This window comes from Bacillus chungangensis, from assembly GCF_030812995.1.
Lineage (GTDB): Bacteria > Bacillota > Bacilli > Bacillales > Bacillaceae_C > Bacillus_CF > Bacillus_CF chungangensis.
Map to the genome: position 1 here is coordinate 57672 of NZ_JAUSTT010000001.1, position 57671 is coordinate 115342.

Consider the following 57671-nt stretch of genomic DNA (forward strand, 5'->3'; position numbering starts at 1 on the left):
TCGATTCTTACAACCTCTGTTTCTTCAAAACTATTCTCAGAATTTGATTCAATACCCACAGCCAAAATCTCATCGGAATTATGAAGCCAATCGCGAACTTTTTTCCAAACTTTTTCGTCCAATTTATTAGCATTTAATTTAAGTCCACACCCCTGATGCTTTGCTCCAGCATAATTCTTTCTATCCGTATATTCAAAAACAGCTTTTCCCCAATTTTTACTTCTTCTCCCAGTTAAAGTATTACCGCATTTTCCGCAGCGTAATAATCCACTTAACAAATATGAATGTTTACTGTTTTTTGTCCATCTTCTTCTTGATTCTTTTAGCAGTTTCTGGGCTTGGCTAAAGATTTCCTCATTGATAATCACTGGACACTCAATTTCAATCCATTCATCTCTTGGCCGTTCTGTCATGGGGACGCGTTCTTCTTTTGGCTTATGTTTATTACCTAACATCCCCTCTGTATTCCAACGGTTATGATAAAAATGTCCAGTATATACTTCATTCATTAACATTTGCCTGACTACTTGTCGATGCCATACGCCAACACCACGTTTTGTAGGAATTTTACGGTCAGTAAGATAATGCGCAATGCCATTTATCCCCTTTACTAAGTGATTTGGCTTTGTAAATAAATCAAAAACAATTTTAACGACCTCTGCCTCTTTTTCATTAATAATGAGTCGAGCATTTTCTTTGTCATAAGAATATCCATAAATGTTAGGATCTTTCACTACTTTGCCTTCACGTGCTTTTCGTCTTCTTCCTCCACTCATTCGTTCGTTTATCTTTGCTTTTTCAAATTCTGCAATGGCTCCACGCATTTGATAAAAGAGCATTCCTTCTGGTGTCTTTTGATATTCGCCATTTACAAAGATAAGTACTGCTCTCTTTTCAATTTCATCCGATAAAATAAGCTGATTCATTAATTTTCGAGAAAGTCGATCAGGATCAAGACAGATAACTTTTTTAATTAATCCTTCTTGAACATCTTGTCGAAGCATCGATAAAGCAGGACGATCAAGAAACTCTCCTGAAATCCCTTCATCCACATACTCGATCACATCATTCGTTTTCGCTTTTTCGCGACACTTCGCAATCTGATCCTTTAAACTGAATCCCTTCTTGGCCTGTTCTTCCGTACTCACCCTTGCATAAAGTCCGATCATGCACCTTATCCCTCCTATACTTGTCTCTAAGGAAGAAATAGCAAGACTTCCTTGCCTTTTGATGCGAATTACCTTCAATCATGTTTATTTTCATAGATGCATCACCCCTTGTGAGAGCATATGCATCTAATGCTTGTCTACTTGAATAAAACATGATGACTAACACTAGTACATTTTATTTCCCTTGTTCTTTATATAGGTGATTAGGTGTAAAGAGAAAGTAGAGTCCTATTCCAATACGAAAATCAATAAAAAAAATCTCAACCGTTCATCTTCCTTGCTTCTTTTTTCTGAATGATAATTGAAATGATTAGTAAACAAAGGGGAATGATAAAAACAAATATATATCCTAAAATTGCGCTAATTTCGTTAAATATTTCAATCTTCTGTTTATCTTGAGGGATTAGTGCGACGATAAAAAAGAAAACAACTGTATACTTAACTGCCTTACGATATTTGTCTCGGCGTTTGTATAGATGCGAAATTCCTTTAGCAGTCATAAACATGTAACTTATAGTCGAAGTAGCCGACATTACGCTCCAAATCGAAATAAAATAGATGTCTGGTCGTTCAATAAGGGGAAACGATAAAGACTTTACCATATAAAGCACTGGTTGAGGCAACAGCTGAAGTTCATTTGCACTAAACACAACCAAGCTCGTAAACACTAAAAACACATAAAAAAGCGAAGAAAAAGCTGTAGCAATGGAAACTGCTTTTAATTTTTCAATGCTTTTCCCTTGTGTAAATGGATAACAAATCACCAGCAATTCATAACCGAGCAATGATAGCATCGCTTCGTTTGATCCCTTAAAAATGTTCCACCAGCCCTCTTTACCGATCGGTAATATGTGAAGAAAATTTACATGAACACTATATGCAAAAGAAGCAATCACGATCATCAAGACGATAAGGACAGACACGAGCACAAAAAAACGTGCTATCGTACGTAAATTTTCTTGAACTAAATACCAACAGACAATACACATCAACCCGATAATAGCCCATTTAGGTGTTCTTACTAATATCCAATCCTGTATCACTTCACCGTACCGAGTTAAAGAATTGCTGCCTTGAATGATAAAAAAACAAATATAAGCAACATGAATGAATACACCCAATTGTTTTCCTAATATTTTTGGCAAAAACCCATAAAGGCTATCATAAGGAAATCTTCTACTTAAAAGCCATAAAATGATAACAAATAATTGCACAAACAAGCCGGCGATCAGAACCGAAATCCATGCATCTCCGTTTGCAACGGCATGTACTTCAGATGGAAGAAAAAAAACTCCTATCCCTATTTGTGCTTGTATAACAATAAACATCAACTGTCCTGGTGTAATACTATTTTTTTCTTCTGTCATCTTCACCCCACTCCCTCGAATAAAACTCTTGCTGAACGTTTGGAACTACATTTAAATAATTTTTAAGAGGATAGGCGGACAATCACTTCTTTCCAATCTTAAATCTTAATGGCACCATTGGTGTAAGATGTGCATCTTCATATGTAAAATATCCCCTAAAATGAAGTGAATTATTCCCATTTATTATTTAAAAATAAAGGTAGCATCAATCAAAAATGATATAAACTGTTTAAATTAATGTTTTCATAGACAATCACAATATGCCAAAGAGTGTGAGGGGGCTTTATACATAGGTACAAATTGTAAATATTTTTGTTAATGAATCATTTTTTAAAATATTTTCATTGTGTAGACTTACAATTGCAGAGTGTAATAGAAGAAGCTTTATTATTTATAAGCAATTTCTAACTATCTTCAATATCTTATGCACTTCCTCTATGCTTGTTTTGCAAGGGCTGCATCGATAAAACATTGCTTATTATAAAAATACGATATTGCTTACGCAAAAAACAATACGCTTTAAAAGATTGTTTATTTACTTCTATCACCCTAATTTGCCGCTGACTTATTTCGTTGCTGTTGGATAGGTAAATCATTTCCAGTTTTTCTTTCGATTCAAGCGCTCGCATCAACAGACCATTCATTTTAGTACCTCCATATAAGAATATTTGTTCTTATTATATGCGAACATTCGTTCTTTAGGAAGGGTAAAAATAATGGAAACAAAAATGATGAAGGAAAAAGAAATATATTTGTTCATTTACAATGAATTTTAACGCCCTCTTTAACCACAATTCGACTAAAAGAGTCTTTTTACATAAATGTCTATTCAAAAAAAATAGCACCAGACTGGGTGCTTTCAATCGTTCATCTTCACCAAAAATAAATATGCTAAAAAAAGGAATGTCATAAATCCCATTGCATATACATAATAGCAGGAGGTGAAAAATATGAACAAAATTTATTTCGGATTTTTTACATTTTTGTTTTTCATCGTCACTTTTCTTGCTTTAACGATTGCCTTAGTAAAATAATGGTATTAACGTGACACTTGGTGTTGCAGCCACCAAGTGTTTTTTCTTACATTGTTATCATATACAATAAGGTTGATAAAGATGATTATTTTTTGCTCTTTCATAAAATTAAAAAGGTGATAAAACCAAAACAAAGTGTATAAGTGCTCTATTATCCTCTTCGCAAATTGATGATGAAGGCATTTAACTATACGATAACAATAAAGTTAGGCTTATTTAATTCCTCTTGCATTAACGCCCAATATTTTTTATGAAAATGTTGCGCATCTACAAAAAGAATCCATTTGAAAAAAGATCAAAATGGATTCTTTTCTAAGAAATATGAAAAGTTGGTTTTTTAATCGTTAACGTAAAGACGGACAGCTATAAGCGCTTGAATGAAAAAATATATACCGTCCAGCCAAAGAATATGGCAACGATAAAAAGCAACAACATGTTGCTATATAAAAAGGACGATTTGATAAACGGCAAAAACGGAAAATCAAAAACACGAGTTGTTAAAAGACCGCCAACAATGGCAATGCCTATACCTTCTGATAAAAAACTTGTGAAATTCAATAAGCCCATACCTGATCCGGCTTCATCCTGATTTAAGCTGTTTGCTACACTATTAGATATGACCGTTTTAATAAAGGATAATCCGCCAAACACAAGAATCAATACAATCGTCATTAACCAAGGTGTGTATTCTAACAGAGATGCTGCTACTATTAGACCAGAGACAATGAATGCAACACCGAACGACATGACAAATGAATTGCCCCGTTTATCAACTAAAAGCCCACCGACAAAACCAAAAACAATCACGCTCATTGTTCCGGGAAAAAGAATGGCGCTGCCAATCATACCAGTAGTTAATTGATGTACTTCTCTCATCATATAGGGAACCATTGAAATAAACCCTGCGATAGTTCCTAACAATAGTCCACCGGTAAAGATGCCAATCATAAATGGACGGTTCTTCCCTAATGATGGATCGACAAAAGGTTCCGATACTTGATGAATATGTCTTAAAAACAAAATAAAAAACACGAAGCTAAGGATGAGATAGCTCCAGTTATACTTTGTCGTATAACACATAAAAGAAACAATGCCAACAGATAATAATAGCAGGCCAAATACATCAAAACTTCCTTTTTTTGTTTCCTCAGTTGGCAAAACCTTCAAAAAGAATGGAACTGCTAAGATTGTCGCCATTGGAATTAAAAAGAGGTAAGACCAATGAACATAGTGTGATATAATGCCGCCCACAGCTGGACCAATTCCCTCTCCCATTGCTACCAAAGAGCCAATGAAACCAAATGCTTTGCCACGAGCACCATCTGGAACATAGCGAGCTGCGATTACCATAACAAGAGCAGGAACAGCTGCAGCACCGGCTCCTTGAACAAAACGTGCGAATATAAGTGCTGGAAAATAGACGTGAGCCAAAAAACCAATAAATGAACCAGCACTATACGAGAGAATCCCAAAAATGAGTAATTTCTTCAGACCATATATATCAGATAGTTTTCCGTAAATAGCTGCACCAATTGCAAACGATAACATAAAACTCATATTGACCCAGTTCGTCGCTGCTGGTGAAATATGAAAATATTTTGCAATATCGGGTAAAGCCACATTAAAAACCATCTCATTCAGAACGCTGAAAAAAGCTAAGAAACCAAGCCAAATAAAAATATGGTGTTGATAATGGAACAATCGCTGTGAATGGTGTTTATTCAATTGATTAAATCCCCCAATAATTAAGGGATAACGCAGTTTATAGGGTCAGTGATACGCTCCCTTCTCTTGAATGTACCCAAAATGTAAGATTGCACTTCATCATAAAACGCCTCCTAAAAATAATGTGATCATCATACCATAAAATTAGTTTCTTATAAAGAAAAAAGCGTACTATTGTGAAATATATTAAAATTCATTTATAAGATAACATTTTGAAATAAAGTTTGATCAAAAACATCTCTCAAACCCACATTTTACGTTAAATTAAAAGAATCCGTTTTAAAAAAATTGATCAAAACGGATTCATTCTTTGTGAGATATTATACAATTTTTATAAAAAAGTTTGATCATTTTATATCTAAATAATCGCTAAAATAAAAGCGTATTGGTGGTCAAAATGGATGATCTTTCATATGTCGAAGAAGAGTTTGATGTATTCAATGTTAATTCCCCAGTAAACCAAGCCAAACTTGTTTGCATATTTACTAAATTTCGTTCAAGAATTCGGAAAGTCTACCCGTCTTATGGCGAAGTATTCTCGCTGTTTTGGGTTGACTCATCGATAAGGGAGCAGACTGGAGGTCCGCTTTCCGCACGCCGTTTGCGTCTGATGCTGTAAAATCGCATTGCGGCAGGTACACCCTTAATTTCAAGAATACCGTCATATATCAGCTCTCTCAGTCGGTATTCAAAATAAGAATCCCCGATATATTGCTCACAATAACCAATCGCCTCTCCAATTAGACGGGCTGATTTCAGGAAGCCGTTATCGTCAGTGGGTGGCTTCAGCTTGTCCAACATTTCCAGTAGGTATTGATCATAATAATCTACAGGTACCTCAAGCACTTTGCTATCTCGCCAAATACGCAGCATTCCGGCTTGCTCCATGATTTCCTGCCATTCCCATTCCAGCCGCGTGATATCAGGAGCGCATAGCTTGCCTTTGCCGTCCAGATGGATGAGTGCTTCCCGTATCTTGTCCGCCGGGATCTCTCCTGAGTGCCTATAATTGATAAAGGCATCCGGGCGGTTGTAAAGCTCCTCACAGACTGCACAAGCATCGCATACCGAAATAGAATTACGTTTGTTGCGCATCAGGTGAATCGCGTGTCGCATCCCTGTCTGCTCGCATGCGTTGCAACTCGTCCAGATAATCACTTCTGCCTGTTCCGGAATTTGCTCCAGCTTATCCAGAAGCTCATTGTATTCTTCTTCGAATTCAGTGTAAGCTTCGAATGCTTCCGTGATATTGTCGCGGAACCAGTTGCTCCGCGCCTTCCTTCCTTCCGGTGAGTCCAGACCGTCGAGCGGACCAATGGCGTAATTCTCCCGCAACGTTATCAGCTTGTGCGTTTCCGCCCAGCCGAGTCCTTTTAGTGCCTGTTTCATACTGCCCGCAAAGGAATCGCCCACAACGATATGGACATGGGTGCAGGCCGGCACAGGGTACCAGACCGCCCTTTTTTCCTGGAGTCCCATCAATTCGTCATACAGCTCAATCAGTTCGGTAACCGTCGTTTCAAGCGTTCCTTCCTGCTCCTTCATCAACTTGATTTTCACCAAAATAAACCTCAGATAGGGCTTCAATTCTCCCTCTCCCAAGCTATCGATTGCCTTTTTAATTGCTAGAATATCTCTCAGTTCCATTCCCCTCCTAAAAGTAGTTTTCCATTGTGATGTAACGATCCTCGATTAATTTGAGTATCATTGCTTCAAACAACTCATCCATTATTGCTTTCATTCGTACTCCACGGAATTCATTGATTGTACGGAAATCCGGCCGTTGTATCGCAGCTAACCACATCATAGGAAGATTTTCTTGTGTGCGTTTTTCAATACCACGGAACGAATAAACCTTTTGTGAGTAACCATACAAAATCAATTTGAGCATCATCTTCGGGTGGTACGAGCTTCTACCTCCACCTGAATAATAGGAAAACAATTGCTCATCCGGTATAGATTCCACCATTTTATCGATGATACGTGCGACATGGTGTTTAGGAATCATTTCTTGTATATCAAAGATCATTTGACTTTGGTGGTTATTATACGGTTTAAACGTGGGAGCGAAAGTTCGATTGGAAACGCAAGTTTCTTCTTTCACCTCTAGAGAAAATGTCAATTACGTGCTATAATTCTTCTTAGTGATCTTTGAATTACTCATAAAAAATCGTCCTCCTTAAAGTGTTGTGTGGTTACTTCATTTTACAATAGGGGACGGTTTTTTTGTTGTTTTTTTAGAAAAAATTGAAGGGGGTGTAACAGAAAGTCAGTTTTCACTGACTTTCTGGACAGCCCCAATTATTTAAAATAATATAAAACTGCTAAGTTGATTTTTTTAGCTCATCTATTTATTGAATTCATTAACTGAAAGAAGTATTCAGGGTTATGAGTCTTATTTAGGTTATACCATGCATGTAATGTATCGGTTGCAAATACATCTAATTTTTTCAGTACTTCCATCGTAAATTCCAGAGGTGCTACCCCTGATGCAGTAACCAAATTCTCACCAGATACCGCAGGTCTCATCTCATAAAATTTTTCTCCTTTATAATTAGGACAAACCATTTTCGTATACTCTAAATTATTGCTTGTATGCTTTCTAGAATCTAGGTATCCAATATTCGCGAGGCCCTCAGTTGCACCACAAATTTTTACTAGAAAACATCCTTTCATACGATATTTCATTGATGAATACAACCATTTAAAGCATTATCCACTCATCCCCAATCGTTTCAGACAAAATGCGCATAAACTGATCATGAAAGGTGGTGGTACTATGGGATTCTTCGGTTGTTGCGGTTATGGAGGATACGGATCTGGCGGTTATGGCTATGGTAATTCCTTTGCATTAATCGTAGTCCTCTTCATCCTATTAATTATTGTTGGCGCAGCCTTTGTTTGCTAATCATATCTAGACATTCAAAACTATACGTAAACCTCACCTAAATTGTAGCCATAAGGAGAGAACTCACCTCTTGAGAGCGCTTAACGGCGCTCTTATTTATTAAAAAAGATTTATTGAAAATCTTATCTCTTAGATTAAGAACTCATGAATGAAGCTTATGTCAAACATATGCTTATCAAGCATTCACACAACAACGTGCCTTTCAAAAAATTATATAAGTGTTTTGGTCATTATAAAGTCCATTTGTTCTTCATCACCCATATAAAAAGAGTGGGCTCCAGTTTGAACAAACCCCATTTTCTTATAAAAAGCAATAGCATTTTCATTTTTTTCCCATACGCCTAGCCAGATTTTCTTTTTATTACGTTCGATCGCAATTTCCATAGCTTTATTTAGCAGATATTTACCAAGCCCATGTTTTTGAAATTTGTTCTTTATATAAATCCTCTCGATTTCAAGTAATTCATCACCCATTTCTTCAGACTGAGCATCATTGGTATTAACCTTTAAATATCCAGCGACTTCATTATTAAAATAAACAAAAAAGAATTGCGAAGAAATATTGGATAATTCTTTTTCTAATTGTTTTAAGTTAAATGCCCTTTCCAAATAGGCATTCATATTTTCGGGTGAATTCTGATTCTTAAATGTCTCATTAAATGTTTTATAACTAATTTCTTGAAGTTTGCGTGAATCTTCAAGGGTACACTTTTTTATATTTATAGTCATTTAAATATGTCGCTCCTTTATATAATCAATCATTTCTCTTGCTATTATTACTACACTAATGACATTAGAATCTCATTCTCTATACAGCGTGCTGCATACGTTGCTAATTTAGTTCCCTTTCTGTCTGAATAGCTCTCAATTGCTTTGATTAGACCAATGGTTCCAATTGAAATTAAGTCTTCAACATCTTCTCCTGTGTTCTCAAATTTCTTTACAATATGTGCTACTAACCGCAAATTATGTTCAATAAGTTTATTGCGTGCATGTGGGTCTCCTTCTGACATAAGACGTAAGTATTTTTGTTCTTCTGCTGCCGATAATGGTTGAGGAAATGCGTTGTTTTTAACATAAGAAACTAGAAAAAGCAGCTCTTTAAAAAAATAAGCAATCGTTGTGATAATACCCGACACTATTTCACCTCCATTTGGGCTTCTGTCTATTATGCTTATGTAAGTGCTGGATTGTCTGTGCAGGTCCAGCCGTTTTTTAAAAATTTAAATATTCGACTTTTGACTTATTTTAAAAACAATTTAGCAGCAAATCTAATAGAAATTTCGACTTCCGAAGTATATAATAGATAAAGATTCATTATAAGCAATTACAATCATGTGGTTATTTAGCACATGCTTTGTCTTTGTATATAAAAGAAAAAGGGAGGAATAGTTATGTCGACGCATACATATTCACTGAACTGGGATTTAGATGTATTTTTTAAAGGTGGCAGTGATTCAGAAGATTTTCATAAACATTTAAGCAATCTTGCTCAAAAGCTTGAACATTTTGAAAAGCATGTAAGTGATTGGGATATTCCTAAAAACGAAAACGATGTAGCTGCCTTTAGTCAATTGTTGAAAGATTTCCAAGAAGCGGCTCAAATGCAGCGCCAAGCTGGTGCTTTCGTATCTTGTTTACAAGCACAGAATACAAACGATCTAGAAGCAAATGCTTTACGTGGCAAAGTAACCAACTATGGAGCAAAACTACAAACGATTTTAACCACTTTTGATAAAAAATTGGTAGATATCCTTGATGAACAATGGGCTGCACTTTTACAGCATCCGGAAATGAAAGAACTTCAATTCATTCTAAACGAACGAAGAACACAAGCAAAGGAAAAGCTGTCAAAAGAGCAAGAAGCCCTTATTCAAGTACTCAGTGTTGATGGTTATCACGGATGGGGAGAAATGTACGATACTCTCGTTAGTCAGATAAAGGTTCCTTTTGAAGAAGATGGGCATTTAAAAGAACTTTCTGTTGGTCAAGCACACAATAAGTTTTCTGATGCTGATCCTCTCGTTCGTAAAACAATCTTTTCGAACTGGCAATCTGCTTGGAACGCACATGCTGATTCTTTTGCCAGTACGTTAAATCATTTAGCGGGCTTTCGATTGGCAGTGTATAAAGAAAGAGGCTGGGATTCTGTATTAAAAGAAGCTTTAAGCTACAATCGCATGCAGCAGAAAACACTTGATGTTATGTGGGAAGTTATCACAGACTATAAGCAGCACTTCGTTGCTTACTTAGAACGAAAAGCAAAAATGCTAGGAAAAGAGAAACTTAGCTTCTACGATGTTTCAGCTCCAATTGGCAGTACTGAAAAAAAATATACCTATCAAGAGGGTGCTGCATTCATCATGGAACATTTCAGCGCTTTCGGAAATAAGCTAGCTGCCTTTACAAAACAAGCTTTTGAAGATCGTTGGATTGAGGCAGAAGACCGTTCAGGGAAACGTCCTGGAGGTTTTTGCACATCATTTCCAATGAGTGGACAATCAAGAATTTTTATGACGTATTCAGGATCGCCATCCAATGTCTCTACTCTTGCACACGAATTAGGCCATGCTTTTCATTCCTATGCTTTAAGAGACGTACATCCACTTAATCGCAATTACGCAATGAATGTTGCCGAAACAGCGTCCACTTTTGCAGAAATGATTGTTGCAGATGCATCTGTTAAAAATGCCAGCAGCGAAGAAGAAAAACTCACCTTGTTGGAAGATAAAATCAATCGCTCTGCCACATTTTTTATGAACATCTACGCTCGCTTTCTGTTTGAGACGAGGTTCTATGAGGAACGGAAAGATGGGATTGTTAGTAAGGATAGACTGAATGCTTTGATGATGGAAGCACAAAAAGAAGCTTACGGAGATGCACTCGAAGAATATGATCCGTTATTCTGGGCTTCTAAGCTCCATTTCTTTATTACGAGTGTACCATTTTACAATTTCCCATATACTTTTGGCTATTTATTTTCTCTAGGTATTTATGCAAAGGCATTGCAAACAGGAAAAGACTACGAGGAAAAATATATTGCTCTCTTACAAGATACCGGTTCGATGACGGTAGAAGAGCTTGCTAAAAAGCATTTGGATGTCGACTTAACAAAACGCGACTTCTGGGAGCAAGGTGTCAAGCTTTGTGTCGATGACGTTAAAGCATTTTTAAGTATGACAGAATAACAACGGATAAAATAGAGATAGGGTTAGCGGTTAAATCTTCCCTATCTCCATTTATTCACATCTAATTAGTAGCAACACCGCTGCTTAAGAGTTAGTGGATTGAAGAAGTTAGCTGGGAGACGAGTGAAAACGCAAAACTGATAAAATTTATTATATGTTCTCTCCCTCATAATCTGCATTCACTTCTACAATAATGACTAATGAAACGGCTGTACAAATAATCAATCCAGTGACAATAGCAAACATGTCCTTCACCTCTTCTGACTTTCTTTGCCCCCTCATCTATGTAAAATGTAACATACTCTTTCCTGCCTACCTGTGACTTTTTGCACATTTTCCCATTCAATCATGGCGAATTTTTGTCTCTTCTATCGCCAGTATGGAGTTGCCCCAAATAATCTTGGGACAACTGCTGTTTTTCATATTTCTTTTAGGACTGTTATGTTTAGAACAAGTGTGTGTTATTTTTGATATTGTGTTTCACCGTTGAAGAATTGAATTTCTCCTTCTTTCTATTGCCTTTCAGAAAAAAAATTGTAATTAATAATATGTGCAATGACATCCTCTTCCTCCCCCGCAATTGCTAGGTAGAGTCTAACTCCACCAAAAATACATGCAATCCTTTTATTTGTATCATCATCATGCTACTCTCCCCTTTCGATTTCCATTTTTAAGATTTTGATTATAGCCACGGAATCATTCGTTCATACTTCAGTCGGTTTTGCTCACACATTTCGGCTATTTTACGTTCCTGCAAGTGCTCTTCTATTGATATTCTTCGTTTTTTAATCGTGATCGTTACGAAAAATAGATGCAAAGTCATTTTCTCACCTCCTTTAAAATGTTTACTCCTATAGGCGCGAATGAAAGCCTCTAGAAAAAAGGAGAAATGGATTCCCCTCTTATTTCTATTCTGCAAACACCCGCTCATTCTTCATAAACTGAATTTTTTCTTTATAAAAACCATTGATTTCCAATTAGAATAGACATAAAAAAGCCGCAGAAAGAATAAATTCTCCTGCGGTTTTTAAGCAATATATGATACAAACGTATAAAACCACAGAAAGAAGCACACACTCTCCCTGCGGAATAATCTAAATACAACGATGACGATTTAAAAAGAAATCGTTCCTCCAAGGGTCGAATGTGAAAAATATAAAGTTGTACGTACTAAAGATATGCTTTGTAATTTCATTTTGTTCGACCTCCTTAAAGAAATAGATTTTGATACTGGTAAGTATAACCATGTTTTGATCAAATGTAAACCCCATTTTTTAAATTTATGCAAAAAATGCTTGCAACGTTTCAAAAATAGTAAAAAAATAGAGTTTTCCTTTTGTGAATATTAAAAGTCTTTTTAACATGAACAAGTCATAAAAAATTTTATTTACCTGCTGTTTTTTGTTAAATATTCTTGACCTTCCTCACTTTCTAATAATACTTTCCTATAATAATAGGAGAGATATAAAAGAAGGCAAGATATGAAGATAAAACCGACACTTCCACCCATTAACACGTACGTTTTTGTGATTGTTTTACCTTCAAAAGGAAGTAAAGTGCCAATATAAAGAAATGCTGTAATCGCAACTAAAATAAAAGCAAATCTTTTATAATCTACCATTTTTTCGTAATATTCCTTCACTTTTTCCACAATATCACCTACCCTGACTTTAAAAATATCTATGTATACCTTAACATAGTGGATGAAGTGAATTGAGAGGTAAATGAAGGAAAGAAAGGAATAATACAGGCTCCTGCAAAAGGAGCCATTGTTGTTAATATCAATTATTCAATGCTTTAACCATATTCATAACAAGGGAAGCAGAGTGAACTGCAGCAGTTTCTAAAAATTGCTCGAAAGAAATATTCGATTCTTTTCCTGCAATATCTGACAAAGAGCGAATGACTACAAATGGTACTTGGAATTGATGAGCCACTTGAGCGATCGCAGCTGCTTCCATTTCAACTGCCTGTAAATCCGAAAATTGAGATTGTACAAATTCCATCCGAATTGGATCATTCATAAAAGAATCTCCAGTAGCAATAAGTCCATTAACAACATGAATATGTGCGATTTTTTTCGCACAATTCACAGCTATCTCCCTAAGTTTATCATCTGCCTTAAAAGCTGCTGGCAATTTCGGGACTTGTCCATATTGATAGCCAAAAGCAGTAACATCAACATCATGATGACGAACTTCTGTTGAAATAACAACATCTCCAACTTGCAGGTCTGGATTAACACCGCCAGCTGAGCCTGTATTAATGACAACATCTGGCTTAAAGGAATGGAGCAGAATCGTAGTGGACATTGCAGCATTGACTTTTCCGATGCCTGATCGGAGTAAGACAACATCCATTCCTTTCATCGTTCCTGTTGTAAATTCACAGCCGGCAATCGTTTCTATTTGTCTATTTTCTATTTGCTGACGTAGTAATGTTACTTCTTCTTCCATTGCACCGATAATTGCAACTTTCATTTTTTGACCTCTTTCTTCGCTAAATAGCATTGTTTATAAAGGTTAGAAAGACATATGCGCCTTCCCAATAGCCTCTCTTTAGTATTATAGAAGAAAATACTGCAACATTGCTAGTATACTATTGATTGTTGCAGAATAAACAACTAAAATATGGCTGGAGGGATAAAAATGAATATCAGCTTAGAAGTGATGGAAGATAAAGTTGAATTTTTTGAGGCTACAGATTTACAACGGTTAGAAAAAAAAATAAATGAACAAATTGAACATAACAAGGCCATTCTTTTAGCAGTTCATTCTGTTTCTCATCAGATGCATGTTAGCCATGATGGAAAGCGCTATTTTTCTGCAGTAGTGCATTTTAAATTAAAAAAAAGATGAGATGAGCGAAACTTAATTGCTCAAAATTTCGTTCGTCTCTCCGATCGATAAAAAACTTCATAGTAGGGCTTTCTCTCATCCCCATACAAAGGATTTCATGAAATAAAGCCCGGGTCTTCGAAAAGAAATTTACTTTTTCTTTATAAGACGCTAAATCAAAAGATGTTCCTTATCCTAGGTTTGAACAAATCAAAAAATAGCGAAATAGTACATATTAATCTAGGCTTCTAATCTCAAAAAAAATAAGCGCAAATGTCATTGCGCTTATTTTTTATCATTTTCTTGTAATTCCTCTACTTTAACAGGCTTCCATCCCTCACTGTCAACCCATTCTATATAAACACGATAAGTTTGTGATTGATCTTTTGTAGTAATTGTGCCAATTGCTTCATTGCTCGGATCGCTGCCGCCTTGCAAATACCAAATAATCATATCGTCCTGAGAAATCCCTGTAGCATAAGATAATGCTGCTGTTTTTTCCTGCCAATCTACAGAAGCAGAATCATAAGATGAGACATGTCCATTTGCTTGACTCGTGCCAACTGGCTTCCAACTTTCATTGACGATCTCTTTCTCAACATTTGACTCCGTGCCTGCTTTTTCGATTATTTCATCGCCATTTGTTTCTAGTTCCTTCTCATTCTCTTTTTCTAGCTCTTTCTCCGTCTTATATTCTTTATTATTTTCTTTTTTCTTATCTTTTTCTTTTTGTTTATTTATTTCTCTTTCGTTTCTCTCGTCATTCTTCTTCTCTTTAACTCTTTCTTCCTCTTTTAAGCGTTCTTCTTTATTTTCCTTTTGCTCTTTTTGTTTGCTCTCTTTTTCTCGCTGTATATCCTTGTTTTTATCTTTATCCTCATCTTGCGTTTTCTTACTCTTTTCTTGCTCCATGCTTGCGGCTAATTTTCCCTTATCATTGTTTGGATCTTCCTTGCTAAAAAAAATCGAACTAGCTACTACAATAATAAGTAATATAACAATCGCAATTAATGTATTGAGAATAATGTTTGTTTTACGGCGCTTTACTCTTCGATCAAAGCGGCCGCCTTGTTGATCACCAAATTTTGGCATGATTATTCCCTCCGTTTCATTCCATATCATATCATGGATTTTTTAACTTATAAAAGTATTTTCCTATATAAAGTGAAACTTCCATGAGTGGGGGTGTTCTCTCATTCCCCACTCATGGTTAGTTGAACCAATCGGACATTTACTGGCAGTTATCTCCCACCTAGACTTCTTTGATTCCCTCTTACTCCCCGAGGTGGGGGTCTTACTGCCAGTTAGATGTGGGATAAAGTAGTTTCGCATCATTCCTCTTTGTTTTTCTCATACTCATGAACCATGTTAACAATATCAGCAAATAAAGGATTGATGCCGCCTTCGCTTTCAAAAACATCTAAATTTAGAACCGTGAGTGCATATTTCGGCCTCTGAAAAGGGAAATACCCTGCAAACCATTTATGATAGAGCTGCTGCTCTTCGATAAAACGACCCGTTTCTGCTGTACCGGACTTTCCCGCAATTTCAAAAGGAAGTGATTGAAATACATGTCCTGTTCCTTTTTCATCTTGTACCACTTCCCTTAACAGGTGCTGTAATTTCATTGCCGTATAAGCTGATAATTTTTTCCCTGGCAATGATTTATTTTTAAAATGCAGCATTGTTTGTCCATTTTGATATTCAATAGCAGAAACTGCTTTTACCATCTTTTTCTCGCCGCCCCGTGCAATCGTCGCCATCATATTTGTAATAGCAAGCGGCGTCGTACGTACATCATGTTGTCCAATAGCAGTTTGAGCAACAAATTGATCATCATTTTGACTTTCGTTTTCTAAAAAAACACGTCCTTGTTCCTCAAATAATTGTTTGAAATTTGAATAGTGGTAAATATCCCCTTGCCATCCGACGCTGTCAATGACAGACAATTGTTTTGCTATCTCTTGAAGGAATGTTGGATCACTTTGCTTTAATTGTTTCGCTATATCAGCAAACGTCCGGTTGCAGCTTTGGGCAAAGCTTTCTTTAAAAGTAAGCATTCCAAGCGGGCGCTTATCTCGTTCCCCATAAAGATTTTGATCACAATCATATAATACATTTTCATCATCTAAGCCTTCCTCAATTGCTGCTGCAGCAACAATTGTTTTAAAAATAGAACCAGGAATCTGAAGCTTTGTTCCCATGTTTTCAACGCCCTCATCTTGAAAAGGATTCTCTTGGTTCATTTTGGGGCGAGATGCCATTACAATAATATCACTGTTTTGAATATCTAATAAAATAACAGCGCCCTTCTGAACACCGTGCTTATCCATCAACTTTTCAACATTTTCTTGCAGCTTTTTATCCATCGTCGTTCTCATGTTTAATGGATAATATGGATTCTCAACACCGACATATTGTACATTCCCAAGTAGATCATTGCCCATTCCATCTACTTGATAAACTAATTTGGCAGGCCTTTCACTTAATAAAAATTCATCAAATGCTGCTTGCATTCCTGTTATTCCAATTTTTTGCTGTGCTCCATCTTTTTTATCAGGATAGCGCTGTTTAAAGCTTTTACTATTTTCACCTGTAATGCCTATCCATTGTTCTCCTGGAAGCAAGATCGGCTTGCTTCTTAATGTTAGTCCATAGATTCCTGGTATATTCAAATCATTTAATTGCTTTATTTGACGGTCTGATAGAGAAGGGACTAGCTCTTCATTTAACATAGCTGGTGTTTCAACAGCTGCAAGTGATTTTAGCAATGATTGCTCAGATATATGTAAAAGTTTTGCTACTGTCTTCACATTATCTATATGATGTAAAAATGGAAAAATAATGACAGCACCACGTTCAGTAAAGGTCAATGGTTCACCATCACGATCAAGAAAATGGCCTCTGCCATCATCGATCTCAAATTCTTGTCTGCGTTGGGCAACACTATTTTGAAGCAGATCAATCTTCTGTTTAGAAAAATGTGCTGTTTGAAACAATTGAATTTGTGCTAATCTCCCCATTAGAAAGAGAATCATAAATAATATCGCAATACCTAATGCTTTGAAACGATTTACACGCATTTATTCAACACCTCAACCACAGTGTAGACGTGTTGTCAATAAAATATCCCTTAGTGCATTTGTTTCAAAGATCATGATTGAAGCAGTTAAAAAAAGAATCCACATTAAGCGGATTCTTTTTTTAATTAGATAATAAAACATACAAATACGAGCGGATAGCGGTTGAAAAGAATAAAACCCTCAACTGATTTTCGTAATCTTAACCCGCATTTCACCACCAGGAGTTTGAACTGTGACTTCTTGCCCAATTTTATGGCCAAGTAAGCTTTTTGCAATCGGTGAGTCATTTGATATTTTTCCTTCAAATGGATCGGCTTCAGCACTTCCAACAATCGTATATGTTTCTTCATCACCGTCGGGCAATTCAACAAATGTGACAGATTTACCAAGTGATACCGTATCAGAATTCATGTCATCTTCTGTAATTATTTTTGCATTTCGAATCATATTTTCTAACGTTGTAATCCGGCCTTCTACAAACGCCTGCTCTTCCTTTGCAGAATCGTATTCAGAGTTCTCGGACAGATCTCCAAAACTGCGGGCAATTTTAATTCTTTCTACTACCTCTTTACGTTTTACTGATTTTAAATATTCTAATTCCTGTTCTAATTTTTCTTTACCTGCTTGTGTCATTGGGAAAATTTTTTCAATAGCCAAAACCCTTCACTCCTTTTTTATTTAAACATGCTTATTATCATCATATTTAGGCGCGTGAAAAAATATATTACAGCGCGTTCTAGATTAGAACGCGCAAGTTTATTATCGTATTTCCTGTAGGTTCTTGGGTGCCTTAAAATCACGATACGAAGGAATCGTACTCGTTGTCTTAAAGTCACTGCCCATTTGATGTAGAAAAAAATTGATTTTGTTCTAATATAGTTTGGATCTTTGCAATGATTAAATCAATCGCGACATGATTTTGACCACCTTGAGGTATGATCACATCTGCATAGCGCTTCGTTGGTTCAATAAACTGATTATGCATCGGCCGAACAACTGATAAATATTGAGAGACCACTGAATCCACTGTACGCCCGCGATCTTTTATATCACGCATCAATCTTCTAAGGATGCGAATATCCGCGTCAGTGTCAACAAAAAGCTTAATATCCATTAAGTTCCTAAGACGTTCATCGTCTAAAACTAAAATTCCTTCTAGAATGATGACATCTTTTGGTTTAATCAAGATCGTATCAGCAGAACGGGTATATAAAGCATAATCATAAATTGGCTTTTTAATCGGCTTATATTGAAGCAAGTCTTGCAAATGAGCAATTAATAAATCTTGATCAAACGCAAATGGATGATCATAATTCGTTTGAAGCCGCTCCTCAAAAGGGAGATGGCTTTGATCTTTGTAATAATCATCTTGCTCTAAGAGCAAAATCGAATGGCCCTTAAAATAATTATAAATGGCTTTACTGACACTTGTTTTTCCTGAGCCAGTTCCGCCAGTCACACCAATCACTACTGGCTTTTTCATGATGCAATGAACTCCTCCTTTACATAAGAGAGTTTTAGCCGCTGCTTTCGTTTAAGCTTTTTTTAAACTAACGGCGACTCCATCTCCAACTGGAAGGATTTCTGTTATAAAAGCTGGATGATCCATAAGCCATTGATTATATGCTTTTATTTTCTTTACAAACCCGCTTGCTCGCCGATTTTCAATATTCTCTTTTGCCACTAATCCTTTATACAAAACATTATCTGTATAAACACAGCCATTATCTTGAAGGAGAGGAGTGTAAAGTTCAAAGAATCTTCGATATTGACCTTTTGCTGCATCAATGAAAATGGCGTCAAAATGACCAAAAGCCTCCACTTGGGCAAACACCTCTAAAGCATCTCCCTCAATAATCGTAATTCTATTTTTCGCTCCATGAGCCCGACTAATATAGTCATGAGCTTGTCGACAGCGAACAGCTTCTCTTTCTATTGTTACAATGTGTACATTTGGAAGTGCGTCCGCCATTCTCAATGCTGAATACCCAATGGCCGTTCCAATTTCCAAAATTCTTTTTGGTTGTTGGATACGGAGAAATTGTATCATCATATTTAGACTAGAGGACTCCATGATTGGTATGTGATGTGTTTTTGCAAAATGTTCCATTTCTGTTAACAATGAATTCTTTTCTTGCTGCAATGATGCAAGGTAATCGCAAATTTCTTCCATACTATATGCCCCTTTTTCCAAAAAATGAAACCGCTTCAATTTTGTTTTACTTGTTCAACGAACGGGTTCCTTAGACTTTTATCCTATTTTAAAGAATTTCAAGTAAAAATCGAAGCATTCTCGATAATCTGTAAATATTTTACTAGTACGGCGTTTTCCGTTCTGTTGAGTAAAAAAGATTTATGATACGGACCGAAACGTCTTCGTTTTCTTTAAGAAACACAGATTTAGCATCATCACTGATAAAGGGCGGCACTCATCGATTGATTCTTAACAGAAAAGCAGAAAGCTGCTAAGAGAGCTTTCTACTTTGTTTACAAAGCTTTCATGTTATGTGTAATAAAAACATATCCATCATTTTACCATAAAGGCTAAAGAGAAGCTAATGCCATACATCTTTTTTTTACTTTTTATTGACAATATATTTTGCTTTCTTTTCGTTATGCTCTTCTAACGTGTGTGAATAATGAATTTCTCCTGTACCCGTTTCAGCTAAAAAGTACAGATAATCTGTCTCTTCTGGATTCAAAGCTGCTTCAATCGATATCTCCCCTGCATTTGCAATCGGTCCAGGGGGAAGCCCTTTTATTTTATAAGTGTTATAAGGAGAGTCTACTTCAAGGTCTTCATATAGCACCCGTTTTTTATGTTCTCCCAAAGCATAGAGCACAGTCGGATCTGTTTGAAGTGGCATGCCAGTTTCGATTCTATTATAGAACACACTAGAAATTTTATGACGATCCGCTTTCTCGGTTGCTTCTTTTTCAATTAAAGAGGCAAGAGTTAAAAGCTCATGAGGCTCCATTTCTTTCTCCTCAATATTGCTTTTATATTTTGTCAGAATGTCATTCGTTTTTTTCAACATATCTTCAATAACACTTTCTAATGATGGATTTGTTTCATAGTACGAGTACGTTGCCGGAAATAGATAGCCTTCCAGCGGATACTGAATATTTTCATTCAAAATCGCTTCCGTTATTAAATTAGGGTATTTTCCCATTAATTCTTCAATAAATTCACGATTATTTAATTTCTCAAGAACGTCATTCCTTTGATAATCTGTTTTTTCTGCAATCGCATCTGCAATTTGCTGAAGGCTCCACCCTTCAGGAATGGTAATTTTCATTGCTACTTCTTTCACCAATGTACCAGTTTTTAATGTTTCTATTAGTTCATCAAAAGTCATAGAAGGTGTTAATTGGTATGTTCCAGCTTGAAATCCTGCTTCGTTGTTTAATTTTACGTAATACTTAAAAATAAGTGCACTTTTGATGATGCCGTTATCCTCCAATACTTTTCCAATTGTTGATACTCCAGACCCAATTGGAACTTCAACTGTTTTTGCTTTATGATCCTCTGGATTAACCGGACTCATCGCAGATTTTATATAAAAATAACCTCCAATGCAAGATCCCCCGACTACTAAAATAAGAATGAGGCAAATAATCGATACAATTTTTCTAATGATCTTTGCTTCATTTTGTTTTTCTAATAGGACATTTCTTATTTGTTGTTTTTTTATTTCTTTGCTTTCATTTTTCGCCTTTTTTTCCGCCAATTACGAATTCCTCCTTCGAGTTAACAGCGGGATTCGACATTTTGTCCGTTCATCCTGTACATTATACTACATTTTTTTTTAATTTCTATATTTTTTTCTCATTTCTCCTTAGTTGAAAAGGGGCGGCTTAAAAGAACACATTGCATCCTTTTAAGCCGCCCCTTCTATTTTATTTCTTAGCTTTCCTCTTCATCAAGAAATGTATTCAACATTTCTTCAATCATATCCCATTCTTCATCGGTTTCAATTGGCATTAGGTCGCCTTGGTCTCCCGATTCACTTTCGATATAGGAGGAAGCATGAATCTCAACCTCTTCCTCTTCTTCTGAACCGACAGGATAGTATAATACATAAGATTTTTCAAATTCTTCTGATTCAAAGGTGAACAGAACTTCATAAAGTTCTTCGTTACCTTCTTCATCGACTACCGTTAAGACTTTTTCACCATTTTCCATTTTTTCACCTCATCATTTTTGACTGTCTAAAAATCCTTGTAATATCATAACAGCAGCTACTTTATCAATCACTTTTTTTCGCTTTTTACGACTCATATCTGCTTCAATTAACATTCTCTCGGCAGCCATTGTACTTAATCGTTCATCCCAAAGTATAACGGGAAGATGGAATGATTCCCGCAGCCTATCAGCAAATTTTTGTGTAGCTTCTCCTCTCGGTCCTACAGTATTATTCATATTTTTTGGGAAGCCAACGACAATTTTTTGTACATCATGTACTTCTATTAATTCTCCGATTCGTTCAAGACCAAAGACATTGTTCTCTTCATTAATAGCAATGGTTTCCATTCCTTGTGCTGTCCATCCCAGCTCATCACTCATCGCCACGCCAACTGTCTTGGATCCAACATCTAGACCCATTATCCTCATTTCATATCCTCACTCTGTTGTTTTAAATAAGACTTTACCAATTCTTCAATGATTTCGTCTCGTTCTAATTTCCGAATGATGTTTCGTGCATCCAGGTGACGAGGAATGTAGGCGGGATCGCCCGATAGTAAATATCCAACAATTTGGTTAATCGGATTATAACCTTTTTCTTGAAGCGCTCCATATACTTTTAATAACACATCCTTGACATTTTGCTCTAAAGGATCTTCTGAAAAATTAAAGCGCATCGTTTTATCGAAAGAGCTCATCAAGCACACCTCACTTCAACTTGAGCTATTAGAAGACAAGTCTTATCATTATCTTCATTGTACACCACAATGATCATGAATCAAACGGATTTTATCCAATCTTCTACAGATTGTAATGCAGCAGGCAATTTTTCTGGTTCTTTTCCGCCAGCTTGTGCCATATCAGGGCGTCCGCCGCCGCCGCCACCACAACGAGACGCTACTTCTTTCACAAGTTTGCCAGCATGATAACCTTTTTCAACCAAGTTCTTTGTTACGACTGCTACAATGTTTACTTTATCCTTTTGAACACTTCCTAATACAACAATTCCAGATTTGATTTTTTCTTTACATTCATCTGCCATTTTTCTAAGGCTATTCATATCTGCAGCTTGAACCTTACTGACAAGCACTTTCATTCCGTTGACTTCTTTCACATGATCAAGCAAGCTTCCAGCTTCCATATTTGAGAGCTTTGCAGTTAGGGATTCTTTCTCACGCTGCAGAGTTTTCATTTCGTTCAATAGCGATTCGATGCGATAAATAACGTCTTGTTCCTTTACTTTTAATAAGTCGGCTGCGGCCTTTAATTGCTCATTTTTTTCATTCAATACTTCATAGGCTGCTTCTCCAGTGACTGCTTCAATTCTTCTAGTACCTGCGCCAATCCCGCTTTCAGAAACAATTTTAAATAAACCGATAACAGCTGTATTTGTTACGTGGCAGCCGCCGCACAGCTCTAAGCTTACATCTCCAATTGATACAACTCGAACAATATCTCCATACTTTTCTCCAAATAAAGCCATTGCTCCCATTGCTTTTGCTTCTTCAAGTTGTTTTTGCTCCCATACTACCGGCAAGCTTGCCCATATTTGCTTATTTACTATTGCCTCTATTTTCTTGACTTCAGCTTCTGTTACTTGCCCAAAATGGGAAAAATCAAAGCGGAGGCGATCAGGCGCAACAAGCGATCCAGCTTGATTGACATGATGGCCAAGGACATCCTTCAAAGCTTGATGGAGCAAATGAGTTGCTGTATGATTTTTAATGATGCGATTGCGGCTATCCTCATCCACTGCAGCTTCATAGCTTGCTCCTACAGCAAGTTCTCCGCTTTCAATAATCGCGCGATGCAAATGTTGGCCATTTGGCGCTTTTTTCACATCTTCTACTCTGATCTCGGTTTGGGCTGCCGATAAAGTTCCTTTATCAGCAATTTGGCCCCCGCTTTCAGCATAGAACGGTGTTTGATCGAGAATAAATTGTACTTCTTCCCCGACAGTTGCTTTTTCAATTAAATTTCCATCCTTAATAATTGCCAAAACGTTAACCTTTGCCTTTAGCTGATCATAGCCAATAAAATCACTTTTCATTATTAAATCTCCAAGAACGCCGCCCTGGATTTGCATGGAACCAGTATCATTGCGTGCTGTCCGAGCACGTTCACGTTGCTGTGCCATTTCTTTTTCAAAACCATCATGGTCAATACTCATTGCTTCTTCTTGTGCATATTCTTCCGTTAACTCAACTGGAAAGCCATAGGTGTCATACAAACGAAAAACATCTTGACCAGAAATAATATGATTTCCTGCTGCTTTTTCCTTTTTAATGATATCTGCTAAAATAATCAAGCCATCATGCAAAGTTTCGTGAAAACGCTCTTCTTCATTTTTCACTACTTTTTCTATAAAATCAGTATTTGTTTTTACTTGTGGATAAAAATCATCCATAATATCAGCAACGATGCCAACGAGACGATACATAAACGGTTCATGGAGGTCAATTTTTTTTGCATAGCGAATAGCACGACGCAATAATCGTCTTAAAACATATCCTCGCCCTTCATTGGATGGAAGTGCACCATCGCTGACAGCAAATACAACTGTGCGAATATGGTCTGCAATAACCTTGAATGCTACGTCTTGTTCTTTATCTTCACGATATGTTTTATTAGAAATTTCTTCTGTTTTTTGAATGATTGGGATAAATAAATCTGTATCGAAATTAGTTTCCACATTTTGGGTAACAGATGCCATTCGTTCTAAACCCATACCAGTATCAATGTTTTTCTTTGGAAGTGGTGTATAAGATCCATCAGGATTATGATTATATTGAGAAAACACAAGATTCCATATTTCTAAATAGCGCTCATTTTCTCCACCAGGAAACAATTCTGGGTCATTTGGGTCATCCCCATATGAAGGGCCACGATCATAAAAAATTTCTGTATTAGGTCCGCTTGGCCCCTCTCCAATGTCCCAAAAATTTTCTTCTAAACGGATGATTCTTTCTTTAGGCAAGCCGATGTCATGATGCCATATTGTAAAAGCCTCATCATCCTCTGGATGAATGGTAACAGAAAGTTTATTTTCATCAAATCCTATCCATTTAGGGCTAGTGAGGAATTCCCATGCCCATTCTATTGCTTCTTTCTTAAAGTAATCACCTATAGAAAAGTTCCCTAACATTTCAAAAAAAGTATGATGGCGAGCAGTTTTTCCTACATTTTCAATATCATTTGTTCGAATCGCTTTTTGTGCATTTACAATTCGAGGATTTTCCGGTATCACTCTGCCATCAAAATATTTTTTGAGTGTTGCTACACCGCTATTTATCCATAATAAGGAAGGATCCTCATGTGGAACTAGCGATGCGCTGGGCTCCATTTTATGCCCTTTTTTTGCAAAATAATCTAGAAATAATGTCCGTATTTCTGAACCAGTTAATTTTTTCAACTCCATCATCCTCCTCTTTTAGAACGCAACTTGTATCATTCCTCTAATCTCTAAAAAGTCTTCTAAAACAAAAAAAGCCCACATCCCTGGACAGGGACGAGAGCTTGCTCGCGGTACCACCCTGATTATAGCAATAAAATGAAGCAGTGCACGCTTCTGCTATTACTATCTCTTTTCAGCACCTTAACGCGGCAAACGACAGCCTTTAACTGTTCTCAGGGGGAGCTCTCTGTTATCCTGAAGCTAGAATTTCTTTCAGCCGTGGAAATTCTTCTCTGTATAAAAGCTTTAGTTCAGATATATAACAGATGTACCCGTCATCAATTTACATATATTTATTATGAATTAAAATTTTGCAATTCAAAGGGATTAGTATAGTCCTAAGTCGAATTATAAAAACTCCTCTCTCTTTTGTCAATAAAGTGTACGTTTTTTAGGCTTGTAAAACATTATAATGAAGATTAACATGTACATGCAAAAATATTAGCTTCATTATCTTCACTTAAGGATTCATTACGAGTCACTTTCGAGAAAAATGGGTAAGACCGTGAAGGAGTGCTATTTTTATAATGGCGGCAATTGGAACAGCAACAATTAATCCTATCACACCGCCGATTTCCCCGCCAATAATTAAGGCAGCGATAATAAAGAGTGGATGCATATTCAATGACTTGCCAACAATGAATGGCGAGAGAATATTCCCTTCGACAAATTGGAGAACAAGCACAATGAAAGCGACAAGATAGACATACTTAGTTGACATTGTGGCTGCAATTAACAGTGCAGGGATCGCTCCAATTAAAGGTCCAAAATAAGGAATCACATTTGTGATGCCAATGATCGCTCCTAACACAATGGAATATTTTATTTTCAAAAGCCAAAATATAACAGTTGCTGCGACACCGATTAAAAGACAAACAAATAACTGTCCTCTAATATAAGCCCCTAATGAATCATTTACATCAGAGGCAAAACGAAACAACCGTGTTCTCCAGTTTTTCGGTGTTAAATACCAAGCTGTTTGCTTTACTTTATCAATATCCTTTAAAAGATAAAAAGAAATAAACGGAATAATGGCTAACATAATAAGGTCATCTGCGAAATTGAGTAAATAATTGCTAACTTTAGTAAAAAATGTATTTGTTTTTTGTTCGATCCGTTCAATTCCTTTATCAATTTGTTCCTGAATCCCATCAGGCCAATGTGAAGTTTCCGCATATAAAGCAGACAGCCAATTTTGATATTGCCTAGCAAATGTGGGAATATGTTCGGTAAAATCTTTTATTTGTTCGATGAATATAGGGATTCCACGATAAAGACCGTATCCAATACCACCAAAAAAAAGGGTATAAATGATTAATATTGCAATAACCCGGTTAATCCCAGCGCTATAAAGTCTATCAACTATTGGATGAAAAAGATAAGTAATAAAACCTGCTATAAAAAAAGGCGTTAGCGAAATAACAATTAAACGAAGAACAGGAAACCAAAAAGGCTTTAATAGCATACCGATATACAGAATAAGTAACAATAAGAAAACGATTCCTAGTTTGTATAACAACTGTATCCAAGATCTGTTCACTTTCACTTTCACCTTCCTTGCTTTCTCCTACATTTATTAGCAGTCCCTTCACTAATGTAGTTTTATTTTATCTTTTCTGTTTATCTTTATTTTTATCCTTAAACAAATAAGTCCAATAAATGAATAAAGCATCGTAGCATCTCTATTCCTAAGCAGCAGCGGCTTTAAATTTCGTACGTAAACACATTAAAGGAGGTGATCAAAAGACACTTTTGCATCTTTTGAGTCACCTCCTTTTTCATTTTATCTAGCTTAATTTTCGTTCTTCTACATGAAATAAATCATCAAGTGAACTTAATGTACCATCTTCTTCGACTTGATGTGTTTGAATGATTTGATCAGAAATAGTAAGCTCAATAAAGCAATTCCAGCAATAGTATTGGTTAAGGCCAATTTTGCCAAGATCTTTACTTTGACAATTTGGGCACTTCAGCATGTGATACGCCACCTCGCATATGATTTACCGACACGACAATGGCATCTTCTCCAATTTTTGGGGGGTGGATGGTTCTGATCATACGCTTCCCATTTGTAATATCAGAAAAAAAACCATCGGTCAGTTCGTACCCTATGATTGTTCCCACCTCTTCCAGAAAATATACATCCTCTAGCTGTCCCAATTGTTCCCCATCGAAAGAAAGCATATTTTTTCTTGCAATCGGTTGAAAGGAGGTCATCGTATATTCCCCTGGTCTTTTTTTATACGTTGGCAAAGAGTCCATTGCTTTTACCATCACGGTGTCATCCCCATAAGACAACACTTTTTCTGTTGGTACGAATATTTTTTTATCCAACAGTCCTTTTGTTTTAACAAGCAGCCCCGTTACCATACCTTGTGCTGAAATTGAAACATCGCAGACAGTACCTAAACGCTTCCCATTTGTGTCAAACACTTGCAGACCTTTAATATTCATATATGTTCGCAAAGCTCAGCCCACCTTCCGAACAATGTTATTGTTTGTGCTACTGCTTGAAATCATAAGGTGTAACATTTTCCATGCTAATCATCGGCCAATGTTATATAATCATGAACTTCTCCTTAATTAATGAACCGTTTCCCATATATTTTCGCCGATTTTGCCATTCGGAGCTCCGAGCGCATTGTAGACGGTTTTTTTACGTACTTCACTTTTTGGATCTTTACCTGAACAGACTTGGTTAATAAAAAGACGTTCAAAGCAGAGAGTCACAAAAAGATGTTACAAAAAATTGAGAAGAGAGCATCATATAGATATAGCGAAAGTTTCTTTATTTCTTTTTAGATCACTTTCCAGAGTTTTTAATCTCTTTTAGGCAATTACCTCTTCATTTCGCAGCATCACCTTTGCAGCAGCCGAAATCAATAACATCATTGCAAACATAATCAATATTGGAAAATAGACACTTAAACTAAAAGCTTCAAACAAAGCGCCATATAGAATCTGTCCGATAGGCGCTGCACATTGTGCTACTGCTGTGATAATAGCCATTACTTTACCTAAGAGATCATTTGGTGTTTGTTTTTGTACAATGGTAATAACAAAAATCGAAACGATTGTCATCGCCATTACAATCGGAATAGCACATAGAAAGAAAAGGATAAAAGATGGAAAATATCCAAGTCTGACTATTAAAGGTGATACTGCCAACGCCATCGGTAAGATTAGAATGCTGATCAATATCAGCCACCGGTAAAGATTTGTGATTTTCATTTTCTTTGCAAAGATGCCAATTGTCAAAGCGCCTAAAATACTGCTGAACTGAATAATCCCTAAAGAGATACCGTACATGGCATCACTGCTTTGCAGTGTAACCCGCATCATATACGGTGTGCCAACAAGAAAAAATGGTGTCAGAAACAGGTTTAGCACCGCTGCTAAAATCATTGCTTTTAGAATATAGGGCTGCTTTAAAACATATATAAAACCACTTTTCATATCCTTAAATAACGTAGGGACAATATGATCATTCTGCTCTCTTTTCGAAAATGGCATCTTAATGAATATTTCCATTATTGCAGACAGGAAAAACGCAACACAGCTTACGATAACCAAAACATAAATTCCTACCATACTATACAACACCCCGCCCAATACTGGTCCAGCAAGGTTAGATAAAGCTCCAACACCATTTACGATGCCATTTGCTTTTTCTAAATTGTCTTCCTTTGTTAATACCGGAATACTTGCCTGCACTGCAGGTTGGTACATAGCACTAATAATTCCTAACAGTACCATCACAATGCCAATTAAAATGACTGAAGCATTTCCGGCCAATAAGAAGAATACGAAGCTCAAAACAACTGCACTGCTTGTAAAATCAAACAAAATCATCAGATTTCGGCGATTAAACCTATCCGCAATTGCTCCGCCGATAGGTGACAAAATGATACTAGGAATCGTTGATATTGCAAGTAAAGCAGCGAATATGTCTGCTCGCCCGGTAAGGTCAAGCACATACGTAGACAGCGCAAACCGAAGCAAGGCTGAACCTAAGATGGATACGACTTGACCAATTACCACAAGGATAAAATTTCTATTAAATAACGCTGTATCATTATTCTGCATATCAAAGCCTCCTTTATAATATGAGGTTTTTCCGCTATTTATTGGAAGCTTGTTCAGTTAACAATCGAAATATATAATCAAAACTGCCTTTTTCCGCACCCAAAATTTGTTCCATGATATAAATAAATGCTTTTGCTTTTTGCAAAATTTCATGTGGCTGCCAATGGAATAATCCCTCGTCAAATAGAAATTGCGATGATGTTAATAAAAATTCTACAGATTCTCTCGGGAAAGGTGTTTGAAAAACTTTTTTATTAACGCCTTGTTCCACAACCTCTGCCAGAATAGGTGAAAGAAGCCGGATAGACTCTACTAAACTCTTTTGATGCATTTCCGCATTATTTACATGATGTAATTCCTCAATCATCTGTTCTCTATTGTTTTCTTTATTTGGTCTTTGCGCCATAATGATTTGAAAAAGTTTCTCTTGGATAGTTAGCTTTGAATCAGCAGCAATTTTTTTAGCTGTCTCTACACCGGCATCAATCATTCTCATAATAACTGCATCCATGACTTCTTCTTTAGATTTGAAATAGTGATAAAAGGTTCCTTTGGCAATGCCCACTGCCTGCAAAATATCATTTACAGTTGTCTTCACATATCCTTTAGAAATGAACAGCAGCTCAGCCGCGTCTAGAATATCGTTTTTTCGTTCTTCGTGTTCTTTAACGATTCTCATGGTTGCTCCTCCTTTACATTAGACCGACCGTCGGTCTAATGTATTTATATGCTAAATCCAGTAAAAAGTCAACACTTTTTTGCAATTCAAATGATAAAAAGAATGAAAACATCACATTCAAAACCTTAAAATTCAACCTATAGTAACTTTTCTAGAAGCGAAAAAAGGATCTTAACCGTTCGTAAATAAAGATGATTTCCTTCTTATGGTTGTTAAAGGAATAAGTTATTTTCATGGAATTTAATCTATTTAGGCCATAGGATAAGGATTAACTTTCACTTAAATGACTGGTTAGATTCTCAAAAAACAATAACGCGTCCTAAAAACAATTGAAAATGATCGCAAACAATGCTATTTTAGGTTTAATGAATGAAGACTGATGGAGGTCTATAACATGAGGAACATACAAGCAAAACTTAAAAAAACTTCCAGCACTCCTATTAACTTAAAATACATGAACGATTGAAAGCAAAGAGCAGCCCTACAACATTACAAATTTTGCTATTCATTTCGGTATATTCATCTAATCTCCTTGCTAAATGGCTTTAAATGTATAGGATTTAAAAGTTGAGTGGATAAAGTCTATTGTATTGTTTTCATAAAGTACAACCATGCCAATCCATAAGATCAAAAAGAAAAATAAAATAAAAATGAAAGGGGAAGGAGCTACAGTGAGTGAGAAACTTTTGCAACAAATTTTAAGTGAAATAAAAGATTTAAAAAATGATCAGCAAGAAATGAAATCCGATATGCTAGAAATGAAAGATGCTATACAAGAGATAAAAACTGAACAAAAATCGATGAAAGCTCAATTAGACGAACATACGCAATTGATCAGGGCAGTTCTTGACCGTCAAGAAGAAACAGATGCTAAACTGGATGCTTTGAGTATGGATGTTCATAAACTCCATGGAAAAGTGGAACAAAACAGTGAAAAGCTAAATGCTCTCGCTGAGGATCAAAAATCCATTTATGAAATTTTAGGCGATCATGAAGTCTCCATTCGTACTCTTAGAAGAAAGCCTGTCTAAGTCCACCCTTTTTAGAGAGAAAAGAAGTAATTATTGTACATGGTATAAACAATCAATAAATGGTTGTCTTTTTTTATTCGGAATATATATTCCAAATAAAAAAAGAGTGTTTAAAAAACACTCGTATAAGCCTCGTCATGCAACAAAATAACCTTGATTTAACCTCGTTTCATCTAGGATGATGGTTCTTACATATAATCATAAGGGGTTACGTCTTCCATGCCAATCATCGGGTCGATATCAAGCATCGTTTCCTCACTCAAGAGCATTGGAAGTGAGTAATTATAATCCTCTTTTGTTACAATGCTTTGCTTTTCTGAAATTAATTTTTCTAATAAGGAAGTATTCCTATCTAAGTCATCGTCTCTTTTTACTCCTAAACGAAAAGCCTCTTCTTCGCCGCAAAGGATCAAAAATTGTTTACTCCTAGTGATTGCTGTATATAATAGTTTTCGACGAAGCATACGGTAATAGCTTTTCACTATAGGAAGAATAACAATTGGAAACTCACTGCCTTGCGATTTATGAATCGAGCAGCAAAAAGCATGTGTTAGCTGTGAAAAATCTGCACGTGTATAAGTCGCTTCAATTCCATCAAACGACACGATCATCATATCTTCCTTTTCCGTATTTTCCTTTGCATAAAAAATCGAAACGATTTCACCGATATCTCCGTTAAAAACATTTTGTTCGGGCTGATTAACTAGCTGCAGCACTTTATCGCCAATCCGATACTTTACATCGCCAAATGTTAATTCTTTTCTCGTCCCATCAGGATTCGCATTAAAAATTTCTTGAAGCAATTCGTTCAAACGATTAATGCCTGCCGGTCCCCTGTACATCGGTGCTAATATTTGAATATCCTTTGCAGTATAGCCTTTCTTTTTGGCGCTTAAAACAACTTTTTCCACAACCTCGGGAATCTGATTCGTTGTACATTTAAGAAATGAACGGTCTGTCTGCTGCACAAGTAAATCATCCGGAACATTGCCATTTTTAATTTTATGCGCCATTTCAATAATCGAAGAGCCTTCCGCTTGTCGATAAATATCTGTTAACCGAACTGTAGGAATAACGTCTGCCTGAAGCAAGTCCTTCAATATTTGACCAGGGCCTACAGATGGAAGTTGATCTTCATCTCCAACTAAAACGACTTGCATCTCATCAGGCACTGCCTTCAAAAGCTGGTGTGCCAGCCAAGTATCTACCATCGACATTTCATCGACAATCAACAGCTTTCCTTCCAACATTTTCTCTTCATTGTATTCTAAATTTTCTTGACCAGTCATTCCTAGCAAGCGATGAATCGTCATTGCAGGCAATCCAGTTGCCTCAGACATTCGTTTGGCTGCTCTGCCAGTAGGAGCTGTAAGTAAAATTGGAAAAGCCTCTTCTTTTTTATAAGTTGCTGGATCTAATGAGCAGCCATGTAATTCACTATATAACTCAACAATGCCATTGATTACAGTCGTTTTCCCAGTACCTGGCCCGCCGGTTAACAATAGAAGAGGAGACATTAAGGCAGTTTGAATCGCTTTCTTTTGCGACGCCGCATAGTGGACGCTCGTTCTCTCTTCTAGAGCTCCCAAAGCAAGCAAAAATTCTGATTCAGGAAATTGATCCTTATACTGTTGCTGTGCTAACATACGCTTCAAGCTGGCAACAATCCCTTTTTCCGAAAAATAAAGTGACGGCATATAGATCCGTTCCGCTTCTATCACGATTTTCCTTTCTTCTGCAAGTTGGAGCAATTCGGCTTCAATCTCTGACATTTCAATGGTACAAGGCTGAGATTTCTCCAACAGCTGTTTCACATTCGGGATCATTTCATTTTTCAAAACATACACATGACCTGCTTGAAGACAGGTTGCTTCTAATTCGTATAAAATGCCTGCTTTAATCCGGTCAGGATGACTTCCACTTATCCCCACTTGTGCACCTAGCTCATCCGCTCTACCAAAGCCAATTCCTTCCACTTCCTCTACTAAACGGTAAGGATTTTCTGCAATGATTTCCAGCGTTAAATCTTTATATACTTGGTAGATTCTCATCGAAAGTTGCGGCCCAAATCCATATTCATTTAAAGCGATCATAATACGTTCAAGGCCTTGGTGTTCCATTAAAGTGTCATATAAGGTTGCAGCTTTATCTGAAGGTAACTTTGGTACGTTATCTAATACTGACGGATTGTCCAAAATTTTACTAATCGCTTGTTCTCCTAAATGTTCAACAATTCTTTCTGCAGTTTTTTTGCCGATACCAGAAAAAAGTTCACTAGATAAATAAGCGATGATTCCTTGTTTTGATTGCGGCATTTCTTTTTTAAAATGCTTTGCTTGAAACTGCATACCAAATTTTGGATGCTCCTTCATCTGTCCGTAAAATATGTATGTTTCTTCCTCATGAATCTTTGGAAAATAACCAGTAATGACAGCTTCTTTTTCTTTATATGCAATGCTCGTTTCAACTACACGGATACGGACGACAGAGTATAAGTTTTTTTCATTGTGAAAGATGGTCACAAGATGGCGACCCTTTATGTAGCTATCTTGTTCTGAAAACAAATCAATTTGATGATCCATCATGAACCTCCTTCCAATGAGCAAAAAGTGCCATTTCGTTATTGTTTCTTTAATGCTTCTTCGATCATTTTCTTTCCATAGCCAGCAAGTAAGTGATCTGGCTGTAATGCTAACGTTTTTTCAAAACAAGCAAGAGCCTCTGTTGCATTTTCTTCAAAACCGATCCATGCTGCCCCTAAGTTATAATAGGCATCCGCATGTTCCGGATCCGCTTCTGTCACTATTTGAAAATGTTTAAGCGCCTCTTCATATAGTTCATTTTTTGCTAAAGCAATTCCATATTGAAAGCGAGCATCAATATCCGCTTCATCCAATTCTACACTTGTTTGTAAGTACGGCATCGCTAATCGGGGTTTATCCAATTCTAAAAAACATCTCCCTAGCATATAATACCCATCATTGCCCGCTAGTTTATTTGCTAAAGCTTTTTCATACCAGCCTGCAGCCAATTCATATTGTTCTCTATGAAAATAAATATTTCCCAGGCTATAATATGCTGGACTCATTGTTCCATCAATTTCAATTGCTTTTTCGAAAAATTTTTCTGCTCTTTCCTGCTCGTTTACTGCCATTAATAAATTTCCGAAATTTGTATAAGCGATAGCATCTTGAGGATTTTCTTCAATTGCCTCTGTAAACATTTGCAAAGCTTGTTCGTATTTTCCCGCTTGTAAATATTCGATTCCAGCTTTATTTTTATCCATTTTCCACACTCCGGACCATACTTAATATTTATTGAATTATACCATAGGAAGCAGTATCAGCATGAAAAAACTCAACCATCATAGAGGACATTCAAGAAATTCTTGAAAATCCTTGGCATGAGTCATACAAGTCACATGAAAAATGCTGCATATATTCTAATACATACATGTTGGCCGTTTTTCATGGCTTGTATAGATCATGCGGATATTCAAGTAATATTTTGAATATACAACTATTGTTGAGTTTACCCGACATACATTAATTGTTTTTTGTTTTTAAAAACTTTGTCAATCGTTCCTCCCCCTAAGCACTCTTCATCGTTATAAAAAACGACTGCTTGTCCAGGAGTAATCGCCCTAATTGGTTGGGCAAAGACAACATCTACTTCATGATCAGATTTCATTTGCACCGTTACGTCATGGTCTTGTTGACGATAGCGGAACTTAGCTGTACAGGTAAATGTTTGTTCCTTTTGTTTTTCAGAAACCCAACTTACATTTACTGCTGTAATCGCATCAGAATAAAGCGCTTCATGATGGAAACCTTGTTCAACAAAGAGGACATTATCCTTTAAGTCTTTTCCAACGACAAACCACGGATCTCCTGCTCCTCCGATTCCTAATCCTTGGCGCTGGCCAATCGTATAGTACATTAATCCATCATGTTCGCCAATGGTTCGTCCATCTAATGTTTTCATTTTCCCTTTTTGTGCTGGTAAATAGCTGCTTAGAAATTCTTTAAAATTACGCTCGCCTATAAAACAAATTCCTGTACTATCTTTCTTCGTTGCTGTTGCTAGGCCTTCTTTCGCTGCTATATCACGAACAGTTTTTTTATTAAGATGTCCGAGTGGGAATAATACTTTCTTTAATTGAGATTGTGTTAACTGGTTTAAAAAATAAGTTTGATCTTTATTTTCATCCATGCCTCGCAGCATTTTATACTCCCCATCCCGAAAAACAACCTGTGCATAATGGCCAGTTGCTAAAAAATCTGCGCCAAGTCGAAGTGCATGTTCTAAAAATGCTTTGAATTTAATTTCTTTATTGCACATGACATCTGGATTAGGAGTTCTGCCAGCCCGATATTCATCGAGGAAATAAGTAAATACTTTGTCCCAATATTGTTTTTCAAAGTTAACAGCGTAGTATGGAATCCCAATTTGATTACAGACACGAATCACATCTTCATAATCTTCTGTTGCTGTACAAAATCCAGATTCATCTGTATCGTCCCAATTTTTCATAAAAATGCCAATGACGTCATAGCCTTGTTTTTTTAATAATAATGCTGCAACAGAGGAATCTACTCCTCCTGACATTCCCACTACTACTCTTGTCTCTTTTTTACTTGCCATTTTTTGTTTCCACCCTTTCACTGCGAGTATGCCAATTGGAGGACCTTATTCTAACTGCTACCGTTTCATGATCTTAACCACCTGTAAAGCTGCTGTTTCGATTTGTTCCGTTGTGTTGTTTAAGCCAAAGCTAAAACGTATCGAATTGCGTATTCGTTTTGATTCCTTTCCAAACATGGCAACCAATACATGAGATGGTTCAAAAGAGCCAGCTGTACATGCCGACCCGCTAGAAGCGGCTATTCCCGCTAGATCTAATTGAACAAGAAGCGTTTCGACATCGGCGCCGGGAAAACTAAGATTAAGAATATGAGGAAGGTTCTGTTCTAGATCACCATTAACCTCAAACGAAATGTCATGAGCCTGAAGGGTGTCAAGAAATAACTGTTGATATTGTCGATATCGTTCTCGGTTATTCTCCATTTCGGCTTGAACTATTTTTACCGCCTTAGCAAACCCAACAATTCCTGGAATATTTTCTGTTCCAGCACGCCTTTTCCGTTCCTGTTCTCCGCCATACATTCCAGCTGCTAATTTAACGCCAGTTTTTACATATAAAAAACCTATCCCTTTTGGGCCATTAATTTTATGAGCAGAAGTCGAAAGAAGATCTACATTTAGTTTCTGAACGTTGAGTGTTTCTATGCCATATGCTTGGACAGCATCTGTATGAAAAACAGCGGGATGATTACGAAGAAGCTCTCCAATAGCTTCTATTGGTTGCAATGATCCAACTTCATTATTGCCATACATGATAGAAACCAAAATAGTATCAGATCGCAAAGCTTTCCGTACATCCTCTATTGAAACGACACCAGTTTGATCTACAGGCAAATAAGTTACCGTAAAACCGTTTTTTTCTAAAAACTTGCATGTCTGAAGTACTGCAGGATGCTCTATGGAAGTCGTGATCACGTGTTTTCCTTGAGTTTGCTTTGCAAGAGCCGTTCCAACAATGGCTAAATTATCAGCTTCTGTCCCTCCGCTCGTAAAAACAATTTCCGAAAAATCTGCATGAATACTAGATGCAATAGCTAGTCTTGCATCATCTAATAGCCTGCGCGCCTCTCTCCCATAGGAGTGTAAGCTGGAAGCATTACCAAAAGAATCGTGTAATATCATGATCATTTTTTCAATTACTTGTGGATGAGGAGGAGAAGTTGCTGCATGATCAAGGTATATATTTTCCATTTTGTCACCTCTTTCCATATATTGTAGGAAGTTTAGTAATATAGAGGGAGGATACTTTTTAAATATAGAACATGTATCCCTCTGTTCCATCATCTTCTGTATATTGTGCCAAGTCTTCAATTGTTGTGCTATCTAATACATTTTTTACCGCATCTCGAATTCTCATCCATAATTCTCGTTTAGCTGGTTCTTCATTCTCAATTCCTTCTACAGGACTAATAGGCCCCTCTAATACACGGATAATATCACCAGCAGTAATGTTTGCGGGTTCATCACTTAATTTGTAGCCGCCATAAGCTCCTCTAATACTTTTTACGAGTCCTGCATTTCTTAAAGGAGCAATTAATTGTTCTAAATAATGTTCAGATAAATCATGCGTTTTCGCGATCGTTTTTAAAGAAGTCGGTCCTTCGCCGTGCCTTCTTGCCAATTCAATCATAATTGTTAAACCATAACGCCCTTTTGTGGAAATTTTCATCCGCTTACACCTCGTTTTATTTCTTTACTCTGTTTATTTTTCAAAAAATAATCGATCAATTTATTTGTAAATCTCTGACATTGAGGCAAAGAAAAACCAACTATTGTGCCAATTAAAATACTGAAAATGATCGTTCCTACATGCACTGGCCCGCCTAAAGACCAGCCGATAATAAGGACAATGACTTCCATTCCTCTTCTGACATGGGAAACTTTCCAGCCCGTTCTCTCCATAATAGCAAGCATAAAACTATCTCGCGGCCCGGCTCCAAGCTGAGCTGAAATATAAATGCCCATCCCATAGCTATAAATCAACATTCCTAAAACGAACATCACTATTTTACCAAATAGTGAATTTGGAGTAACCATAAAAGGCAGCATTAAATAAAAATCCATAAAAATTCCAAGTAACAGCATATTTAAAAATGCTCCAAATTTCGGCCGTTCCTTCATTAAAACAGCGGAAATTCCTAAAACAAAAAAGCCGACAATAATGGACCAAGACCCAATTGTCAGACCAAATTGATAAAATAAACCAACATGTAAAACATCCCAAGGGGTCGCCCCTAGATCTGCCAAAATCAACCATACAATTCCTAATGACATGATTAGCAATCCAATTGTAAAAAGGGAAAGCCTTGCTGTCATATTGCCTCTACGTTTCATTTCTATGCCTCAACTCTCGCTCGTTCATCGTAACAAACTTATTCTGATATTATAGCATATATAGGCCAGCAAAGGGAAACGAACGATTTTTGAGTCACAATTTGTTATCAAGAATAAGGGGGGGCAAGTAATGAAGAGAAAATGGAATAAAGAAGAACTGATAGAACATTTATTCCCCAATAAACTTCATTTAGTTATGGGGAATAAAACAGAAGCAACTCGTTTAAGCTAAAGTACTTTCAGGTGAACTACTCACCACTTATCCGACCTTGCGGTCTGATTGAAGTGGGAGCTTCTTGGGAACTAGATACTTTTGTTAGCTATCTATATTTACCAAGCTATAAGGGTAGTCCCTACCCCTAGAGAAAATACCAACTACATGGCGAGTTTCAGCAAATTTTTACTTGCATTTACGTCTCTATCGTGATGGCTATTACATTTTGGACAAGTCCACTCACGAAGATTTAGGTTTTTTACTTCTTTATTTTGGTAGTCACATTCAGAACATAATTGACTACTTGCATAGTATGGTTACAGACTTAATCAAGCCAAAAAATTGTCTGTGTTGTTTTATTTTCACAAGTGTTTTTAGTTTTGGTAGTTTTATACAGCTATTCTCAATATATATTGTTCCTTTTTGATTGTTTGTTGTGTAGCTATGATGATTACCTTTTTTACTTTTGAATTTCGGGAATCCAATAGATTTTTAAAGAGTACTTGATACCCTTATTTAAAGACTAAACGTATGATGTGAAATTGAGTGTTAAGGGTGGTTAACTTTTAAGTCTAGTATTTACACTCCCATATATTAAGATTCCTTTAAAGCTTTATTTCTTATTCTTATCTTTTGCTTGTTTCACTTTATCATTTTGCATTTCATTAAACATAATCATATCTAGGAAAGTAATGTTTTCCACTTGGGATAAAATAGCGGGATCAGCATCTTCTAACGGAATTGCTCTCAAACACTGCCTAGAACCATCATTTCCTACAAGATATACTTTTATAAAACCACCTTCTAAAATATATTTTATAGTTTTTGATTCAGTCTTTTTGCCGTTTACTTCTTTAGCTTCTTTTGTATTTTTATTATCTATCAAATGAAATTGGTTTTTATAATGTAAGTGAGTAGAAGTTATGTTGATCATATTAAAAAACTCCTCTTGGAAATGATTAATTGTTATTCATCGTTTATTATCTGTATACGGAAAATAATTCTGAGCCCGCTACTCCTCCAAAGGAACGAAAAAATATATGTGATTTTCGTTCTGATCGGTTCTATTTGTTTGCCTTTTTTGGGAAGATGACAGGGCAGCTGCCCTAGTTTACTGCATTAACCCTAACAAGTGGAAAAAGCAATAGAAATACAACCTTAACCTAATTTATTACAATAAAGCACCTCCCTTATTATAAGATGGAATGTTGCGGATGTATTTCTTGTTTTCTAGACCTATGTATAATATCGTCATATGAAATAATTATTTTATACTTATTGTATGAGGCGAGAAGTCGCCCACTCTTATGTGGTGTGGCGAATCGCCTTTTATTACCTTTATGTTACTATCTTCAACGATGCTTTTGTACGGAAAGTTTGTTATGATAAACATATTAGAACATGAGTTTGGAGAGGTTTCAATGAAACAACAACCATTAGCTTTTCGCATGCGCCCTCGTACTATTGATGAAATTGTCGGCCAAACACATCTCGTTGGGAAAGATAAAATTATTGCAAGAATGGTAAAAGCAAAGCAGTTGTCTTCAATGATATTATATGGCCCTCCTGGGATTGGAAAAACATCTATTGCCAGTGCAATTGCCGGAAGCACCCAATATGCATTTAGAATGTTGAATGCGGTGACAAATAATAAGAAAGACATGGAAATAGTCGTTGAAGAGGCAAAAATGAGCGGAAAAGTTATTTTATTATTAGATGAAGTACATCGTTTAGATAAAGCAAAACAAGACTTTTTGCTGCCATATTTAGAAAGCGGCATGATTATCCTTATTGGTGCAACGACAAGTAATCCTTACCATGCCATTAATCCAGCAATTCGCAGCCGCTGTCAAATTTTTGAGCTTTTTCCACTAACAACAGCGGAAATAAAACAAGCATTGGAAAGAGCACTACAAGATGAAGATAGAGGATTAGGAACATATCCCATCCAAATTGAAGAACAGGCATTCAAACATTTTGCGCAAGCAAGCAATGGAGATGTTCGCAGTGCATTAAATGCATTAGAACTCGCAGTCATTTCAACAGACCCTAATGATGAAGGTATTATTCATATTCATGTAGATATTGCCGAAGAATGCCTGCAGAAGAAAAGCCTCGTACATGATAAAGATGGCGACGCCCATTATGATGTGCTTAGTGCCTTTCAAAAATCAATTCGCGGCAGTGATGTCAATGCGTCGCTTCATTATTTAGGACGGTTAATTGAGGCTGGCGATCTTCCTAGCATTAGCAGGCGTTTGCTCGTCATTGCTTATGAAGATATTGGCCTTGCTAGTCCACAAGCGGGAGCAAGAACGTTAGCTGCTATTCAAACAGCGGAAAAAATCGGTTTTCCAGAGGCGCGAATTCCGCTAGCTAATGCAGTCATTGAGCTTGCCCTTTCGCCAAAATCAAATTCTGCTATAACCGCTATTGATGAAGCATTAAAAGACATCCGTGCTGGAAAAAGTGGAGAAGTGCCCCTTCACTTAAAAGATGCACATTACAAAGGTGCAAAAAATTTAGGGAGAGGACAGGAGTACAAATATCCGCACAACTATGAAAGCGGCTGGGTCTTGCAGCAATACTTGCCTGACACGATAAAGAACAAAACATATTTTAATCCTAAAAAAACGGGGAAATTTGAACAAGCGCTCGCATCTGTGTATGAAAAGATCCTTAAAAATCAATAACATTAAAATGAAACTTCCATATGTGTGGGGGGTTCTCTCATCCCCCACCCATAAGAAGTAGAACAAAGGCAAGGCCACAACATCCTCGAAAAAGGAATTATTTTTTCGAGGACGATGTTCCACGATCAGAGCCTTCCTTATCTTGTCGGTTTGCCTTTTAGTTATCACCCAGTGGGAGCCTTGCTGCCAGTTAGATGTTGGATAAAATAGAGATCGATTTATGCTACATAAAAAAATATGTAATGACTCTTCAGGCTTTTAATCTTTCATTCTTTTTCCTTTTTCTCTATCTTTTCAATTTGAAATCCATTTTGTTCACCAACGTTTTTTTTCAGTTCCATCTGACAGCCTGTTAATAAGAAGATCGAGATTCCGATCAACAAAATTCTTTTAAGGATTGTTGTATTCATCTGTTTTTTCCTCCTATTTTATTTATAATAAATAAAGTTAGTTAAGAATTAGTCTTGATCATCTCAACCTTAATCACGAGGCATACTCGTAAAAGGAATCACTTTATTCAGATTTCGTTTCTGTTTTTCCCCATTCTTGTGATAAGGAACTAGGCAGCAACATCTCTTTTATGAAAAACAACAAATGCCAACAAATGGAAAATAAGGAAATAAGCAAGTAAAACAAAGATAGAAAAGGAAAATGTCATTCCGTCTACTAAAGGAACCCCATCTATATATTGGCTTAAATCTGTGTTTGCAAACAAACTATACTTAGCCCAATCGAATTTTATTGCAATGAGATTCGTGATTGTTCCTCCCATTAAAAGTAAAAATATCGATACACCGATCGCTAAAGAACTTGTACGAAAGACAGCAGAAATCATGAAGGCCATCGTTGTCAACATCAGTACCTGTATTGAACCTAATAAATAGGTTGAAATAGCGTACGGGAACATCCCCTTCTCCACTACTTCTCCACCGCTGTATGAAAGGTGAATATTTGCTCCCTCCTCTGCGCCAAATAACAAAGCCCCTGTTACAGCGGCACTAATAAAGACAATTGTCATTAAGCATATTCCGAAAAGCAGGACGGTCAAATATTTAGAAAGTAATATTTTCGTACGGCTTATCGGCCGAATAAGCAGCAGTTTAATTGTCCCCCAGCTAAATTCATTGGCCACAACCCCTCCAGCAATGACAATTGTAAATAACCCGACAAAGTTTATAATAGAAGAAGAATCGATAAGAAACGACCAAGTGCTATTTTTTGTTTGAGGAGGCAGTTCATGTTTGAGCCGATATTCATTAATAGCAATTTCTTTTTCCAATGATTGCTTAACAAGCATTTGTGTATCTGGTGCTTCTGCTAAGCGTTGCTTTGCTTCTTCATTCTTTGTGATTAATACTGGCTGCCAATCTTGTTCTGGTGTTTTATTTTTCGCTTCATATGTTTTCATAAAAATTCCAGAAGCAATAACTACGAGCAGAATCATCCCGATCATCAGAAAAGTGCTGATACGTTTAAAAATTTTAATCCATTCATTATATACAAGGTTAAGCATGCATGCTGCTCCTTTCTCCATTCGTCACTTCTAAAAACCTATCTTCAAGCGTTTTTGTTACTTTTGCTGCTTCAAAAATTTGAATATCATTTGTGGAAAGAAGGTGAATGATATTTGGAATATTTTTTTCTTCTGTACTTACTAGCAAACATTCCTCTGTTTGCTTCAAATCTGAAAATTGCTGTTTAACAAGCAATGTCGTAGCTTTTTGAAGCGGGTGAACACGAATACGATACAACTCTTTCGTTTGGTGTACAAAATCCTTTACAGGTTGAACATCTACAAGCTTCCCTTGTTGAATAATCGCAATACGATCACACATCATTTCCATTTCCGACAGCAAATGACTAGAGACAATAACTGCTATCTCTTTCTCTTTAGCAAGCTTCCGCAAATAATCGCGAATTTCTCTAATCCCTGCTGGATCTAAACCATTTGTCGGTTCATCTAAAATTAATATTTTCGGGTCATGAAGCAAACTTTGGGCGAGACCAAGGCGTTGTCTCATCCCAAGGGAATAAGTTTTCACTTTGTTATGAATACGGTCTTTCAAACCAACAAGCTCTATTACCTCATTGATTCTTTCTGTTGTCACTCCTTTTGCCATCCGAGCATATTGCTTTAAATTTTGATATCCCGTCAAAAATGGATACAGCTCAGGATTTTCAACAATTGCCCCAATATGCTGCACCGCATCAGCATAATTTTTTTTTATATTTTTCCCACAAATGATGATATCGCCGGATGAAATGTTAGTTAGTCCAACTATCATTCTAATCGTTGTTGTTTTTCCCGCTCCATTAGGTCCTAAAAATCCAAAAACCTCTCCCGCTTTTACTTCAAAACTTAACTGATCAATGAGCTTTTTTCCTCTGATCATTTTCGTCACGTTTTCAAGCTTCAAAACAGTGCTCATTTTGTATACTCCCTTTCTTCCTCCAGTTTCATGACGGTTGTTTTAAACCAATTTAAAACGGAAAGGCCTTGTTCTTCCCGAAGGCGCTCTACATTTTCTTGGCCAATGAGCTTCCCTTTATAAATCGCCATCACTTCATCTAACAGCGGTTCAATTTCATCAATTTCATGTGTAGCAATAATGACTATTTGGTTTTCAAAATCAATATAGGAAAGCAAGCTTTTCACAATTGAGTCTCTCACAAGAGGATCTAGACCTGAAAAAGGTTCATCCATTAATACAATTGGCACTTTTCTAGCTAGTGCCAGTACAAGTTTTAGACGGCCGCGATTCCCTTTTGAAAGCTGTTTAATTTTCTTGTTAGGATCGAGTTTCATCTCTTTGCACAGTACATATGCCTTTTCAATATCAAAGTCTACAAACTGTGATTGGTAAAATTCAATCGCTAATTTCACGGTGAAAAAATCATAGAACATATCCAGTTCTGTAAGATACGAAACTTTCCTGCTGATTTTACGTGTAACAGTTTCGTTTTCTATCGATACTGTTCCTATGTTTGGATAGACAAGTCCAGCAATCATCTTTAACGTTGTTGACTTTCCACTGCCATTAGGACCTACTAAACCATATATTTTTCCTGGCTCAAAGCGAAGCGACACACCGTTTAGAGCATAGTCCCTTCCATATTTTTTCCATAAATTGTCAATAAGTATCGTCATTTTTCCTGCCTCCTTTGCAAATGCTGCTGCAAACCAACAACCATCTCTGAATCCGTAAATCCAAGCTCTTTCATGCTGCTAACAAATGTTTCAATGACATTTGCTTGCAAACGGATTTTTAATTGTTGAACGATGTCTGGATGATCTACTACAAACGTTCCCTGTCCTCTTTTTGTTTCCACTACTCCCATCCTCTCCATTTCACTATAGGTCCGCTGAATTGTATTGGGATTTACACTTGCTTGGATAGCCATTTCACGAACAGATGGCAATTTTTCACCTGGTTTTATTTCTCCCCGTACGAGCTGATAAAATAGTCGTTCTGCTATTTGCATATAAATTGGTGTCGATGTCTCAAAATTCATTTTCCTTACACCTCTACTTTTCTATCCAGCAATTTTCCTGCAACTAAGAAAAGAATGATACTAAGGATGACATAATAGAAAATGAAAGAAGCTGGAATTCCTAAAGGTGTCATCGCGGCATCTAATCCCATTCCATTTTCATAAGCTTTATTACTATAAATCTCCGCTCTCCAAAGTCCAAAGATATAGTCATTAAAACCAAACTTTTGAAAAAGATATCCCAAAAAATGATAAGCCCCAATAATGAGAACAATTACTAGCCAGCGTAAATGTTTTAACGCTGGATATTTGCTTAATGAATGATAGACAGTCCATAGAAAAATGACCCAAAGCGTAAAATATAATGCAGTTGCCAAAGTAAAGCCATTGAGAAGCAAGAGATGCTTGAAATGAAACTTGAAATTAAACAATTGTTCTATTTGCTCGTTAAAGTACCATTTATATAGCAGTAAAAAATATAAGTTAACTAGCAATTGTGAAATCATTTGATAACCAACCACGACACATAACTTCGAGAAAAGCAGCTGATAACTGCTTTGTGGGTTGTGAAGCCACATTTGTGTCTTTCCTTCTATTCTTAACATACTCATCATCATTAATGGCATAAGATACAAATGGAAAAAAAACAGAAAGAAAATGATTGGCAATGTCACCAAAGGCTCATCATATTTCTTTGAAAAAAAGAAAGCAATGATCATGCCCCCTACTGATAAAACAAACCAGATCATATACCAAAATTGAAGAATCATCCCATCTTTTTTTAATAATCCTAAAAAAGGCTTCATTGTTACACACTCCTCTAAAAAAACTAATGTATTAGTGTACTATCCAAATAGTACACTAATACATTAGTGAATGTCAATCATCTTTACATATAGAGTGAAACTTCCATCAGTGGGGGTTTTCTCTCATCCCCCACTGATGAGAAGTAGAACAAAGGCTAAGATCGCAACGTCCTCGAAAAAGAAAACCGCTCTTTCTTCGTGCGATGTGTCTCTGACGAAGCTTTCCTTGTCCTGTTGCAACGCCTTTATGACCGACATCCTCAAAAAAGAAGAGCACTTTTTCTTCGTGTGATGCTGATTCAAGAAGCTTTCCTTATCCTGTCGGCCTGAACCAATCGGACATTTGACTTTCAGTTATCCCCCACCTAGCGCTTCTGATTCCTCTTACTCCCCAAGGTGGGGGTCTTACTGCCAGTTAGATGTGGGATAAAATCTAAAGCAATTAGCGCCTTTTATGGGTTATAATAAAGAAGCGTGGTTTCATATAGCTTTACTGAAACAAATGTCTGCAAAAAAGATTCTGAAGTTTTTATTGATTAAAATTGTGATACGATTCACATAAATGTTATAATCAAGTGGATTGCTCTTTATTTTAATATATAAAACTAGCATATCGGGTCTTTTTATTCATACACTTTTAACTTGGAGCTTTGTTCTTCAGACTTTTATCGGTATATACTATTCATACCGTTTAAACAATAAATGAAATTAACCCAAGAAGGTGAGAGAATTGCTAAAAGATAATAAATTTATGCAGTATCTACTATTCTTTTTCATTGCATTGCTGCTGTATAAAATTGTAGATAATTTTAATATTGTGAAAGAAATGTTCAGTTATATCACATCGTTGCTTAGTCCATTTATTATTGCATTTAGCATCGCTTATATGTTGAAAACATTGATTAATTGGATGGAAAAGAAATTTCAAATGAATCGAGCTATTAGTATTCTTACCCTATATACGCTTCTATTAGGACTATCAGCTCTATCGATTACCGTATTAACACCTAAAATTGTTGACAGCATGACACATTTATTGGTTCATTTACCTACATATGTTGATCAAACTAATCACTGGCTTACCCAAAATGTTTTAAATAACCCCCTGTTTGAGCGATTTCATATAGCAGACTATATTGAATCAAATGTGCAAGAATTTTTAGATAAAACAAGCTATTATGTCACCCTTTTATTAAATAAAATCGCTTCTGGGTTTGTATCCTTAACTTCAGCAGTGTTTAAATTTATATTTGGGATCATCATTTCTGTTTACATGCTGATAGATAAGGAAAAATTTGCAGCTCGTTTTTCTCAGCTAATTGCGGCATTTACAAAAGAACATCAAACGAAAAAAATTTTAGCTGTTACTCGTCAAATTGATGAGACGTTTTCAAAATATCTAGTCGGTAAAATTATCGATTCTATCATTTTTGGTCTTCTAAGCTATATCGTCTTGTTCCTTTTAAATACGCCTTACACATTATTAAATGCTGTGATATTAGGTGTTACAAACCTGATTCCATATTTCGGGGCAATTATTGGTTCTATCCCAGCAATTGTTATTACCCTATTCGTTTCACCTTTACATGCTTTATGGGTAGGGATTGCTATTCTAGCTTTACAACAGTTTCACGGTCTTTATTTAGGACCGAAAATCTTAGGGAATAGTGTCGGATTGAATCCTTTTTGGGTATTTTTAGCCATCATTATTGGCGGAGGAACTTACGGTGCTCTCGGCATGTTCTTGGCAGTGCCTGTATTTTCTGTCTTAAAAACGATGATGGATGCTATTATTGACCAGCGTCTTCAAGCGAAAAAGCTTCTTAGTAATGGCCAGTAAAAATCAGCTAGGCATTTTGAACATACGTTTAACTTCATGCAACAAAAATTATTTTTAATTGTGAACTACTCACCACTTATCGACCTTGCGGTCTGATTGAAGTGGAAGCTTCTTGGGAACTAGATACTTTTGTTAGCTATCTATATTTACCAAGCTATAGCAAACTCCATATTGTATAGACTAATCATAGAACAATCTGTTGGCTTACGCCAACCGAAAATTCATCTCCCACTTTCATTGGGCTATGCCCTTCACATTTAGAAGTGGGAGAATTCTTTTCGGAAATCCAGTTAAAGCCTTTCCGTCTACTTAGCGTCATTTACACGATCGATTTTAATATCTTTTAATAATTCTTTCACCACGTAGCTTGCCATGATTAAACCAGCTGTTGTAGGGACAAATGCGTTTGAAGATGGAGGCATTTTCGCTTTTCTAATTTCCGCTTCATCATCTCCAACTTCTCTTCTGATATCCTCCCGAATCACAATCGGGCTTTCGTCGGAAAATACGACTGGTACGCCTCTTTTAATACCTTCTTTTCTTAACCTAGTACGAATAACTTTAGCAATAGGGTCTGTATGGGTTTGAAAAATATCGGCAATCTGAAAACGAGTTGGATCCATTTTATTTGCTGCGCCCATACTGGATATCATTGGAATGTTCCTTTTTAGACTTTCTTTTATCAAATGTATTTTATAAGTGATCGTATCGGAAGCATCAATAATGTAATCGAGCTGATGGCTAAAAAAACGCTCATATGTATGTTCTGTATAAAACATCTGCAGGGCAGTCACTTCACACGCAGGATTAATATCCATCATTCTTTCTTTCATTGTTTCCACTTTCGAACGGCCAACTGTTGACAATAAGGCATGAATTTGCCTATTAATATTCGTTACGTCAATATGGTCTTTATCGACAAGTACAATATGTCCTACTCCAGAACGAATAAGTGCTTCTGCTGCAAAGGAGCCAACACCACCCACTCCAAGGATTGCAACTGTCGCTTCTTCCAATTTTTTTATTCCTTTTTTGCCAATCGCCAATTCATTTCTTGAAAACTGGTGAAGCATCATCTCAACTCCAAACTTTTGGTCTCTTATTCATTAAAAAACAGATGCAGGCTCCTGTAATGATACGAGTACCTTTTCGTTGCCAAAAACTTTGTGTGATAAAACGTTTGCACAAAAAAAAGACGAGCCCCAATCGTGCCGTCATGAATTGCCTATGTTTTGAACCCGCTCTTCGCAGGTGGGTGTCCTGTTCCGGGCCTTATACGTCCTCTCGCAGAGGCTTGCATGCCGCCTGAAAACTTGAACTCCCTATGTTAAAAATGTTCGGTCAAAACGAAAAGGTACGATAACGTACACATCAGGACTCTTTTCTTGCTTATATTCTAGCACAATAATGATCTCATTTCAATTCTTCTTGTGTAAAAAAATCCGCCTGTACGAAACACACGATAATAGTACTATAGCAAAGGAAGCTGATTGCTTCAAACATGAATCGTTTTAATCATTTCAACAGAAAATAAAGTGAAACTTCCATCAGTGGGGGTTTTTCTTATCCTCCTTTATAGAGAGAACGCAACGTCCCCAATGCTGATTCAAGAAGCTTTCCTTATCCTGTCAGCCTGAACCAATTGGACATTTGACTTTCTGTTATTCTCACATAGCGATCTGGTTCCTATTTCTATTGAGATAAAGGTCTTGACATGATAGTTAGATATAGAAAAAAGGATCTAAAGAACCATTTTTGTCCTTTTAGATCCTTTCTTAGTTCAATCTTGCTTTACAGATAAGTGCAACGCTTCTAATTGCTCATCACTTACCTCATCAGGTGCTGCTGTTAATAAACAGCTAGCACTTGCTGTTTTTGGAAAAGCAATCGTATCACGTAAATTGCTTCTTCCAGCTAACAACATCACGATTCGGTCTAGACCAAGTGCAACACCACCATGCGGAGGAGCGCCATATTCAAATGCTTCCATTAAATAGCCAAATTGTGCTTCCGCTTCTTCCCTTGAAAAACCAAGCACATCGAACATTTTTTCCTGCAGGCCACGTTCAAAAATACGCAGTGACCCTCCACCAAGTTCATATCCATTTAATACCAAGTCGTATGCTTGAGCACGGACTTCACCAGGATTGGTTGATAGTTTCTCAATATCTTCTCGTTCTGGCATTGTAAATGGATGGTGAGCAGCATAATAACGGCCATCTTCTTCGTTGTATTCTAATAATGGCCAATCAGTGACCCATAAGAAATGAAAAGCTGTTTCATCGATTAACTCTAAATCTTTTCCAAGCTTTAAACGAAGAGCTCCAAGACTATCAGCGACAACTGCTGGTTTGTCTGCAACAAATAAGAGCAAGTCGCCAGGGGCTGCGTCAAGCGCTGAAAGGAGCTGCTGTTGTTCTTCTTGGAAGAACTTTGCAATTGGACCTTTCAAGCCATCTTCTTCTACCTTTAGCCACGCCAACCCTTTTGCTCCATAAACAGCGGCATATTCTCCTAAACCATCAATATCTTTTCGAGAATAGCGAGAAGATGCTCCCTTGACATTAATCGCTTTAACTTGGCCTCCGCTAGCTACTGCATTGGCAAATACTTTAAATCCTGATGATGCTACTATTGTAGATACATCAATAAGCTCTAGTCCGAATCGAGTATCTGGCTTATCTGATCCGTAACGGCTCATTGCTTCCTGGTAAGTCATTGTGGGAAATGGTGTTTGAACTGTTATTCCTTTCACTTCCTGCATCAATTGTCCCATCATTGCCTCTACCATCTTCATGATATCAGCTTGACTCATAAAGCTGACTTCAATATCAATTTGGGTGAATTCTGGCTGCCGGTCCGCCCTTAAATCTTCATCACGGAAACAGCGAGCAATTTGATAATATTTATCAACTCCAGCCGCCATTAATAGCTGTTTGTAAATTTGTGGAGACTGTGGAAGTGCATAAAACTTACCAGAATGAACACGGCTTGGAACTAAATAATCACGTGCTCCTTCGGGTGTACTTTTCATTAAAATAGGCGTTTCGATATCAATAAAACCTGCCTGATCAAGAAAATGACGGATTGATCTTGTTACATGATGGCGCATGATCAGTGTTTCCATCATTTCCGGACGCCGTAAATCTAGATAACGGTATTTTAAACGAATATCCTCGCCAACATCTGTGTTGTCTTCAAGTATAAAAGGCGGCGTTTTCGATTCATTAATGATTGTGACCTGTTCGACTTGAACTTCAATTTTTCCCGTACGCAGGTTTGGGTTTACTGTCGCTTCATCGCGTGCTACTACTAGTCCTTCAATAGATAATACATATTCATTCCTAACCTTTTCAGCTGTTTCCAATGCCTCAGAAGAAACTGCAGGATTAAACACAATTTGAATAATGCCAGATCGGTCTCGAAAATCTATAAAAATCAAACCGCCTAAATCGCGGCGTTTTTGAACCCAACCTTTCAGCCTAATCCTTTCACCAATATTTGCTTCTGTTACTTCACCACAATAATAAGTTCTCCCAAACAATATGATGCTCCTCCTTTATTTACATAGCTCTGTAAATGCTTCTATAAAGTTGTTTAAAGACAGGACAGTTTGTTCCCCATTTTCCATCTTTTTAACTGTAATCGTTCCTGCTTTTAATTCATCTTCTCCTAAAATCGCAGTGTAGGCGGCTTGCATACGTTCTGCTGCTTTGAACTGTGCTTTCAGTTTCCGGCTGATATAATCTCTCTCTGCAGAGAAGCCTGCTTGGCGCAACTGCTGCAAAAGCGCAACAGAATAATCTTTCGCTTCCTCACCTAAAGCCACAATATAACAATCCAAATGCTCGTTAATAGGGAGTTCGATTCCTTCTGCCTTCATAGCGGCAAGCAATCTTTCCATGCTTAATGCAAAACCAATTCCAGGTGCTGAAGGTCCGCCGAATTGTTCGACTAATCCGTTATAGCGTCCACCCCCGCAAAGCGTTGTGATCGCTCCAAATCCTTCTGCCTCACTCATAATTTCAAAGGCCGTATGGTTGTAATAATCCAAACCACGGACAAGCGTTGCATCGACCTCAAAATCGATTTGAAGCAATTGTAAGTAATCCTTCACTTTTTCAAAATATTGTGTTGACTCTTCATTAAGGAAAGTTAATATCGAAGGAGCATTCTTGATCAACTCATGATCACGATCTTTTTTACAATCCAATATCCGCAGTGGGTTCCGTTCTAAACGATTTTGACAATCCAAACAAAACTCGTTAATTTTTGGCTTAAAATGTTGAATCAGTGCTTCACGATGAGCCTTTCGACTCGTTGGATCTCCAAGACTATTGATAACAACCTTTAATCTTTTTAATCCTAAACTTTTGTACACTTCCATAGCCAAAGCAATTACTTCAGCATCAATAGCAGGATCTTGGCTTCCTAATGCTTCTACTCCAAATTGAACAAATTGCCGATAGCGGCCTGCTTGCGGTCTCTCATAGCGGAACATCGGTCCGACATAATACAGTTTGACCGGTTGATTAGGCTGGCCGTACAATTTATTCTCAACAAAAGACCGAACAACAGGAGCTGTACCTTCTGGTCTCAGTGTTAAACTGCGATCACCACGATCCTTGAAAGTGTACATCTCTTTTTGTACAATATCAGTTGATTCGCCCACTCCTCTTTGAAATAATTCTGTTTGTTCAAAGATTGGCGTTCTAATTTCTTTATATTGATATTTTTGGCAAATATCCCTTGTTTTTTCCTCTATCCATTGCCATGCTTCGACTTGTCCTGGCAAAATATCTTGCGTTCCACGCGGTATTTGAATGGTCATTGCCGCTGTCCCCCTCATTTTTTGTAAAAAATAAAAAACCCTCCATCCCTTGTGTAAACAAGGGACGAGAGTTAGATCCCGTGGTGCCACCCAAATTGAAGTATATACTTCCACTTAGACAGTTAACGCCTGTAAACGTCCTATTTCTACTAAGGGCGTCCCTTTTCAAAATAGAAACCTGTGAAGTGTTCTTTCATGAAGATGCCATGTAGAAATGCTTTCAGCCTAAGGCATTTCCTCTCTTTTCAGGTCATACAGCATTACTTTGCTTCATTAACGGTTCCATTGATGAATGTATGTAAAAATGCTATTATTTATATTATCATACGAGTGTAGTGATACAATGTCAAGACGAGGAACGTTCGATTTTCTTTTTTAACCGACTAATTTCTTGAGGAGACAAATGAAACTCTAATGCTGTATGACAGCTCTCTTTCTCAATCCATTGCTGTTGAAAATCCTGTTGAAACAATTGACTGCTTCCATCTGCCGCAAACTGATTTTTTTCATGACATCTCAATCCTTATCCTCCTCTAGAAAAATCTTACCATCTTTCTGGATTTCAAAAGGATTTTACCTATAAAATGAGAGGTCTCTGCAAGAGTTTCCCAAAAAGTTCCTGAAAAAAAGAAGCGCAGCTTGTGCACATGGTTCACTATTTTGCACACCTAGACTTTTAATCTTTTTAGTATCTACTTCTCACAATTAGGATGATAAAATCCTATCTTATTTCCATGATGTTTCAAATGTTGATTTAAGAATTTTTAGTACATCGTAAAATGGAAACTATTTTCTTAAAATAGGTGATATAGAATGAATAAAAAATTTATAGCACTCGTCATTGTACTTTTTTTTATTATTTCTTGGAGTATATACCTGACGAAGCGATCATCGGCAACTCCGAATATGTTGACAATAGAAACGGATGTCTTAAATGTAAGGGAAGGTCCAGGATTATCATACCCTGTTATCGGACAAGTTAAACGGGGAGAAACGTACAAAAAAATGAGTGAACAAAATGATTGGTACAAAATCAACTACTCTTCCGACAGCAATGGCTGGGTAGCGGGATGGCTCGTTCAAGAAGATACAGACAAAAAAGCTGCAGTGATAGAGGAAGAAACAGAAAGCAAAGAAAGCTATGTCACTATCCTAAGCAACAAGACAAATATCCGCAGCAAGCCCGGAACAGATTCAGCTGTTGAAATGGTCGTAAATGAAGGGGAAACTTTTACGATATTAGAAGAAAAGAACAATTGGTATAAAATAGCATTGCCTGACAATAAAATTGGCTTTGTTGCAGCATGGGTTGTGCACGTAACAAAAGATATAAACAAGCAAGAAGTGCCTCCAATCTCGAAGGCAACAATTGTCCTTGATCCTGGCCATGGAGGGCACGATCAAGGAACACAGGGATATAAAGGGACTCGAGAGAAAAATGTAACAATTAAAACAGCCAAACTTTTAGCTAAGAAACTTGAAAAAACTGGTGCAACTGTCGTTCTTACAAGGGAAGAAGATGAATACGTTGAATTATCGGCTCGTGCAAGTTTAGCTGATGAATATCGAGCAGATGCCTTTATTAGCATTCATTATGATAGTGTAGAAAATGATCCGAGTGTAAATGGCTTTACAACCTATTACTTTCATAAACGGGATGAAAAGCTCGCAAAAACGATTCATCAACAACTATCCCAGCATATTTCCATTAAAGACCGCGGCGCACGTTTTGGCGATTATCATGTCATTCGTGAAACTGCCCAGCCCTCTATACTCTTAGAGCTTGGCTATTTAAGCAACAAAAAGGATGAGGCGATGATCAATTCAAAAAGATATCAAGAAAAGGTTACCACAGCAATAGCTGAAGCACTGACTCAGTATTTCGGAAAGTGACCATGGCACTAAACAAAAAAGAGAAAGGCGACTCTATTAGTCAGCCTTTCTCTTTTTTAATAACGATAGCTTTCTAGCGGAAACATTATTTTAAAGAACCATTTTCACTTTCCAAAATCAATGTAACAGGACCGTCGTTTGTTATTTTTACTTCCATCATAGCCCCGAACACACCTGTTTGGAGAGGGATTTGTTGAGCGGACAACCGCTCATTAAAGTGGTCATAAATTGCTTCTGCTGGCGCTGGCTTTGCTGCATTCATAAAGTTGGGGCGACGCCCTTTTCGACAATCTCCAAAGAGCGTAAACTGAGAAATAGAGAGAATTTCACCGCCCACTTCCAACAAAGAGAGATTCATTTTTCCACTTTCGTCTTCAAAAATACGCATTTGAGCAATTTTGTCAGCCAGTACTTCCGCATCTTTTACCGTATCTGTATGGGTGACGCCAACGAGAAGAACAAAGCCGCTTTTTATACTGCCAACGACTTTTCTATTCACAGTGACACTTGCTGCTTTACTTCTTTGTAGTACAACCTTCATAACATATAAAACCCCTTTAATTCATAATTCTTTTCACAGCGTAAATATCCGGAATTTGCTTGATCCTTTCCACTACTTTTTGAAGATGATTAATATTATGAATAGAGATAGCTAAGTTAATCGTTGCTCGTTTGTTGCGGTCTGAGCGGCCAGATACCGCTGTTATCGTTGTATTCGTTCCATTTACTACTTGCAGCACTTCATTAAGCAATCCATGCCGATCATATCCATATATCTCGATCTCAACGTTGTATTCTTTTTGCTCGCAAGTATCTGTCTCCCATGCTACCGGAATAAGGCGATTGCGAATTTCTTGTTCTTGACTAATGTTAGGACAGTCAGAACGGTGAACAGAAACCCCTCTTCCCTTCGTGATAAAACCAACAATTTCATCACCTGGAACTGGTGTACAGCATCGAGATAAACGAATGAGCAAGTTGTCCACTCCTTCTACGGTCACTCCTGCATCGCGGCGCCGCAGCCTTGGCCGGCTATTCAGCTCTTTTAATGTTTCTTTCACTGCTTCTTCTTTATCTCGTTCTCGACGTTCTTTTTCGGTAAGGCGGTTGGCTACTTGAATAGCTGCAATGCCGTTATAGCCAACAGCTGCAAACATATCATCTTCATTGGAAAAGTTGAATTTATCTGACACTTTTTTAATATTTTCCGCTGTCAAAATTTCTTTCAATTCAAAATCTAAGTTGCGAATTTCTCTTTCGACCAATTCTCTGCCTTTCTCAATATTTTCCTCTTTACGCTGACGCTTAAAAAATTGCCTGATTTTATTTTTCGCCTGCGAAGTTTGGGCAAGCTTGAGCCAGTCCTGACTTGGTCCATAAGAGTGCTTTGATGTTAAAATATCTATAATATCTCCAGTCTGCAGTTGGTAATCTAGGGTAACCATTTTTCCATTAACTTTAGCGCCAATCGTTTTGTTGCCGATTTCCGAATGGATGCGATAGGCAAAATCGATCGGTACTGAACCGGCAGGCAATTCAATAACATCGCCCTTTGGAGTAAATACAAACACCATATCAGAAAACAAGTCAATTTTTAATGATTCCATAAATTCCTCTGCATTCGCAGCTTCATTTTGAAATTCAAGAATTTCTCTAAACCATGATAGCTTTTTATCAAAAGAAGTTTTGTTAACAATCGCCTTTCCTTCTTTATAAGCCCAATGAGCAGCCACCCCGTATTCAGCGATGCGATGCATGTCAAAAGTGCGAATTTGCACTTCAAGCGGCTCCCCTTTTGGTCCGATGACGGTTGTATGAAGCGATTGATACATATTTGGTTTTGGCATTGCAATATAATCTTTAAAGCGTCCTGGCATCGGCTTCCAACATGTATGGATAATGCCTAAAACTGCATAGCAGTCTTTGATGCTATTCACAATAATCCTTACTGCTAATAGATCATAAATCTCATTAAACTGTTTATGCTGCAGTACCATTTTTCGATAGATAGAATAAATATGTTTTGGCCGGCCATAAAGCTCCGCTTGGATGGATACCTCTTCTAATCGTTCACCGACTTCCCCAATGACATCTTCTAAATATTGTTCACGCTCTGCTCGCTTGCGTTTCATGAGATTGACAATTCGATAATACTGTTGCGGATTTAAATACCGTAATGCAGTATCCTCAAGCTCCCACTTAATTTTAGAAATACCAAGGCGATGAGCAAGAGGTGCAAAAATTTCTAGTGTTTCATTGGAAATGCGCCTTTGCTTTTCCAAAGGCAAGTGCTTTAACGTTCTCATATTATGGAGACGATCGGCAAGCTTGATTAAAATCACACGAATATCTTGCGCCATTGCAACAAACATTTTGCGATGATTTTCAGCCTGCTGCTCCTCCTGAGATTTATATTTTATTTTCCCAAGCTTCGTAACGCCATCAACAAGCATCGCCACTTCAGCATGAAAATGATTTTCTATTTCTTCCAAGGTGACGGATGTATCCTCGACAACATCATGCAAAAACCCAGCAGCAACAGTAGCAGGATCCATTTCCAAATCTGCTAAAATACCTGCCACCTGAACAGGATGGATAATGTAGGGCTCTCCTGACTTTCGGTATTGATCTTCATGCGCTTTTTTTGCAAATGCATATGCTTCTTGTACCAATTGCACATGTTCTTTATTTAAGTATTTACTTGTCCGCTCAAAGACCTGTTCAGCTGTAAAAATAGGATCTTTTGTCATAAATGTAATCACCTTAACATCCTTTATTTTCATCAGTAATATGATAAAACTACACGTAACAAAAAATAATAATAACTACTTTTAAATGATTATTACTATTATCGAAAAAAAAAAGCAGAAAGTAAAGAGGCAAGTATAGAGAGCATGATATATAGATGAAAAAGCACTCGCAAATGAGTGCTCTTTTCCTCGGTTAATAAGGAGCATCATATAAAAGAAACCATGCGTTCTAGCGCCACCTGTATCTTTTATCCATCATAATACGTTAAAACGTCATTAAAGTAAAAGTATCGTATCCTTTTAACTTTTCTCTTCCATTTAAGTAAGATAATTCTATTAAGAAAGCAATACCTGCTACAACTCCACCCAATTCTTCTACGAGCTTAATGGTAGCTTCGATCGTTCCACCAGTTGCCAAAAGATCGTCTGTAATTAAAATACGCTGTCCTGGCTTTACTGCATCTTTATGAATGGTTAAAGCATCCTTGCCATATTCTAATCCATAGGTCACTTTAATTGTTTCCCGAGGTAATTTTCCTTCCTTGCGAACAGGCGCAAAGCCTGCACCAAGTGCATAGGCAACTGGACAGCCAATAATAAATCCTCGCGCTTCGGGTCCAACAACCAAATCTACTTCTTTTTCACGTGCATATGCCACAATTTGATCAGTTGCATATCGATAGGCTTCTCCGTTATCCATTAGAGTGGTTATATCTTTAAACTTAATTCCCGGTTTAGGCCAATCTGGAACGATTGTAATATAATCTTTCAAATCCATACTTCCACTTCCTCCTCGTGTGTCACGGACCATTGGGTTTTTTTATCAAACCAATGCTTTAATTCATGGCAGGTTGAATATAACAATTCATTCTCTAAAGCAAATTGCGATTGCTTTTGCTGGTAGAGAAGAGATTCCGATAAATCTCGCTTTCCTTGTACAGACCTCAAGGAAATAATCCCATCCTTCATTGTAACAAATTCTAACTCAAAAAACACTTCTGACATAAAATGAATCGTTTCCAGCGACCAGCCGCGAAATCGGGCAAGCTCATCAGCATATCGTTTCAGATTAAAGCTTTTTCGCTTAGCTAAGAAACCATAAAACCATTTAAAATGTTCTCTTGTTGGCATTGTACTAAAAAAATGATGTTCATCATGATAAAAATGAGCATATATACGTGATGGTGCTCCTCCAATCAACATTTTTTCCAACAAATTCATACTTGGAGGCAAATCACAAAGTACAAGATTCGTTTCGGCTGGATCAAAAGAAGCGGCTATGTTCTCGTCAGTTACATATAATACTTCATTTTCATATGTAGATAATGGCAGTTTCTCAAAAGTGTGTTGCTGAAAGACAATAAAGATTCTCTTATTATCTGGAATGTTTGACATCCATTTTTCATACTGCTTATTGCCCCGTACAT

At 36.9% G+C, this 57671-nt stretch carries 54 protein-coding genes, 1 other RNA gene, 3 pseudogenes and 1 other annotated feature (2 of these 59 cut by a window edge); of the genes and pseudogenes, 7 read left to right on the top strand and 51 right to left on the bottom strand.

Annotated features, from left to right (window positions below; all coding sequences use genetic code 11):
• From J2S08_RS00300 to J2S08_RS00330, 7 genes are all read right to left on the bottom strand, one after another.
• Positions 1-1169: the 5' portion of a recombinase family protein gene (locus J2S08_RS00300; protein ID WP_307225534.1), read on the bottom strand. Its footprint begins 331 nt before the window's first position; the window shows 1169 of its 1500 coding nt (coding positions 1-1169); it begins with the start codon at positions 1167-1169; the stop codon falls past the left edge of the window.
• Positions 1170-1429: 260 nt separating this feature from the next.
• A complete protein-coding gene (locus J2S08_RS00305) occupies positions 1430-2536 on the bottom strand; it encodes a GerAB/ArcD/ProY family transporter (protein WP_307225536.1) in 1107 nt (368 codons plus the stop codon).
• Between the two features lie 422 nt (positions 2537-2958).
• Positions 2959-3180 (bottom strand): hypothetical protein, encoded by a 222-nt coding sequence (locus J2S08_RS00310; protein WP_307225538.1) that lies wholly within the window; start codon positions 3178-3180, stop codon positions 2959-2961.
• A 753-nt stretch (positions 3181-3933) separates the two neighbouring features.
• Positions 3934-5295 carry an MFS transporter gene (locus J2S08_RS00315; RefSeq protein WP_370875608.1) on the bottom strand — a complete coding sequence of 454 codons (1362 nt, stop codon included), beginning with the start codon at positions 5293-5295 and terminating at the stop codon, positions 3934-3936.
• A 522-nt stretch (positions 5296-5817) separates the two neighbouring features.
• The gene (locus J2S08_RS00320) at positions 5818-6942 is read right to left on the bottom strand and encodes a DUF1835 domain-containing protein (protein ID WP_307225540.1); all 1125 of its coding nucleotides are present in this window, start codon (positions 6940-6942) and stop codon (positions 5818-5820) included.
• 7 nt (positions 6943-6949) lie between these two features.
• Positions 6950-7417, bottom strand: a complete 468-nt coding sequence (locus J2S08_RS00325; RefSeq protein ID WP_307225542.1) for a transposase — start codon at positions 7415-7417, stop codon at positions 6950-6952.
• Between the two features lie 221 nt (positions 7418-7638).
• On the bottom strand, positions 7639-7983 hold the full coding sequence (locus tag J2S08_RS00330) for a DJ-1/PfpI family protein (protein ID WP_307225544.1): 345 nt from the start codon (positions 7981-7983) through the stop codon (positions 7639-7641).
• Between the two features lie 91 nt (positions 7984-8074).
• On the opposite strand from J2S08_RS00330, the gene J2S08_RS00335 reads away from it, so the two are divergent.
• Positions 8075-8203, top strand: a complete 129-nt coding sequence (locus tag J2S08_RS00335; protein WP_307225546.1) for a YjcZ family sporulation protein — start codon at positions 8075-8077, stop codon at positions 8201-8203.
• Between the two features lie 210 nt (positions 8204-8413).
• Here the strand turns inward: J2S08_RS00335 and J2S08_RS00340 are convergent, their stop codons facing one another.
• Positions 8414-8932 (bottom strand): GNAT family N-acetyltransferase, encoded by a 519-nt coding sequence (locus J2S08_RS00340; protein WP_307225548.1) that lies wholly within the window; start codon positions 8930-8932, stop codon positions 8414-8416.
• A 56-nt stretch (positions 8933-8988) separates the two neighbouring features.
• Positions 8989-9342, bottom strand: a pseudogene (locus tag J2S08_RS00345) (sigma-70 family RNA polymerase sigma factor); the annotation flags it as partial.
• Between the two features lie 255 nt (positions 9343-9597).
• Here J2S08_RS00345 and J2S08_RS00350 point away from each other — a divergent pair.
• Positions 9598-11391, top strand: a complete 1794-nt coding sequence (locus J2S08_RS00350; protein ID WP_307225550.1) for a M3 family oligoendopeptidase — start codon at positions 9598-9600, stop codon at positions 11389-11391.
• Positions 11392-12073: 682 nt separating this feature from the next.
• Here J2S08_RS00350 and J2S08_RS00355 read toward each other — a convergent pair.
• The 3 genes from J2S08_RS00355 to mtnN all read right to left on the bottom strand — a co-directional run bounded on the left by J2S08_RS00355 (position 12074) and on the right by mtnN (position 13871).
• Complete coding sequence (locus J2S08_RS00355; RefSeq protein WP_307225552.1) at positions 12074-12214, bottom strand: YrzI family small protein; 141 nt, start codon at positions 12212-12214, stop codon at positions 12074-12076.
• Positions 12215-12778: 564 nt separating this feature from the next.
• Positions 12779-13042: a YrhC family protein gene (locus J2S08_RS00360; RefSeq protein WP_307225554.1), complete on the bottom strand. Its 264-nt coding sequence runs from the start codon at positions 13040-13042 to the stop codon at positions 12779-12781.
• Positions 13043-13172: 130 nt separating this feature from the next.
• A complete protein-coding gene (gene mtnN, locus J2S08_RS00365; RefSeq protein WP_307225556.1) occupies positions 13173-13871 on the bottom strand; it encodes a 5'-methylthioadenosine/S-adenosylhomocysteine nucleosidase in 699 nt (232 codons plus the stop codon).
• 168 nt (positions 13872-14039) lie between these two features.
• Between mtnN and J2S08_RS00370 the strand changes: the two genes are divergently transcribed.
• On the top strand, positions 14040-14249 hold the full coding sequence (locus J2S08_RS00370; protein WP_307225558.1) for a DUF2536 family protein: 210 nt from the start codon (positions 14040-14042) through the stop codon (positions 14247-14249).
• A 264-nt stretch (positions 14250-14513) separates the two neighbouring features.
• Here the strand turns inward: J2S08_RS00370 and J2S08_RS00375 are convergent, their stop codons facing one another.
• The 15 genes from J2S08_RS00375 to J2S08_RS00445 all read right to left on the bottom strand — a co-directional run bounded on the left by J2S08_RS00375 (position 14514) and on the right by J2S08_RS00445 (position 29716).
• Positions 14514-15320 (bottom strand): YrrS family protein, encoded by an 807-nt coding sequence (locus J2S08_RS00375; RefSeq protein ID WP_307225561.1) that lies wholly within the window; start codon positions 15318-15320, stop codon positions 14514-14516.
• Between the two features lie 239 nt (positions 15321-15559).
• On the bottom strand, positions 15560-17311 hold the full coding sequence (locus J2S08_RS00380; protein WP_307225563.1) for a penicillin-binding transpeptidase domain-containing protein: 1752 nt from the start codon (positions 17309-17311) through the stop codon (positions 15560-15562).
• 180 nt (positions 17312-17491) lie between these two features.
• Positions 17492-17968 (bottom strand): transcription elongation factor GreA, encoded by a 477-nt coding sequence (greA, locus tag J2S08_RS00385; protein WP_307225565.1) that lies wholly within the window; start codon positions 17966-17968, stop codon positions 17492-17494.
• 175 nt (positions 17969-18143) lie between these two features.
• Positions 18144-18797 (bottom strand): uridine kinase, encoded by a 654-nt coding sequence (gene udk, locus J2S08_RS00390; RefSeq protein WP_307226132.1) that lies wholly within the window; start codon positions 18795-18797, stop codon positions 18144-18146.
• A gap of 48 nt (positions 18798-18845) precedes the next feature.
• The gene (locus J2S08_RS00395) at positions 18846-19484 is read right to left on the bottom strand and encodes an O-methyltransferase (RefSeq protein WP_307225566.1); all 639 of its coding nucleotides are present in this window, start codon (positions 19482-19484) and stop codon (positions 18846-18848) included.
• A 403-nt stretch (positions 19485-19887) separates the two neighbouring features.
• A complete protein-coding gene (gene mltG / locus J2S08_RS00400; RefSeq protein WP_307225568.1) occupies positions 19888-21042 on the bottom strand; it encodes an endolytic transglycosylase MltG in 1155 nt (384 codons plus the stop codon).
• A 176-nt stretch (positions 21043-21218) separates the two neighbouring features.
• On the bottom strand, positions 21219-21497 hold the full coding sequence (locus tag J2S08_RS00405) for a DUF1292 domain-containing protein (RefSeq protein WP_307225570.1): 279 nt from the start codon (positions 21495-21497) through the stop codon (positions 21219-21221).
• 12 nt (positions 21498-21509) lie between these two features.
• Positions 21510-21926, bottom strand: coding sequence for a Holliday junction resolvase RuvX (gene ruvX, locus J2S08_RS00410; RefSeq protein ID WP_307225572.1), 417 nt, complete (start codon positions 21924-21926; stop codon positions 21510-21512).
• Entirely contained in the window at positions 21923-22195 is a 273-nt protein-coding gene (locus tag J2S08_RS00415) for an IreB family regulatory phosphoprotein (RefSeq protein ID WP_307225574.1), read from the bottom strand. Before J2S08_RS00415 ends, ruvX begins: the two co-directional genes overlap by 4 nt.
• Positions 22196-22275: 80 nt before the next feature.
• A complete protein-coding gene (gene alaS / locus J2S08_RS00420; RefSeq protein ID WP_307225576.1) occupies positions 22276-24909 on the bottom strand; it encodes an alanine--tRNA ligase in 2634 nt (877 codons plus the stop codon).
• Positions 24910-25429: 520 nt separating this feature from the next.
• Positions 25430-26491 (bottom strand): AI-2E family transporter, encoded by a 1062-nt coding sequence (locus tag J2S08_RS00425; protein WP_307225578.1) that lies wholly within the window; start codon positions 26489-26491, stop codon positions 25430-25432.
• Positions 26492-26738: 247 nt separating this feature from the next.
• On the bottom strand, positions 26739-26927 hold the full coding sequence (locus J2S08_RS00430; protein ID WP_307225580.1) for a hypothetical protein: 189 nt from the start codon (positions 26925-26927) through the stop codon (positions 26739-26741).
• Positions 26899-27417, bottom strand: a complete 519-nt coding sequence (locus J2S08_RS00435) for a PRC-barrel domain-containing protein (protein WP_307225582.1) — start codon at positions 27415-27417, stop codon at positions 26899-26901. Before J2S08_RS00435 ends, J2S08_RS00430 begins: the two co-directional genes overlap by 29 nt.
• 363 nt (positions 27418-27780) lie before the next feature.
• Complete coding sequence (locus tag J2S08_RS00440; protein WP_307225584.1) at positions 27781-29037, bottom strand: MFS transporter; 1257 nt, start codon at positions 29035-29037, stop codon at positions 27781-27783.
• Positions 29038-29071: 34 nt separating this feature from the next.
• Positions 29072-29716, bottom strand: a complete 645-nt coding sequence (locus tag J2S08_RS00445; RefSeq protein ID WP_307225586.1) for a TetR/AcrR family transcriptional regulator — start codon at positions 29714-29716, stop codon at positions 29072-29074.
• A gap of 671 nt (positions 29717-30387) precedes the next feature.
• Here J2S08_RS00445 and J2S08_RS00450 point away from each other — a divergent pair.
• Positions 30388-30747, top strand: a complete 360-nt coding sequence (locus J2S08_RS00450; protein WP_307225588.1) for a hypothetical protein — start codon at positions 30388-30390, stop codon at positions 30745-30747.
• Positions 30748-30935: 188 nt separating this feature from the next.
• Here J2S08_RS00450 and recD2 read toward each other — a convergent pair whose 3' ends face one another.
• The 9 genes and pseudogenes from recD2 to J2S08_RS00490 form a co-directional block, all read right to left on the bottom strand.
• Positions 30936-33332, bottom strand: a complete 2397-nt coding sequence (gene recD2 / locus J2S08_RS00455; RefSeq protein WP_370875609.1) for an SF1B family DNA helicase RecD2 — start codon at positions 33330-33332, stop codon at positions 30936-30938.
• A gap of 35 nt (positions 33333-33367) precedes the next feature.
• Positions 33368-34033, bottom strand: coding sequence for a tetratricopeptide repeat protein (locus tag J2S08_RS00460; protein WP_307225592.1), 666 nt, complete (start codon positions 34031-34033; stop codon positions 33368-33370).
• Between the two features lie 245 nt (positions 34034-34278).
• A complete protein-coding gene (mnmA, locus tag J2S08_RS00465; RefSeq protein WP_370875610.1) occupies positions 34279-35391 on the bottom strand; it encodes a tRNA 2-thiouridine(34) synthase MnmA in 1113 nt (370 codons plus the stop codon).
• A gap of 57 nt (positions 35392-35448) precedes the next feature.
• Positions 35449-36582 carry a cysteine desulfurase family protein gene (locus J2S08_RS00470; protein WP_307225595.1) on the bottom strand — a complete coding sequence of 378 codons (1134 nt, stop codon included), beginning with the start codon at positions 36580-36582 and terminating at the stop codon, positions 35449-35451.
• Between the two features lie 58 nt (positions 36583-36640).
• Positions 36641-37060 carry a cysteine metabolism transcriptional regulator CymR gene (gene cymR, locus J2S08_RS00475; RefSeq protein WP_307225596.1) on the bottom strand — a complete coding sequence of 140 codons (420 nt, stop codon included), beginning with the start codon at positions 37058-37060 and terminating at the stop codon, positions 36641-36643.
• Positions 37057-37725, bottom strand: coding sequence for a YczE/YyaS/YitT family protein (locus J2S08_RS00480; protein WP_307225597.1), 669 nt, complete (start codon positions 37723-37725; stop codon positions 37057-37059). The genes cymR and J2S08_RS00480 overlap by 4 nt, the downstream gene beginning before the upstream one ends.
• Positions 37726-38100: 375 nt before the next feature.
• A pseudogene (locus J2S08_RS00485) lies at positions 38101-38250 on the bottom strand (zinc ribbon domain-containing protein); the annotation flags it as partial.
• Between the two features lies 1 nt (position 38251).
• A pseudogene (locus J2S08_RS22715) lies at positions 38252-38431 on the bottom strand (RNA-guided endonuclease TnpB family protein); the annotation flags it as partial.
• A gap of 121 nt (positions 38432-38552) precedes the next feature.
• Entirely contained in the window at positions 38553-38873 is a 321-nt protein-coding gene (locus tag J2S08_RS00490; RefSeq protein ID WP_307225599.1) for a hypothetical protein, read from the bottom strand.
• Between the two features lie 487 nt (positions 38874-39360).
• On the opposite strand from J2S08_RS00490, the gene J2S08_RS00495 reads away from it, so the two are divergent.
• The gene (locus J2S08_RS00495) at positions 39361-40632 is read left to right on the top strand and encodes a replication-associated recombination protein A (protein WP_307225601.1); all 1272 of its coding nucleotides are present in this window, start codon (positions 39361-39363) and stop codon (positions 40630-40632) included.
• 266 nt (positions 40633-40898) lie between these two features.
• Here the strand turns inward: J2S08_RS00495 and J2S08_RS00500 are convergent, their stop codons facing one another.
• The 6 genes from J2S08_RS00500 to J2S08_RS00525 all read right to left on the bottom strand — a co-directional run bounded on the left by J2S08_RS00500 (position 40899) and on the right by J2S08_RS00525 (position 44930).
• On the bottom strand, positions 40899-41042 hold the full coding sequence (locus J2S08_RS00500; RefSeq protein ID WP_307225603.1) for a hypothetical protein: 144 nt from the start codon (positions 41040-41042) through the stop codon (positions 40899-40901).
• Between the two features lie 149 nt (positions 41043-41191).
• Positions 41192-42145, bottom strand: coding sequence for an ABC transporter permease (locus tag J2S08_RS00505; RefSeq protein WP_307225604.1), 954 nt, complete (start codon positions 42143-42145; stop codon positions 41192-41194).
• Positions 42138-43061: an ABC transporter ATP-binding protein gene (locus J2S08_RS00510; RefSeq protein WP_307225606.1), complete on the bottom strand. Its 924-nt coding sequence runs from the start codon at positions 43059-43061 to the stop codon at positions 42138-42140. Before J2S08_RS00510 ends, J2S08_RS00505 begins: the two co-directional genes overlap by 8 nt.
• A complete protein-coding gene (locus J2S08_RS00515) occupies positions 43058-43780 on the bottom strand; it encodes an ABC transporter ATP-binding protein (protein ID WP_307225608.1) in 723 nt (240 codons plus the stop codon). The genes J2S08_RS00510 and J2S08_RS00515 overlap by 4 nt, the downstream gene beginning before the upstream one ends.
• Positions 43777-44145 carry a GntR family transcriptional regulator gene (locus J2S08_RS00520; protein ID WP_307225610.1) on the bottom strand — a complete coding sequence of 123 codons (369 nt, stop codon included), beginning with the start codon at positions 44143-44145 and terminating at the stop codon, positions 43777-43779. Before J2S08_RS00520 ends, J2S08_RS00515 begins: the two co-directional genes overlap by 4 nt.
• Positions 44146-44150: 5 nt before the next feature.
• A complete protein-coding gene (locus tag J2S08_RS00525) occupies positions 44151-44930 on the bottom strand; it encodes a hypothetical protein (protein WP_307225612.1) in 780 nt (259 codons plus the stop codon).
• A 730-nt stretch (positions 44931-45660) separates the two neighbouring features.
• Here J2S08_RS00525 and J2S08_RS00530 point away from each other — a divergent pair.
• Positions 45661-46770, top strand: coding sequence for an AI-2E family transporter (locus tag J2S08_RS00530; RefSeq protein WP_307225614.1), 1110 nt, complete (start codon positions 45661-45663; stop codon positions 46768-46770).
• A 305-nt stretch (positions 46771-47075) separates the two neighbouring features.
• On the opposite strand, the gene J2S08_RS00535 is transcribed toward J2S08_RS00530, so the two are convergent.
• The 5 genes from J2S08_RS00535 to J2S08_RS00555 form a co-directional block, all read right to left on the bottom strand.
• The gene (locus tag J2S08_RS00535) at positions 47076-47843 is read right to left on the bottom strand and encodes a tRNA threonylcarbamoyladenosine dehydratase (RefSeq protein ID WP_307225615.1); all 768 of its coding nucleotides are present in this window, start codon (positions 47841-47843) and stop codon (positions 47076-47078) included.
• A 122-nt stretch (positions 47844-47965) separates the two neighbouring features.
• Positions 47966-48151: non-coding RNA, 6S RNA (gene ssrS, locus J2S08_RS00540), on the bottom strand.
• Between the two features lie 399 nt (positions 48152-48550).
• Positions 48551-50314 (bottom strand): aspartate--tRNA ligase, encoded by a 1764-nt coding sequence (aspS, locus tag J2S08_RS00545; RefSeq protein ID WP_307225617.1) that lies wholly within the window; start codon positions 50312-50314, stop codon positions 48551-48553.
• 15 nt (positions 50315-50329) lie between these two features.
• Entirely contained in the window at positions 50330-51601 is a 1272-nt protein-coding gene (gene hisS, locus J2S08_RS00550; RefSeq protein WP_307225620.1) for a histidine--tRNA ligase, read from the bottom strand.
• Between the two features lie 57 nt (positions 51602-51658).
• Positions 51659-51887: a binding site (T-box leader), on the bottom strand.
• Between the two features lie 60 nt (positions 51888-51947).
• Positions 51948-52121, bottom strand: coding sequence for a hypothetical protein (locus J2S08_RS00555; protein WP_307225622.1), 174 nt, complete (start codon positions 52119-52121; stop codon positions 51948-51950).
• A 293-nt stretch (positions 52122-52414) separates the two neighbouring features.
• Between J2S08_RS00555 and J2S08_RS00560 the strand changes: the two genes are divergently transcribed.
• On the top strand, positions 52415-53494 hold the full coding sequence (locus J2S08_RS00560) for an N-acetylmuramoyl-L-alanine amidase (protein WP_307225624.1): 1080 nt from the start codon (positions 52415-52417) through the stop codon (positions 53492-53494).
• Positions 53495-53579: 85 nt separating this feature from the next.
• Here the strand turns inward: J2S08_RS00560 and dtd are convergent, their stop codons facing one another.
• From dtd to recJ, 4 genes are all read right to left on the bottom strand, one after another.
• Positions 53580-54035 (bottom strand): D-aminoacyl-tRNA deacylase, encoded by a 456-nt coding sequence (gene dtd, locus J2S08_RS00565; protein ID WP_307225625.1) that lies wholly within the window; start codon positions 54033-54035, stop codon positions 53580-53582.
• A 16-nt stretch (positions 54036-54051) separates the two neighbouring features.
• Positions 54052-56244 (bottom strand): RelA/SpoT family protein, encoded by a 2193-nt coding sequence (locus J2S08_RS00570; RefSeq protein WP_307225627.1) that lies wholly within the window; start codon positions 56242-56244, stop codon positions 54052-54054.
• 265 nt (positions 56245-56509) lie between these two features.
• Positions 56510-57022, bottom strand: coding sequence for an adenine phosphoribosyltransferase (locus tag J2S08_RS00575; RefSeq protein WP_307225629.1), 513 nt, complete (start codon positions 57020-57022; stop codon positions 56510-56512).
• On the bottom strand, positions 57013-57671 hold the 3' portion of the coding sequence (recJ, locus tag J2S08_RS00580; RefSeq protein ID WP_307225631.1) for a single-stranded-DNA-specific exonuclease RecJ. It continues 1708 nt past the right edge of the window; the window shows 659 of its 2367 coding nt (coding positions 1709-2367); the start codon falls outside the window, past its right edge; it ends in the stop codon at positions 57013-57015. The genes J2S08_RS00575 and recJ overlap by 10 nt, the downstream gene beginning before the upstream one ends.

Excerpts from the sequence above, each read along its gene's own strand:
- J2S08_RS00305 (WP_307225536.1), bottom strand. The coding sequence starts at position 2,536 with ATGACAGAAGAAAAAAATAGTATTACACCAGGACAGTTGATGTTTATT.
- J2S08_RS00310 (WP_307225538.1), bottom strand. The coding sequence starts at position 3,180 with ATGAATGGTCTGTTGATGCGAGCGCTTGAATCGAAAGAAAAACTGGAA.
- J2S08_RS00320 (WP_307225540.1), bottom strand. The coding sequence starts at position 6,942 with ATGGAACTGAGAGATATTCTAGCAATTAAAAAGGCAATCGATAGCTTG.
- J2S08_RS00330 (WP_307225544.1), bottom strand. The coding sequence starts at position 7,983 with ATGAAATATCGTATGAAAGGATGTTTTCTAGTAAAAATTTGTGGTGCA.
- J2S08_RS00335 (WP_307225546.1), top strand. The coding sequence starts at position 8,075 with ATGGGATTCTTCGGTTGTTGCGGTTATGGAGGATACGGATCTGGCGGT.
- J2S08_RS00340 (WP_307225548.1), bottom strand. The coding sequence starts at position 8,932 with ATGACTATAAATATAAAAAAGTGTACCCTTGAAGATTCACGCAAACTT.
- J2S08_RS00350 (WP_307225550.1), top strand. The coding sequence starts at position 9,598 with ATGTCGACGCATACATATTCACTGAACTGGGATTTAGATGTATTTTTT.
- J2S08_RS00355 (WP_307225552.1), bottom strand. The coding sequence starts at position 12,214 with ATGACTTTGCATCTATTTTTCGTAACGATCACGATTAAAAAACGAAGA.
- mtnN (WP_307225556.1), bottom strand. The coding sequence starts at position 13,871 with ATGAAAGTTGCAATTATCGGTGCAATGGAAGAAGAAGTAACATTACTA.
- J2S08_RS00370 (WP_307225558.1), top strand. The coding sequence starts at position 14,040 with ATGAATATCAGCTTAGAAGTGATGGAAGATAAAGTTGAATTTTTTGAG.
- J2S08_RS00375 (WP_307225561.1), bottom strand. The coding sequence starts at position 15,320 with ATGCCAAAATTTGGTGATCAACAAGGCGGCCGCTTTGATCGAAGAGTA.
- J2S08_RS00380 (WP_307225563.1), bottom strand. The coding sequence starts at position 17,311 with ATGCGTGTAAATCGTTTCAAAGCATTAGGTATTGCGATATTATTTATG.
- J2S08_RS00395 (WP_307225566.1), bottom strand. The coding sequence starts at position 19,484 with ATGGAAGAAATTTGCGATTACCTTGCATCATTGCAGCAAGAAAAGAAT.
- J2S08_RS00405 (WP_307225570.1), bottom strand. The coding sequence starts at position 21,497 with ATGGAAAATGGTGAAAAAGTCTTAACGGTAGTCGATGAAGAAGGTAAC.
- ruvX (WP_307225572.1), bottom strand. The coding sequence starts at position 21,926 with ATGAGGATAATGGGTCTAGATGTTGGATCCAAGACAGTTGGCGTGGCG.
- J2S08_RS00415 (WP_307225574.1), bottom strand. The coding sequence starts at position 22,195 with ATGAGCTCTTTCGATAAAACGATGCGCTTTAATTTTTCAGAAGATCCT.
- J2S08_RS00430 (WP_307225580.1), bottom strand. The coding sequence starts at position 26,927 with ATGCTGAAGTGCCCAAATTGTCAAAGTAAAGATCTTGGCAAAATTGGC.
- J2S08_RS00440 (WP_307225584.1), bottom strand. The coding sequence starts at position 29,037 with ATGCAGAATAATGATACAGCGTTATTTAATAGAAATTTTATCCTTGTG.
- J2S08_RS00445 (WP_307225586.1), bottom strand. The coding sequence starts at position 29,716 with ATGAGAATCGTTAAAGAACACGAAGAACGAAAAAACGATATTCTAGAC.
- recD2 (WP_370875609.1), bottom strand. The coding sequence starts at position 33,332 with ATGATGGATCATCAAATTGATTTGTTTTCAGAACAAGATAGCTACATA.
- J2S08_RS00460 (WP_307225592.1), bottom strand. The coding sequence starts at position 34,033 with ATGGATAAAAATAAAGCTGGAATCGAATATTTACAAGCGGGAAAATAC.
- mnmA (WP_370875610.1), bottom strand. The coding sequence starts at position 35,391 with ATGGCAAGTAAAAAAGAGACAAGAGTAGTAGTGGGAATGTCAGGAGGA.
- J2S08_RS00470 (WP_307225595.1), bottom strand. The coding sequence starts at position 36,582 with ATGGAAAATATATACCTTGATCATGCAGCAACTTCTCCTCCTCATCCA.
- cymR (WP_307225596.1), bottom strand. The coding sequence starts at position 37,060 with ATGAAAATTTCCACAAAAGGGCGTTATGGTTTAACAATTATGATTGAA.
- J2S08_RS00480 (WP_307225597.1), bottom strand. The coding sequence starts at position 37,725 with ATGAAACGTAGAGGCAATATGACAGCAAGGCTTTCCCTTTTTACAATT.
- J2S08_RS00490 (WP_307225599.1), bottom strand. The coding sequence starts at position 38,873 with ATGATCAACATAACTTCTACTCACTTACATTATAAAAACCAATTTCAT.
- J2S08_RS00495 (WP_307225601.1), top strand. The coding sequence starts at position 39,361 with ATGAAACAACAACCATTAGCTTTTCGCATGCGCCCTCGTACTATTGAT.
- J2S08_RS00500 (WP_307225603.1), bottom strand. The coding sequence starts at position 41,042 with ATGAATACAACAATCCTTAAAAGAATTTTGTTGATCGGAATCTCGATC.
- J2S08_RS00505 (WP_307225604.1), bottom strand. The coding sequence starts at position 42,145 with ATGCTTAACCTTGTATATAATGAATGGATTAAAATTTTTAAACGTATC.
- J2S08_RS00510 (WP_307225606.1), bottom strand. The coding sequence starts at position 43,061 with ATGAGCACTGTTTTGAAGCTTGAAAACGTGACGAAAATGATCAGAGGA.
- J2S08_RS00515 (WP_307225608.1), bottom strand. The coding sequence starts at position 43,780 with ATGACGATACTTATTGACAATTTATGGAAAAAATATGGAAGGGACTAT.
- J2S08_RS00520 (WP_307225610.1), bottom strand. The coding sequence starts at position 44,145 with ATGAATTTTGAGACATCGACACCAATTTATATGCAAATAGCAGAACGA.
- J2S08_RS00525 (WP_307225612.1), bottom strand. The coding sequence starts at position 44,930 with ATGAAGCCTTTTTTAGGATTATTAAAAAAAGATGGGATGATTCTTCAA.
- J2S08_RS00535 (WP_307225615.1), bottom strand. The coding sequence starts at position 47,843 with ATGCTTCACCAGTTTTCAAGAAATGAATTGGCGATTGGCAAAAAAGGA.
- hisS (WP_307225620.1), bottom strand. The coding sequence starts at position 51,601 with ATGACCATTCAAATACCGCGTGGAACGCAAGATATTTTGCCAGGACAA.
- J2S08_RS00560 (WP_307225624.1), top strand. The coding sequence starts at position 52,415 with ATGAATAAAAAATTTATAGCACTCGTCATTGTACTTTTTTTTATTATT.
- dtd (WP_307225625.1), bottom strand. The coding sequence starts at position 54,035 with ATGAAGGTTGTACTACAAAGAAGTAAAGCAGCAAGTGTCACTGTGAAT.
- J2S08_RS00570 (WP_307225627.1), bottom strand. The coding sequence starts at position 56,244 with ATGACAAAAGATCCTATTTTTACAGCTGAACAGGTCTTTGAGCGGACA.
- J2S08_RS00575 (WP_307225629.1), bottom strand. The coding sequence starts at position 57,022 with ATGGATTTGAAAGATTATATTACAATCGTTCCAGATTGGCCTAAACCG.